This window comes from Sporosarcina sp. SG10008 (assembly GCF_044569405.1).
In the GTDB taxonomy this organism is placed as follows: Bacteria; Bacillota; Bacilli; order Bacillales_A; family Planococcaceae; genus Sporosarcina; species Sporosarcina psychrophila.
In genome coordinates this window covers 2,176,424-2,234,094 of record NZ_CP172607.1, presented here as the reverse complement: position 1 = coordinate 2,234,094, position 57,671 = coordinate 2,176,424, and the positions used below count along the sequence as shown (strand labels likewise).

General features: G+C 40.1%; 56 protein-coding genes and 1 riboswitch (2 of these 57 running past the window's edge). Of the genes, 51 read left to right on the top strand and 5 right to left on the bottom strand.

The features are described from left to right. From ACGLYD_RS10860 to paaX, 12 genes are all read left to right on the top strand, one after another. On the top strand, positions 1-2,481 hold the 3' portion of the coding sequence (locus ACGLYD_RS10860) for a S8 family serine peptidase (RefSeq protein WP_399632911.1). 1,983 nt of this gene lie to the left of the window's left edge; the window shows 2,481 of its 4,464 coding nt (coding positions 1,984-4,464); its start codon lies beyond the left edge, outside the window; the stop codon is at positions 2,479-2,481. A 329-nt stretch (positions 2,482-2,810) separates the two neighbouring features. After that, on the top strand, positions 2,811-3,761 hold the full coding sequence (paaA, locus tag ACGLYD_RS10855; RefSeq protein ID WP_399632908.1) for a 1,2-phenylacetyl-CoA epoxidase subunit PaaA: 951 nt from the start codon (positions 2,811-2,813) through the stop codon (positions 3,759-3,761). 17 nt (positions 3,762-3,778) lie between these two features. Beyond that, on the top strand, positions 3,779-4,126 hold the full coding sequence (paaB, locus tag ACGLYD_RS10850; RefSeq protein WP_067210636.1) for a 1,2-phenylacetyl-CoA epoxidase subunit PaaB: 348 nt from the start codon (positions 3,779-3,781) through the stop codon (positions 4,124-4,126). Continuing rightward, positions 4,123-4,935: a 1,2-phenylacetyl-CoA epoxidase subunit PaaC gene (paaC, locus tag ACGLYD_RS10845; RefSeq protein ID WP_399632905.1), complete on the top strand. Its 813-nt coding sequence runs from the start codon at positions 4,123-4,125 to the stop codon at positions 4,933-4,935. Before paaB ends, paaC begins: the two co-directional genes overlap by 4 nt. 26 nt (positions 4,936-4,961) lie before the next feature. Further along, positions 4,962-5,462, top strand: coding sequence for a 1,2-phenylacetyl-CoA epoxidase subunit PaaD (paaD, locus tag ACGLYD_RS10840; RefSeq protein WP_399632902.1), 501 nt, complete (start codon positions 4,962-4,964; stop codon positions 5,460-5,462). 17 nt (positions 5,463-5,479) lie between these two features. Continuing rightward, positions 5,480-5,782 carry an EthD family reductase gene (locus tag ACGLYD_RS10835; protein WP_067210629.1) on the top strand — a complete coding sequence of 101 codons (303 nt, stop codon included), beginning with the start codon at positions 5,480-5,482 and terminating at the stop codon, positions 5,780-5,782. Further along, positions 5,782-6,558 (top strand): enoyl-CoA hydratase/isomerase family protein, encoded by a 777-nt coding sequence (locus ACGLYD_RS10830; protein ID WP_399632899.1) that lies wholly within the window; start codon positions 5,782-5,784, stop codon positions 6,556-6,558. The genes ACGLYD_RS10835 and ACGLYD_RS10830 overlap by 1 nt, the downstream gene beginning before the upstream one ends. A gap of 12 nt (positions 6,559-6,570) precedes the next feature. Continuing rightward, the gene (locus ACGLYD_RS10825) at positions 6,571-7,344 is read left to right on the top strand and encodes an enoyl-CoA hydratase-related protein (protein ID WP_067210624.1); all 774 of its coding nucleotides are present in this window, start codon (positions 6,571-6,573) and stop codon (positions 7,342-7,344) included. A gap of 15 nt (positions 7,345-7,359) precedes the next feature. Beyond that, the gene (locus ACGLYD_RS10820; RefSeq protein ID WP_399632896.1) at positions 7,360-8,877 is read left to right on the top strand and encodes an aldehyde dehydrogenase family protein; all 1,518 of its coding nucleotides are present in this window, start codon (positions 7,360-7,362) and stop codon (positions 8,875-8,877) included. 223 nt (positions 8,878-9,100) lie between these two features. After that, the gene (locus ACGLYD_RS10815) at positions 9,101-9,973 is read left to right on the top strand and encodes a 3-hydroxyacyl-CoA dehydrogenase (RefSeq protein WP_067210620.1); all 873 of its coding nucleotides are present in this window, start codon (positions 9,101-9,103) and stop codon (positions 9,971-9,973) included. Beyond that, a complete protein-coding gene (locus ACGLYD_RS10810) occupies positions 9,970-11,175 on the top strand; it encodes an acetyl-CoA C-acyltransferase (RefSeq protein ID WP_354312695.1) in 1,206 nt (401 codons plus the stop codon). The genes ACGLYD_RS10815 and ACGLYD_RS10810 overlap by 4 nt, the downstream gene beginning before the upstream one ends. Positions 11,176-11,235: 60 nt before the next feature. Further along, positions 11,236-12,126 carry a phenylacetic acid degradation operon negative regulatory protein PaaX gene (paaX, locus tag ACGLYD_RS10805; protein WP_082786609.1) on the top strand — a complete coding sequence of 297 codons (891 nt, stop codon included), beginning with the start codon at positions 11,236-11,238 and terminating at the stop codon, positions 12,124-12,126. Positions 12,127-12,809: 683 nt separating this feature from the next. Here the strand turns inward: paaX and ACGLYD_RS10800 are convergent. After that, positions 12,810-13,331 carry a GNAT family N-acetyltransferase gene (locus ACGLYD_RS10800; RefSeq protein WP_340742365.1) on the bottom strand — a complete coding sequence of 174 codons (522 nt, stop codon included), beginning with the start codon at positions 13,329-13,331 and terminating at the stop codon, positions 12,810-12,812. Positions 13,332-13,641: 310 nt separating this feature from the next. Between ACGLYD_RS10800 and ACGLYD_RS10795 the strand changes: the two genes are divergently transcribed. Both ACGLYD_RS10795 and ACGLYD_RS10790 read left to right on the top strand, forming a co-directional pair. After that, a complete protein-coding gene (locus ACGLYD_RS10795; RefSeq protein WP_399632891.1) occupies positions 13,642-13,851 on the top strand; it encodes a T7SS effector LXG polymorphic toxin in 210 nt (69 codons plus the stop codon). A gap of 364 nt (positions 13,852-14,215) precedes the next feature. Beyond that, a complete protein-coding gene (locus ACGLYD_RS10790; RefSeq protein ID WP_399632888.1) occupies positions 14,216-14,860 on the top strand; it encodes an alpha/beta hydrolase in 645 nt (214 codons plus the stop codon). 897 nt (positions 14,861-15,757) lie between these two features. Here the strand turns inward: ACGLYD_RS10790 and ACGLYD_RS10785 are convergent. Continuing rightward, positions 15,758-16,282 (bottom strand): gamma carbonic anhydrase family protein, encoded by a 525-nt coding sequence (locus ACGLYD_RS10785; RefSeq protein ID WP_340742362.1) that lies wholly within the window; start codon positions 16,280-16,282, stop codon positions 15,758-15,760. A gap of 87 nt (positions 16,283-16,369) precedes the next feature. On the opposite strand from ACGLYD_RS10785, the gene ACGLYD_RS10780 reads away from it, so the two are divergent. The 23 genes from ACGLYD_RS10780 to ACGLYD_RS10670 all read left to right on the top strand — a co-directional run bounded on the left by ACGLYD_RS10780 (position 16,370) and on the right by ACGLYD_RS10670 (position 41,739). Continuing rightward, positions 16,370-17,338, top strand: a complete 969-nt coding sequence (locus ACGLYD_RS10780) for a DUF561 domain-containing protein (RefSeq protein WP_340742361.1) — start codon at positions 16,370-16,372, stop codon at positions 17,336-17,338. Positions 17,339-17,368: 30 nt separating this feature from the next. Next, complete coding sequence (locus ACGLYD_RS10775) at positions 17,369-17,764, top strand: thioesterase family protein (protein ID WP_067210598.1); 396 nt, start codon at positions 17,369-17,371, stop codon at positions 17,762-17,764. Between the two features lie 44 nt (positions 17,765-17,808). Beyond that, positions 17,809-18,954: a Leu/Phe/Val dehydrogenase gene (locus ACGLYD_RS10770; RefSeq protein ID WP_399633188.1), complete on the top strand. Its 1,146-nt coding sequence runs from the start codon at positions 17,809-17,811 to the stop codon at positions 18,952-18,954. A gap of 15 nt (positions 18,955-18,969) precedes the next feature. Beyond that, the gene (gene pdhA, locus ACGLYD_RS10765) at positions 18,970-20,025 is read left to right on the top strand and encodes a pyruvate dehydrogenase (acetyl-transferring) E1 component subunit alpha (RefSeq protein WP_340763816.1); all 1,056 of its coding nucleotides are present in this window, start codon (positions 18,970-18,972) and stop codon (positions 20,023-20,025) included. A 3-nt stretch (positions 20,026-20,028) separates the two neighbouring features. Then, positions 20,029-21,045, top strand: coding sequence for an alpha-ketoacid dehydrogenase subunit beta (locus ACGLYD_RS10760; protein WP_399632884.1), 1,017 nt, complete (start codon positions 20,029-20,031; stop codon positions 21,043-21,045). 12 nt (positions 21,046-21,057) lie between these two features. Beyond that, on the top strand, positions 21,058-22,278 hold the full coding sequence (locus ACGLYD_RS10755) for a dihydrolipoamide acetyltransferase family protein (RefSeq protein ID WP_399632881.1): 1,221 nt from the start codon (positions 21,058-21,060) through the stop codon (positions 22,276-22,278). Between the two features lies 1 nt (position 22,279). Beyond that, complete coding sequence (locus tag ACGLYD_RS10750; protein WP_399632878.1) at positions 22,280-23,719, top strand: dihydrolipoyl dehydrogenase family protein; 1,440 nt, start codon at positions 22,280-22,282, stop codon at positions 23,717-23,719. Between the two features lie 154 nt (positions 23,720-23,873). Then, complete coding sequence (locus ACGLYD_RS10745; RefSeq protein WP_067210586.1) at positions 23,874-24,857, top strand: ABC transporter substrate-binding protein; 984 nt, start codon at positions 23,874-23,876, stop codon at positions 24,855-24,857. An 18-nt stretch (positions 24,858-24,875) separates the two neighbouring features. Next, positions 24,876-25,925: an ABC transporter permease gene (locus ACGLYD_RS10740; RefSeq protein ID WP_399632875.1), complete on the top strand. Its 1,050-nt coding sequence runs from the start codon at positions 24,876-24,878 to the stop codon at positions 25,923-25,925. Then, positions 25,903-26,700, top strand: coding sequence for an ABC transporter ATP-binding protein (locus ACGLYD_RS10735; protein WP_067210581.1), 798 nt, complete (start codon positions 25,903-25,905; stop codon positions 26,698-26,700). The genes ACGLYD_RS10740 and ACGLYD_RS10735 overlap by 23 nt, the downstream gene beginning before the upstream one ends. 39 nt (positions 26,701-26,739) lie before the next feature. Beyond that, a complete protein-coding gene (locus ACGLYD_RS10730; RefSeq protein ID WP_399632873.1) occupies positions 26,740-27,531 on the top strand; it encodes a fumarylacetoacetate hydrolase family protein in 792 nt (263 codons plus the stop codon). After that, on the top strand, positions 27,528-28,286 hold the full coding sequence (locus tag ACGLYD_RS10725; protein ID WP_399632871.1) for a fumarylacetoacetate hydrolase family protein: 759 nt from the start codon (positions 27,528-27,530) through the stop codon (positions 28,284-28,286). The genes ACGLYD_RS10730 and ACGLYD_RS10725 overlap by 4 nt, the downstream gene beginning before the upstream one ends. Before the next feature lie 22 nt (positions 28,287-28,308). Continuing rightward, positions 28,309-28,698, top strand: a complete 390-nt coding sequence (locus ACGLYD_RS10720) for a 5-carboxymethyl-2-hydroxymuconate Delta-isomerase (RefSeq protein ID WP_399632868.1) — start codon at positions 28,309-28,311, stop codon at positions 28,696-28,698. A 549-nt stretch (positions 28,699-29,247) separates the two neighbouring features. Continuing rightward, complete coding sequence (gene hpaB / locus ACGLYD_RS10715) at positions 29,248-30,732, top strand: 4-hydroxyphenylacetate 3-monooxygenase, oxygenase component (RefSeq protein ID WP_340742352.1); 1,485 nt, start codon at positions 29,248-29,250, stop codon at positions 30,730-30,732. 136 nt (positions 30,733-30,868) lie between these two features. Then, positions 30,869-31,339, top strand: coding sequence for a flavin reductase family protein (locus ACGLYD_RS10710; RefSeq protein ID WP_399633185.1), 471 nt, complete (start codon positions 30,869-30,871; stop codon positions 31,337-31,339). 115 nt (positions 31,340-31,454) lie between these two features. Then, positions 31,455-32,378, top strand: coding sequence for a 2,4-dihydroxyhept-2-ene-1,7-dioic acid aldolase (hpaI, locus tag ACGLYD_RS10705; RefSeq protein ID WP_399632866.1), 924 nt, complete (start codon positions 31,455-31,457; stop codon positions 32,376-32,378). A 199-nt stretch (positions 32,379-32,577) separates the two neighbouring features. Beyond that, positions 32,578-34,089 carry a 5-carboxymethyl-2-hydroxymuconate semialdehyde dehydrogenase gene (gene hpaE, locus ACGLYD_RS10700; protein WP_399632863.1) on the top strand — a complete coding sequence of 504 codons (1,512 nt, stop codon included), beginning with the start codon at positions 32,578-32,580 and terminating at the stop codon, positions 34,087-34,089. Between the two features lie 20 nt (positions 34,090-34,109). After that, positions 34,110-35,093 carry a 3,4-dihydroxyphenylacetate 2,3-dioxygenase gene (gene hpaD, locus ACGLYD_RS10695; protein ID WP_399632861.1) on the top strand — a complete coding sequence of 328 codons (984 nt, stop codon included), beginning with the start codon at positions 34,110-34,112 and terminating at the stop codon, positions 35,091-35,093. A gap of 323 nt (positions 35,094-35,416) precedes the next feature. Continuing rightward, on the top strand, positions 35,417-36,403 hold the full coding sequence (locus ACGLYD_RS10690; protein ID WP_399632858.1) for an ABC transporter substrate-binding protein: 987 nt from the start codon (positions 35,417-35,419) through the stop codon (positions 36,401-36,403). 791 nt (positions 36,404-37,194) lie between these two features. Further along, positions 37,195-37,320: a hypothetical protein gene (locus tag ACGLYD_RS10685; protein WP_338656246.1), complete on the top strand. Its 126-nt coding sequence runs from the start codon at positions 37,195-37,197 to the stop codon at positions 37,318-37,320. 103 nt (positions 37,321-37,423) lie between these two features. Beyond that, positions 37,424-38,761, top strand: a complete 1,338-nt coding sequence (locus ACGLYD_RS10680) for a gluconate:H+ symporter (protein ID WP_399632855.1) — start codon at positions 37,424-37,426, stop codon at positions 38,759-38,761. Between the two features lie 165 nt (positions 38,762-38,926). After that, a complete protein-coding gene (locus tag ACGLYD_RS10675) occupies positions 38,927-39,718 on the top strand; it encodes a VLRF1 family aeRF1-type release factor (RefSeq protein WP_067210560.1) in 792 nt (263 codons plus the stop codon). A 200-nt stretch (positions 39,719-39,918) separates the two neighbouring features. After that, on the top strand, positions 39,919-41,739 hold the full coding sequence (locus tag ACGLYD_RS10670; RefSeq protein ID WP_399632853.1) for a LysM peptidoglycan-binding domain-containing protein: 1,821 nt from the start codon (positions 39,919-39,921) through the stop codon (positions 41,737-41,739). Between the two features lie 67 nt (positions 41,740-41,806). Here the strand turns inward: ACGLYD_RS10670 and ACGLYD_RS10665 are convergent, their stop codons facing one another. Beyond that, positions 41,807-41,992, bottom strand: a complete 186-nt coding sequence (locus ACGLYD_RS10665; protein ID WP_067210555.1) for a hypothetical protein — start codon at positions 41,990-41,992, stop codon at positions 41,807-41,809. Positions 41,993-42,813: 821 nt separating this feature from the next. Between ACGLYD_RS10665 and ACGLYD_RS10660 the strand changes: the two genes are divergently transcribed. The 11 genes from ACGLYD_RS10660 to ACGLYD_RS10610 all read left to right on the top strand — a co-directional run bounded on the left by ACGLYD_RS10660 (position 42,814) and on the right by ACGLYD_RS10610 (position 52,126). Then, positions 42,814-42,978, top strand: a complete 165-nt coding sequence (locus tag ACGLYD_RS10660; RefSeq protein ID WP_067210553.1) for an aspartyl-phosphate phosphatase Spo0E family protein — start codon at positions 42,814-42,816, stop codon at positions 42,976-42,978. A 317-nt stretch (positions 42,979-43,295) separates the two neighbouring features. After that, positions 43,296-44,312 (top strand): ABC transporter substrate-binding protein, encoded by a 1,017-nt coding sequence (locus ACGLYD_RS10655; protein ID WP_354312712.1) that lies wholly within the window; start codon positions 43,296-43,298, stop codon positions 44,310-44,312. Between the two features lie 18 nt (positions 44,313-44,330). After that, the gene (locus tag ACGLYD_RS10650) at positions 44,331-45,383 is read left to right on the top strand and encodes an ABC transporter permease (RefSeq protein ID WP_067210548.1); all 1,053 of its coding nucleotides are present in this window, start codon (positions 44,331-44,333) and stop codon (positions 45,381-45,383) included. Continuing rightward, positions 45,358-46,155, top strand: a complete 798-nt coding sequence (locus tag ACGLYD_RS10645) for an ABC transporter ATP-binding protein (RefSeq protein ID WP_067210546.1) — start codon at positions 45,358-45,360, stop codon at positions 46,153-46,155. The genes ACGLYD_RS10650 and ACGLYD_RS10645 overlap by 26 nt, the downstream gene beginning before the upstream one ends. Positions 46,156-46,307: 152 nt before the next feature. Next, entirely contained in the window at positions 46,308-47,429 is a 1,122-nt protein-coding gene (locus tag ACGLYD_RS10640; RefSeq protein ID WP_067210544.1) for an FAD-binding oxidoreductase, read from the top strand. Positions 47,430-47,581: 152 nt separating this feature from the next. Next, positions 47,582-48,103, top strand: a complete 522-nt coding sequence (locus tag ACGLYD_RS10635) for a YhcN/YlaJ family sporulation lipoprotein (RefSeq protein WP_067210541.1) — start codon at positions 47,582-47,584, stop codon at positions 48,101-48,103. 230 nt (positions 48,104-48,333) lie between these two features. Further along, positions 48,334-49,110 (top strand): hypothetical protein, encoded by a 777-nt coding sequence (locus tag ACGLYD_RS10630; RefSeq protein ID WP_067210538.1) that lies wholly within the window; start codon positions 48,334-48,336, stop codon positions 49,108-49,110. 214 nt (positions 49,111-49,324) lie between these two features. Continuing rightward, positions 49,325-49,726: a hypothetical protein gene (locus tag ACGLYD_RS10625; RefSeq protein ID WP_067210536.1), complete on the top strand. Its 402-nt coding sequence runs from the start codon at positions 49,325-49,327 to the stop codon at positions 49,724-49,726. An 891-nt stretch (positions 49,727-50,617) separates the two neighbouring features. Then, a complete protein-coding gene (locus ACGLYD_RS10620) occupies positions 50,618-50,815 on the top strand; it encodes a hypothetical protein (RefSeq protein ID WP_067210533.1) in 198 nt (65 codons plus the stop codon). A 129-nt stretch (positions 50,816-50,944) separates the two neighbouring features. Beyond that, the gene (locus tag ACGLYD_RS10615) at positions 50,945-51,700 is read left to right on the top strand and encodes an exodeoxyribonuclease III (protein ID WP_067210531.1); all 756 of its coding nucleotides are present in this window, start codon (positions 50,945-50,947) and stop codon (positions 51,698-51,700) included. A 132-nt stretch (positions 51,701-51,832) separates the two neighbouring features. Continuing rightward, a complete protein-coding gene (locus tag ACGLYD_RS10610; RefSeq protein ID WP_231885840.1) occupies positions 51,833-52,126 on the top strand; it encodes a VOC family protein in 294 nt (97 codons plus the stop codon). Between the two features lie 145 nt (positions 52,127-52,271). On the opposite strand, the gene ACGLYD_RS10605 is transcribed toward ACGLYD_RS10610, so the two are convergent. Further along, complete coding sequence (locus ACGLYD_RS10605; protein WP_340742343.1) at positions 52,272-53,213, bottom strand: YsnF/AvaK domain-containing protein; 942 nt, start codon at positions 53,211-53,213, stop codon at positions 52,272-52,274. A 420-nt stretch (positions 53,214-53,633) separates the two neighbouring features. After that, positions 53,634-54,836, bottom strand: coding sequence for an MFS transporter (locus ACGLYD_RS10600; protein WP_067213981.1), 1,203 nt, complete (start codon positions 54,834-54,836; stop codon positions 53,634-53,636). A 151-nt stretch (positions 54,837-54,987) separates the two neighbouring features. Beyond that, positions 54,988-55,089: riboswitch (purine riboswitch) on the top strand. A gap of 154 nt (positions 55,090-55,243) precedes the next feature. Here ACGLYD_RS10600 and ACGLYD_RS10595 point away from each other — a divergent pair. The 3 genes from ACGLYD_RS10595 to ACGLYD_RS10585 form a co-directional block, all read left to right on the top strand. Beyond that, on the top strand, positions 55,244-55,831 hold the full coding sequence (locus ACGLYD_RS10595; RefSeq protein ID WP_067213979.1) for a xanthine phosphoribosyltransferase: 588 nt from the start codon (positions 55,244-55,246) through the stop codon (positions 55,829-55,831). A gap of 47 nt (positions 55,832-55,878) precedes the next feature. Continuing rightward, complete coding sequence (locus ACGLYD_RS10590) at positions 55,879-57,114, top strand: nucleobase:cation symporter-2 family protein (RefSeq protein WP_067213980.1); 1,236 nt, start codon at positions 55,879-55,881, stop codon at positions 57,112-57,114. 329 nt (positions 57,115-57,443) lie between these two features. After that, on the top strand, positions 57,444-57,671 hold the 5' end (the start) of the coding sequence (locus ACGLYD_RS10585) for a VWA domain-containing protein (RefSeq protein ID WP_399632846.1). The gene runs 507 nt beyond the window's last position; 228 of the gene's 735 nt are visible here — the first part of the coding sequence; its start codon is at positions 57,444-57,446; the stop codon falls past the right edge of the window.

Below are 57,671 nucleotides of genomic sequence, written 5' to 3'. Positions count from 1 at the left end.
TCTGGCCCAAATAGCGCCTCTTCAGGTGAAAAAGTATATGCGACAAATCTTGCAGGCACATATGAAACCAATATGAACGCAACACTTGTCATGCCTCCAGTTGACTTGCCAGAAGGGGATTCCTTCTTGCAATTTAAACAATGGCATAACTTCGAGCAATCTTCGGCCGGCAGAGCATGGGATTACGGTCATGTATTCATTTCCACAGATCAGGTGGAATGGACCCAACTACTCATGGTTCAAGGTCAATCGGACGGTTGGATTGACGGTGAAGTTGACTTGTCGGAATATAGCGGTCAACGTGTTTACATCGGTTTCAATGCATTTTCCGACGCTAGCGTTGTAAAAGATGGCTGGTATATTGATGATGTAGCACTGACAACTACTTCAAAAACCGGCAAAATGCAAAAAGGAACTACACAAGATAGTAACGGAAGCAATGAGAAAAATAGCGGTAAAAATCTTGAAGCTATTAAAACCGAATCTGGTAAAGACCTCGGTATTATTAAAGAAAAAGAAAAAGATGCATTCAAAGAACCTATCGATCCGACAAAAATTCACCCGGTAGTTCCTAAGAAAGAACAACCGCCAGTCCAAGACGAAAAGGCAAACCCTACACTGCTTCCTTTAAGTGCACAAGTCAGTGTGCTTGAAACAGGGCGTTCGGTCTATTCGAACCCTGCTGATGGAAAATATTCACTGACGCATGGAGCAGGAACATTTACGGCGAAAGCAGAAGCATACGGATTCCAATCTGAAGAGCAATCCGTAACAATCGAAGCAGACAGTTCAACGAAAGTTAATTTCACGCTAAATGAAATTACACAATCCACGGTAAGCGGTACAATTACTGATCAGTCAACAGGTGAAGCAATTGGTGGAGCAACATTGCTGCTAATCGAAGATGCAAACATTACACCTGTCGAAACAGATGGAAATGGGAATTATTCCATCACCGCTTATGAAGGCGACTACACGTTGAAGGTGATTGCACGTGGCTACCATAGTCAAGAAGCGGCTATCACAATTGGCGACGGCACGACTGAAAAAGATTTCGCACTAGAACCATTTTACACATATCCAGGCGGCGAAATTGGGTATGACGACGGCACAGGCGAGAATGCGCGTGCATTCTACGATGCAGGTAATGGCTGGGGAGTGAAAATGTCTCTTCCAGAAGGTAAAGAATCCGGAATTGTCACAGACGGCGTACTCCGCTTCTGGGATACGGAATGGCCAGTTCCAGGAGGGACGGCTTTTGCAGTAGAAGTATGGGATGCAACGGGTGCTGACGGAACTCCTGGCAAGAAACTTGCAGGACCAATCGATGCACAGGCTCTGCGTAACGGAGAGTGGACAGTTGTAGATTTAACTGAGCACAACATAGTTGTCAGCGGTGACTTTTACATGGTTTACATCCAGAAAGATCCAAGTCCAAATTCACCTGGTCTCGCGACAGATGAAACTGGAACGAACGCGGGAAGAAGTTATCAATATGTATCGGGCGCGTGGTCAGCAGCACCTGCGGCGGAAGGGAATTACATGATTCGTGCACGTGTCAGCTATGAAGTCCATGCACCAATTATTACTTCACCTGCAGAGAACTTCACGACAAATGAATCAAGTATTACGATCGAAGGGACAGCATCACCGACGACAACAATCCAGCTGAAAAACAGCGGAGAAGATGCAGGTTCGGCAGTGGTTGGGGAAGACGGCAAATTCACAATCGAAACTGAGCTTGCAGAAGGAGTAAATGAGTTCAAGGCAGTTTCCACGCTTAATGGCAAAGTGACAGGCGAATCTGCTCCAGTTACAGTGACATTAGATACTGAAAACCCTGAACTGACAATCGATAACCCGAAAAACGGTGATAAATCGAATCGTGAAACGGTTATGGTTGAAGGGACGGTTTCTGATGCTAACCTTGATTGGGTAAAAGTAAACGGTCAAAATGCAGAAGTCATCAATGGAAACTATTCTAAGCGTATTTTACTTGATAACGGTGAAAACGAAATTACGGTTGTTGCAAGTGATAAAGCGAATAACCAAACTTCGAAGACGGTGGTAGTTACAGCTCAATATAATGCACCATCAATCGAAAATTTAACACCAACTAATGATGTCTACTTAACAACAGGCAAAAGTGTAAAAATAGAATTTGACAGTGCCCCAGGACTAAAAGCTAGTTTTGTAATCCACATGCCACTGACAAATGTAGGCAACGAAGTGACAAATGCCACCGAACTTCCATTTAGTGAGACATCACCAGGTCACTATGTAGGTTACTGGACAGTACCGTTTGGTGTCACTGCTGACGGAGCGCGTATTGAAGCAAAAGTTATTGACAACTTCAAAAACGAAGCGCGTAAAATGGCGGAAGGCAAGTTGTTTATAAACATGGAGAATGGAGAAAAAGTGGAAAATGGTGAGATTATTCAAGACATTGAAAGCATCGAGAAAAATAGCATGAGCAATTGATTTACGTATTAAAAATGGACATCGGCAGAATTTTGCCGGTGTTTTTTTGTTTTTGGGAATTGTCCCAGAAGGTATTCAAAGTATAGAAATGAAGGAACAGCAGAAGTACCTGAACATCTTCTTGAAGATTTAGAAGATGCATAAGTCGGATGTCCGACAGATTCTATTAAAGTGGGCGACCAAGCATTAAGTAAAGAGACTGTTTATGGAAAAGGCACACGGTATTATCGGATTGGTATGTCTATAAATATAACTGAGTTTTAGATTAACGTTATGTAAGTGTTATATGTTTAGTCGGAAACACATACCTTAAACTAGGGGGCTGTGAAATGACGGGTTTATACAATTCGGAAGTAGAAAAGTTAGCTCACTTTATGCAGAGGATTGAAGCAGGTGACAAAATTGAAGCCGATGATTGGATGCCTGAAGAATATAGGCTGACATTGATTAAATTGATTTCCATGCATGGAATGAGCGAAATAATGGGGGCTCTCCCAGAGAAAGAATGGGTACCGAAAGCCCCGTCCCTTTCTCGTAAGTTAGGCATTATGGCCAAGGTGCAAGACGAAATGGGTCACGGTCAACTGCTTCTTCGCGTAACTGAAGATTTACTTAAACCATATGGCAAGAATCGCGGAGATTTAATGCAGGACTTATTCAATGGAGACTTGAAATTTCATAATGTATTTCACATGAAAACAACTACATGGGCAGATGCTGGAATAATCGGTTGGCTCGTTGATGGGGCTGCAATTATTACACAAACAAATATGCTTGGGGCTTCTTATGGGCCTTACGGGAGAGCGTTACAGCGTATTTGCGCTGAAGAAGTGTTTCATGCACAGCATGGTGAATCTATTATTATGGCACTTGCGGAAGGTACAAATGATCAAAAATCGATGATTCAGGATTCAATCAATTATTGGTGGGAATCTCTGTTAATGTTCTTCGGACCTGCGAGTAAAGAAACAACAGGATCTTCGAAACAAGATTTGACTATTAAATATAAAATCCGGACAAAAACAAACGAAGAGTTCAGGCAAATCTTTTTTGATAAATATATCCCGCGTATTTTATCTCTTGGATTAACAATCCCAGATCCGACCATAAAATTCGATGCTGAAAGCAAATTATGGACGTACAAACAACCGGATTGGAATGAATTCAAGAAAATTATTAGAAATGAAGGACCTCGTTCTCAGGCACGCCTGAACCTGCGTCGTACATCCTATGAAAATAATACATGGGTGCGAGATGCTTTAAGTGCAGTCGTTAATTAATGGAAGGAGTCAGTAAAATGACTGGAGAAAAAACATTTTATCAAGAATATGAAGTGTTCAGTAAGCGGACACCGAGCTCGGCATTCCAACACCAATTCAGCTTACTGGCTCCAAATGAAGATATGGCACTTATTTTGGCACAGGAAAATTTCATGCGCCGTGAGCCAGTTGCAGACATTTGGATTATAAATCGAAAGAATGTTAGGAAAATGAATGCCGAAGAGAAGATGACGCTCACCAGGCTTGACAATAAAGAGTACAGGACGACAAAAGGCTATGGTTACTTAAAGAAAAAATGGCGTCAATATGAACAGCAAGTGCTTGATGAAAAAGAAATTTTGTCATGGGGAGGGGAGAGGAAATGAGCATAACAGACAATGGCATGAGCGCGGAATATAAAGAAGCAATCACTAGTTTGTTGTTCCAATTAGCAGATGATGATTTTCTGTACGCATTCCGCGGCTCGGAATGGCTCGGACTCGCTCCCCACATTGAAGAAGACGTTGCTTCCTCATCCATTAGCCAAGACAGTATGGGGCATGCGGCGATGTACTACCAATTGCTTGAAGAGCTTGGAGCTGGAAAAGCGGATGACTTGGCCCATTTACGCCCGGCAGATGAAAGAAAGAACAGCATTTTGACGGAACGGGTGAACGGCGAAGGTTATTATATGGAAACACCCAATTATGACTGGGCCTATCAAGTCGTAAGGAGTTATTTTTATATACAAGCGAAAAAGGTAAAAATGGATTCGTTATGTGAAAGCTCATACAAACCTATTGCTGAAGTGGCGATAAAAGTGAAAATGGAACTTTATTATCACAAGTTGCACTGGGAAACGTGGTTTAAGCAGTTAATGAATTCTACAGATGTGGCAAAAAAGAAAATGAATGATGCAATTACGCTTGTTTTGAATGATTTTGGAGATGTATTTTCTTTTGGAAATCAGAAACAAAAGATTGAAAGCAGTAACTTAATAGACAGTGAGGAAGAAATGAAGAAACAATGGCAAGCTATCATCAATCCAGTGTTCGAAACCCTCCAAATGGAAGTACCGTTGATCCCGAATCATCCCGTGATGAACGGACGAAACGGTGAGCACACAAAAGACTTGGATGAAGCACTCGGCACGCTTTCCGAAGTTTACAAACTTGACCCGGCAGCTGTCTGGTAAACGGTACCAGGAAAGAGGTGAATAATATGACTGCTTCTGTAGATGTTTCAACTGAGCGTATTTTTGAAGTACTTATGAATGTGAAAGATCCGGAAATTGATTCGGTGAGTATTATTGATCTTGGAATGGTGGGCGAAGTTACAACCGAAGGAAATAACGTCAAAATCACACTTCTACCGACTTTTTTGGGATGTCCTGCACTCAAATTTATTAAAACGAATACAGTAAATGCTGTGAAAAAACTACCGGAAGTTGAAACGATTGAAGTAGAATTCGTCTTTCATCCGCCATGGACATCAGACCGTATAACGGAACAAGGTCATGTGAATCTGAAAAAATTTGGGATTGCTCCACCGCCCCGCTATTTTGAGGAAGATGGATCATGGCATGTGGATTGTGCCTATTGCGGATCTGGCTATGTATCAATGGAAAATATTTTTGGACCGACGGCCTGCAGAAGTATTTTGTATTGCAAAAGCTGTAAAAACGTATTTGAGGCAATGAAACCCGTGTCTACATTAATGTAAAGTGAGGAGAAGAAAAAATGGCTAAACTAATTGCTTTGTACAAACACCCAGAAAACAAAGAGGCTTTTGATGATCATTATTTCAATGTACATTCACCGCTAACAGCAAAAATCCCAGGTCTCCGTGAAATGAAGGTAACAAAAATATCAGGATCTCCAATGGGAGGTGAAGGGAAATATTACCTCACATGTGAGATGAAGTATGACAATCTAGAAGCGTTACAGGCAGGTTTGCGCACAGCTGAAGGAAAGGCATCAGGCAAAGATTTGATGGGGTTTGCGGGTGATCTTGTTACATTAATGATTGGTGAGGATGCCTAGTGTATAGTTTTGAATTCATTGAAACGACAGTAAAGGGAAACATCGCGGTGATTGAACTGAATCGTCCTCGCCAGTTAAATTCGTTGAATCGGAAAATGGTTTGTGAAATCGTTACTGCAATGGAAATGTTTGATCGAGAAGAAGAAGTTCGCATTATCGTCCTTACTGGAAAAGGCCGTTCATTTTCAGCTGGGGCTGATATTGATGAAATGACTGGAGATGACCCAGTCAGCCTTGAACTCTTGAACCAATTTGCTGATTGGGACCGTTTTACACTTATTAAAAAGCCAATCATTGGTGCAGTAAAAGGCTTTGTTTTAGGAGGGGGATTTGAGCTTGCATTGTGCTGTGATATTTTAATTGCAGCAAGCGGTACAGAATTTTCATTCCCGGAAGCAGGCCTCGGCGTCATGCCGGGTGCAGGAGGGACACAGCGGTTGACGAAACTTGTCGGACGTACGAAAGCGCTCGAATGGCTTTGGACAGGAGAGCGTATTTCCGCGGTAACAGCACTCAAACATGGAGTCATTAACAAAGTTGTTGCTCCTGAACTATTAATGGAAGAAACTCTGAAGTTTGCAAATCGACTAGCCAAACAACCACCGCTCTCACTGCGCCTTATTAAAGATTCGGTTAATAAAGCAGTGGATTATCCCTTGTATGAAGGAATGCAGTATGAACGGAAAAATTTCTACCTTCTTTTCGCATCACTGGACCAAAAAGAAGGTATGAGCGCATTTGTTGAGAAAAGAAGGCCGGATTATCAAGGAAAGTAAGGAGTGTGCTAAATGTTTGAGACAATTCGTTACGATGTCAAAGATGGAATTGCGTGGCTCATCTTAAATAGACCTGACAAACTGAATGCTTTTATCTCGCAGATGAATCGTGAAGTAAAAGATGCAATCAAAGCGGCATCATACGATGAACAAGTGCGCTGTGTTGTCATTACAGGTGAAGGACGGGCATTTTGTTCTGGACAAGATTTATCAGAAATTGATGAATTTATGGATCATGGTCAAGTGTTAAGAGATCATTATGGACCGATGATCCAGCAAATCAGAAAATGTGAAAAACCGATCATTGCAGCAGTAAATGGTGTAGCAGCAGGGGCGGGGTTTAGCCTTGCGCTTGCTTGTGACTTTAGACTAATGTCTGAGCGTGCCAGTTTATTAAATGCATTCATCCATGTGGGGCTTATTCCGGATTCAGGTAATCTTTATTATTTAACACAATTAGTCGGACAATCTAAAGCTGCAGAATTAGCCATTTTAGGAGAAAAAGTGCCAGCTACAGAGGCGGTTGCAATGGGTCTTGCAAACCGACTGATTCCATCAGAAACATGGGAAGAGGATGTATCTGCATTTGCAACACGACTTGCCGCTTTACCAACAAAAGCAATCGGATTAATCAAAGGCTCATTGATGACGATATCAGAACTTTCTTTTGAAGAATATCTTGAACATGAAGCCCAAGGACAGCGAATAGCTGGTTTAACAAAAGATCATCGCGAAGGCATCAATGCATTTATGAAAAAAAGAAAACCTGTTTTTACAGGCCAATAGGGGGAAGTAAACCATATGACAAAAACCCATGAAATCGAAATCGAACAAGAAACGATGAAGCGTGATTTCTACAAACTTTTTATCAACGGTGAACAAGTCGAAAGTAGCAGTGGCGAGCGCACAAAGATTTATAATCCGGCGACGGGTGAACTACTTGCTGAAGTAGCGAAAGCAACGAAAGAAGACGCTGAAAAAGCTGTTCAAGCTGCCAGGGATTCATTTGATAATGGCAAATGGAAAATAACTCCTGCAGGACGGCGTGCACGTGTACTAAACAAAATTGCAGCAATTATGGGCTCCCGCTTTAATGAGCTGGTAGAACTAGAAATTTTGAATACGGGTAAATCACTTGCAGCTGCTAAAGGGCAGATTTCACAAGCCATTGAAGACTTTGAATTTTATGCGGGCGCTATTGTTGGACATGGGGGTTCTGTGAATAATGTACCTGGTCAATTCCATAATTACACAGAAAAAGAACCACTTGGTGTATGCGCGCAAATTATTCCGTGGAACTATCCACTTATGATGGCTGCTTGGAAGATTGCTCCAGCTATTGCAGCAGGGTGCTCCGTCGTTATTAAGCCAGCGTCTCTCACGCCACTTACAGCTATTATTCTTGGAGAAATTTGCTACGAAGCAGGGGTTCCAGCAGGCGTCGTTAACATTTTGCCAGGATCTGGATCTGAAATCGGTAATTACTTGGTAGAACATGAACTAGTGAATAAAGTTGCATTCACGGGTTCTACACCAATTGGAAAAGACATTATGGCAAAAGCAGCAGGAACAGTAAAACGCGTAACACTAGAACTTGGTGGAAAATCCCCAAGCCTTGTTTTTGAAGATGCAGATATTGAAGCAGCCGTTGATGGTTCACTCTACGGAGCTTTCAATAACACAGGTCAATCGTGTGATGCGCGTACACGCATCTATATTCATGAAAATGTGTACGATGAGTTCGTTGAGAAATTTATTGCTAAAACAGAAAAACTTGTAATTGGGGATCCATTTGATAAAGGAACACATATGGGCGCAGTTATTGATCAGTGCCAGTTGGACACATTGAAAATGTATGTTCAATCTGCAATTGATGAAGGTGCTGAAATCCTTACTGGTGGTAAAGAATTAAAACCAGAAGGCTTTGAAAACGGATTTTGGTATGCGCCGACAATAATCGGAAACGTAACACAAGACATGAAAGTTGTTCGTGAAGAAATCTTTGGACCAGTTGTCGTCGTATCGAAGTTTAAAAACGAAAAAGAGGCAATTGCATTAGCAAATGACTCAGATTTTGGGCTAGCTTCTTCTATTTGGTCAACAAATACTGCAACTACAACACGTGTTGCGAACCAAATTCAAGCGGGAATCGTTATGATCAACACGCCATTCTCTGCATTCCCAGGTACACCATTCGGTGGCTATAAACAATCCGGATTTGGCCGTGAGCTAGCAATCGGATCGCTTGATCTTTACACTGAAACAAAAAGCATTATGTCGTACTTTGGCAGTCGTCCAGTAAATCCATTTGGACTATAAAGAAAAGCGAAAGGCGCCCGCAAGACGCGACAGGCATAAGACGATCTAGTGACGTGGCGCTCTTTGCCACATAGCTGGATTGCTTATGACCAAGGGGGTGGCGCGTGGAGCTAGACACTGCTCCAAATTGAAAAACTAATGTTTTCTTATCTTTTTAAAAACGACGGACAGGGATGTATGATCTCCTGTCCGTATTCTTTCATCATAAAAAGGAGGATCACTTATGATTAATCGAATAGTTGTTGTCGGTTCCGGTGTGATGGGCAGAGGAATAGCCTATGTCGGAGCGATTGGCGGATATAAAGTTACAATTGTCGACATCAATGGATCCGCATTGGAAAATGCGAAACAAGAAATTGATAGTATCTTTGAAAAAGGTCTCGCACGCGGAAAGATATCAGCAAATCAGGCTGAACAAGCGCATAGTAATTTAAATTATGAAAGTGACTTGGCAAAAGCCGCAGAGAATGCGGATTTAATCATTGAAGCTGTTCCTGAAAAGGCTGCCATTAAAAAGCAAGTATTTGAAACGATTGAAGAATATGCACCAGCACATTGTTATTTTGCAACGAATACATCGACGATGAGTCCGACAGAAATTGCTTCTTTCGGTAAACGCCCAGAAAAAACAATCGCCATGCACTTTTTCAATCCCGTACATAAAATGACTCTTGTTGAAATTGTCCGGGGCTTGGAAACGAGTGATGAAACGGTAGAGACGATTAAACAAGTTGCTGTCAATATGGGAAAAGAAACGGTTGTTATTAATGAATTTCCTGGGTTTGTAACAAGCCGGATTAGTGCGCTTGTCGGCAATGAAGCATTTTATATGCTGCAAGAGGGACTTGGAACAGCAGAAGAAATTGATAAAGCAATTAAGCTTGGCTTAAATTACCCTATGGGTCCATTCGAGCTCGTGGATTTAGTGGGTCTTGACACACGTTTGAACAACTTGAACTATTTATATGACAAGCTTGGAGAAAAGTACCGTCCAGCGCCTCTCCTAGAACAATACGTAAAAGCGGGGCGTCTTGGACGGAAAAGCGGAAAAGGTGTCTACGATTATACACATGGAGAAGAGTTGATTACGAAATGAGAGAAGTAGTCATAGTAGACGCTGTTCGTACACCTATTGGCAGGTACAATGGCGCGTTAAAAGACGTACGTCCAGATGATTTAGGTGCAATCGTCATTAAGGCACTTATTGATCGAAATCCAAATCTTCCCGCAGAGCAGATCGAAGAGGTCGTTCTCGGAAACGCCAATCAGGCTGGAGAAGATAACCGCAATGTTGCACGTATGGCAGGTTTGTTGGCGGGTCTTCCAGTCGAGGTGGGGGGCACGACGATTAACCGTCTTTGTGGTTCAGGCATAGACGCTGTCATTTACGCTGCAAGAGCAATTGCAGTTGGGGATGGTGATATTTACATTGCAGGCGGAACGGAAAGTATGACGCGTGCCCCGCTTGTTATGGCAAAGCCGGATAAGGCAAATCCACGAGGTAATATGGAACTACAAGATACAACAATTGGCTGGCGCTTTACAAATGAAAAACTGCAAGAAATGTACGGAACGGATTCGATGCCGCGTACCGCTGAAAACGTCGCGCAGCGTTACACGATAACGCGAGAAAATCAGGATTTGTTTGCATATGAAAGCCAACAACGTGCAAAGGCAGCAATAGAAGCTAACAGATTTTCCAAAGAAATTGTTCCGGTTGTTTATACGGATAGAAAAGGCAATGAAATCACTGTAGATCAAGATGAACATCCGCGGCCGGACATTACGCTTGAGAAACTGGCACAATTAAAACCATTATTTGAGGGCGGTACAGTTACAGCAGGCAACGCATCAGGTGTTAATGATGGCGCGTGTGCATTGCTTCTTATGAGTGCCGAAAAGGCGAAGGAACTAAATCTTAAACCTTTAGCAAAATATGTTGCGGGGGCAACGGCGGGACTTGAACCGGCTGTCATGGGGCTTGGTCCGATTATTGCTTCAAAAAAAGCGCTAGTACGTGCGGGATTGACGATGAATGATATAGGACTCGTCGAAGTGAATGAAGCCTTCGCTTCCCAATCACTCGAGTGCATTAGACAGTTAGAGTTGGACGCTGAAAAAGTAAACGTCAATGGTGGAGCAATCGCTTTTGGACACCCTTTAGGCGCGAGCGGTGCCCGAATTTTAACGACACTCTTATATGAAATGAAAAGACGGAATGTTCAATATGGACTCGCAACAATGTGTATCGGGGTAGGCCAAGGAATTGCGGCAATTATTGAGAATGTCTCGGAATAATAAAAGAACTGTCGAATCGTGATACATCGATAAGGAACGAAAAAAGAAAGAGTGAATATCATGGCAAATACACAATCAATGATTTTTACAATCTACGGTGATTATATCCGTCATTACGGCAACAAAGTATGGATTGGCAGCTTGATTCGGTTATTGAAGGAATTTGGTCATAATGAACAATCGGTTCGAGTAGCTGTCTCAAGAATGATGAAACAAGGATGGATTCAATCCGAAAAACAAGGCAACAAAAGTTATTATTTCTTGACGGTGCGAGGGGAAGCACGGATTGAAGAAGCGGCAATTCGTATTTTTAAATTAAACCCAACTGAGTGGGACGGAAAATGGCGCATGCTTATGTATACGATTCCGGAAGAAAAAAGACAAATTCGTGATGAACTTCGAAAAGAGTTATTATGGAGCGGATTCGGAAGTTTTTCAAATGGATGCTGGATTTCGCCAATTGATCTCGAAAAAGAAGTGAACCTTCTTATTGAAAAGTATGATATTCAGTTTTACGTAGATTTCTTTGTATGTGACTACAAAGGACCGCAAGCGGACAAGTTGCTCGTTGAAAAAAGCTGGCCACTTCAAGAAATTGAAGGGAAATATCAAGAATTCATTGCGACGTACAGCAAAAAATACATTGTCCACCAAAGTATAATAAACGAAGGTAAAATGACGGATGCAGAGTGTTTCGTGGAGCGCACCAATCTTGTGCACGAATACCGAAAGTTTCTCTTTACAGATCCAGGTCTCCCAAAAGAGCTGCTGCCTGAAGTGTGGAGTGGTAATCACGCTACTCTGTTATTTGAACAATATTATAAATTGCTCGCTCAATCAGCAAGCCGTTTTTTCGAACAGGTATTCCAAGAAGACAATGACATGCGAAGGAAAGATAAAACGTATGACGCAGATGACCACCCGCTTATTAGTGACTACTTAACAAACTAAAAAGTAACTGGCTGCCCAAAGTCACGGGTTCTTTTCGGCTGATAAAAGGTCATTTAACAGATCAAACGGTGTCCCCATCGGCACGCTTTTAGAGTATCAATTAGCATCGCATTTAGCGGTGCTTTTATTTTTTTCTTATATAATCCTGCATCTCGGCTATAAAGAGCGCTTGCCTTATGACTTCGTAACTTTAGTAATGAAAATATCGGAAAAAATAAGCCTTATGGAGCGTTTTTTCTCAAATGGGAAAATTATTCCTCTTTATATTCGTATGACATAATAGGTAAATGTTTTCATTCATCAGATTTTTGAATGCGGCGTGGAGAGGGATGTTTATCGTTAGGGGATTATTTGCTACTAAAAGAGATTGGAAGCAGTTGATGTTGGTTTGGAATAAAATTTGATCTGAAATATCCCCAAAATCCATATTTTAAGTTAAATGATAAGAACTCGTTTTGAAAAATGATTGATCAAAACGGGTTAATTCTTTGTGAAATACTATGCGATTTTTATAATAAAGCATGATCATTTTCTACCTAGTAATTCTAAAACAATCGGGCCCGATTGCGGTATAAATATTATGATTTTGCTAAGACAGAGTTAAAAAATCGGAATTCTCTTCTGGATATTTGTGTCTACTATGGTTCAAGACGTTGATAGCTTACATTTCTTTGCGGGAGATCCTATTCTACTAAGGATTCTGTTATTTTCCCATCTAGATTTTTAATCGCCAACATCGAATTATCCTGAATGATTCCTGTATCTACGAAACCAAATGAAGCGTATAATGTTTTAGCTATGACATTACTTGTTCGATAAAAGAGGGCTACATATTCTGCTTCTCCATCTGGCGTAGTTTCAATATCCATCAACATTTTTTCAAAAGCAAGTTTGCCATAACCTTTCCCCTGGTAACTCTTTTCAATCATAATATGCCAAATGAAATAGCTCTTCTTCCCGTAAAAAACTTCATTTTCAAACGATTCATGATCCAACGTATCATAAATATACATCAAAAACCCAACCGCAACTTCATCGGCATAAATGGCAAAGGGAGTTGCTGGTATACCGTCTGAGTTCAACATATGAGCATCTGCAAAGCTTCTAAGGTTAGTAGTTTCTATTAAGTCTTCCTGGTTTTCTTCAACTTCAAGTGCTACTATTTCATCTATGTTATCCCCGGTTATCTTTCGTAATCCAATCATTTTTTTCTCCTCTCCTAAGACAAGCCACTTCTACACTTGGCCTAAAACACTCCAAACATCATTTCCATAATTCTCGAAATAGGGTACACAAAATATTCACCAATGCTAACTCTTTTTCCCCTGTGATTTCTAAACCTTATTCCGCAAAATGGCTCGTTTGTTGAATTGTCATAATCCATCTTGTCAATGCAATTGTATCAAACCTTTTACAAATTATCGGACTTTATTACAAATGATCAATCTTTATTTTAAATCTACAGTTGAAAGTAATTGTCATTGTTGCCGGATAATCGGGGGGGGGGGATGCTTTTTGAAGGTACTTGATGTTCATCCATTAAAGAATCGACTCCATCGGAACATCACCATGCTTGATCGTCTAGGAAACGAAATGGAAACCATCGATCGAGCGGTTCAAGGACTCGTTGCGATGGAAGATTCGTTGAAAGGCGAAGGCGGCAACGCAATTCGTACATTTTACGCGGATTGCCACTTGCCGTTCCTTCAGTTTTTCAAGCTATAATTACATCACGAATTTTTCGAATCAAAATATGAAGGTATATTCCAGACTAACTATAGGTCAGCGCATGACAAAACAATAGAATCAGGAAGAACGTGGAATTGGGAGAAATGTTTAAAACGAAGGTGGATGTAAATAGTATTATGTATTTGTCCGTGACAAGTAGCATTATTAAAGACTTTTTTCGGTGGTAATTACTTATTGATGTGCATTTTTGTTTTTGTATTTTCTAAGATGTGGTAGTTCGATTGTTGAAAGGCAGTTGAATTGAATAAAAAAACGCGGACATAAAAACTAATAAATTGAAATATTTATATATTTCGTTTAGGACAATATGTATAATTGATAAGGAATGGAGGAGATATCAATGTTGAAAACAAATATAGAAAGCGTTAAGGGATATAAAGAAATGAATATTTCTTATACGTTGTTGAGAGCCGAAGAAAACTCGGGAAATTTGACCATCTTTCTTCCAGGTGCAGGATATACCATTCGGAGTCCTCTGTTTCATTATTCAACAGATATATTTTTAAATAAAGGCTTTGATGTATTGCAAGTTAATTATCAATACAATGATAAAGTCTATGCAGAATTTAGTATGGAAGAATTAAGCGAAGCAATTAAATACGATGTGAGAACAGTAATTGATACTGTTTTAAAGGGAACTTCGTATGAAAACTTTTATATAATCGGCAAATCTCTTGGAACAATTGCTATGAGCTCAGAGTTAAGGAGGGATATCTTCGAAGAAGCTAAAGCAGTATGGTTAACTCCGTTGATTCAAAGGGATGATGTTTTCGATGCAATGGTTAGCAGTACTAATAGTGGGTTATGTTTCATCGGAGATAATGATCATTGTTATACCGAGGAAAGGTATAATCAATTGGCAAACAACCCAAAAATAGTTGCGAGACTCATTCCTAATGTCAATCATAGCTTGGAATATGAAAATAACACAGTCGAATCAATTGAGGTTTTAAAAAGTGTAATAGATGACATTAATAACTTATAAAAGCATAGCTAATTGTTATGCTAATTTGTTGTAAATTTGCAGTCGTCGGAGCAACCTATCCATCTGATGCAAAAAAGGTCAGAGAATTGTTACCACATTCCATATTTTTAGTTTCTGGGCTGAGGTACAAGGTGGTAATGCTGAAGATTAAGCCGAATTCTATGATGAAAAAGGGCTAGGGTCTAAAAGTGCGGACTGCCAGAGAAAGTGTCAAGCGAATTAAGAACCACCAGTTTCTAAGCCGGTGATATTGAAATGCATCCAAAACGTTGAACCTGAATAGTTCAGCGTTTTTTTGTTGTTAATAAATCACGTGTTTTTATTAACTAACATTAACCAGGAAATAACTTAATCAACACTAGGCAATTCGTGTACAGTATGTTTGATTAATTTGGATTGAACGACGTCTATACGATTACCGAGATGTCTTGATAAAAGCAGCCAAAGATACAATTTTGGCTGCTGAAGCATTCTCTATAGTTTTGTCTTTTTTAAATTTAAGGAAGTGTCACTTTCTTATAGACCATCGAATGATCAGAGGCATAAACATTGCTTAAAGTAAGCGAGAAACACATTGTACAACGTGCAAGAGTACCCGAAATTGTATCTTCGGGCACTTACAATCTCTATAGAATGTCATCTACTCTTTCATTAAAAAGCAAATGAATTTTTTACTTGAGTATTATAGGGACGCGACAGGCAACTATTCGCAACAGGATTACCGAAAAGTGTGTGGCTAGGAAGGACGAAGTCATTCCTAGCCACACTTGCCCTTGGGGAAAGATGTTGTCATGAATATTTCGCCGAAAGTGAACCGAAAATGATCCAGTGAAAATGGGGGTTTTCAAGCATTCTCACTAGTGTTTTACGCAAGTAAATGGTTAATTAACAGACGTGTTATTGTCCTTCGTTTTTAAAAATCTCCCGATAGTCATAGCCTTTTTGAACATATGAATCGATCGATAATTGAATGATCTCGAAGTCTTTGTCGTTCAATTCCCTTACTACTTTTCCTGGAGAACCGACAACCAATGAACGAGGGGGGATTTTCTTGCCTGGTGGGATTAATGTGTTGGCGCCAATAATACATTCTTCACCAATTTCTGCGTGGTCAAGAATTGTAGAACCCATTCCAATAATCGATCGCTTTCCGACTTTGCAGCCATGCAGGATAACGTTATGCCCAACGGTAACTTCATCTTCAATAACGACTGGAGCATCTTCATATAAGTGAATTGTTGAATTATCCTGGATACTGCATTTATTACCGATTGTAATCGGCCCTTCATCTCCCCGCAAGACCGTGTTAAACCAAATAGTAGATTCTGCCCCAACTTGAACTTCTCCAATAATTTTTGCACCCGGAGCGACGAAAACCGAAGGATCAAGAACAGGGCTTTTTCCTTTAAATGTGATTAACAAAACTATTCCCCCTCAAATTAGTTTACTAATCTTAATTATCTTTTAACTCTTCTTAGCATAACATAATTGCACAGGGGTGGAAGAAAAATGATATACGTTTGTAAAGTGCTTCAAATCACTCTTCCAATTATACAAGGTGGAATGGGGAATATCAGTAACGCAAAACTGACAGCGGCTGTTTCAGAGGCAGGGGGACTCGGCACAATTGGATGCGGAACAATGACTCCAGATGAAGTCGAAAAAATAATAGTTGAAACGAAAAAACTGACAAACAAGAATTTCGCAATCAACATCGCAATCAGTATTTCACCATACGTAACAGAGCTGATTAATCTTGTCATTAAACATAATATATCAGTTGTTTCGCTATCAGCAGGAAATCCAGTACCTTATATTCCCCTACTACATGAACAAGGCGTGACAGTCATTGCGCTTGTAGCCTCAGTAAAACACGCACTTAAAGCTGAGGAAGCGGGGGCAGATATTCTCGTGGCAGAAGGGTTTGAAGCAGCTGGCGTCAACTCTAACTTGGAACTGACGACATTTACGCTACTCCCTCAAATAGTGAAGAATGTTAACGTGCCGGTAATTGCTGCGGGGGGAATCGGTGACGGTAAAGGTTTGGCAGCTGCGCTGACGTTAGGGGCGAGTGGTGTGCAAATGGGTACCCGTTTAATAGCGACAAAGGAAGCTCCATTTCATGACACGTACAAGCACAACCTTGTGAATGCAAGTGATACCGAAACGTTACTTATTGGACGCAGTGTAGGGCGGCTGAGACGGATATTAAAAACGCCATACGCAATGAAACTAAAAGACTTAGAAAAAGCAGGAATGACATTGGAACAATATAGTGAAATGACTTCGGAACAACAACATGTCTTGGGTGCAATCGAAGGCGATATGGAAAATGGTTTTGTCAATAGCGGCCAAATTGCAGGATTAATTGAAAACATCCCGACTGTGAAGATTCTACTTGATAGCATGATGGAAGAAGCAGAAAATCAACTGAATAAATCGATAGAAGAAATTAAGGACATAAGGAAAAATGAGTAATTTAAACTATAACTTAAGTAGGGATAGCGGATGAAGTGTGGGTTAAACATTGGTAGAGAAGAGACGATCGAAATAATTGTGACAGAGGATATGTTTGCTTCTTTTGAGGGGAAAGTTGTACATCCCGTCTATTCAACAGTAGCAATGACATATCATATGGAGTGGGTTTCTCGAAAAATTATTCTTCCATTTTTGGAAGAGCATGAAGAGGGAATGGGTGCATCAGTCCAACTAAAGCATCTTGCTGCGTCTCCACTTGGATCTAGAGTAACCTTGACAGCCAATTTAATTGAGTTTCGTGACAATAGGGTTGTGACAAAAGTCACTGCAGAAAATCATTTAGGGCTTATCGGAAAAGGTGAAGTGATGCAAGTTATATTGTTAAAGGAAAAAATTGCGGAAAAGCTGAATGAAGCTTCATCCTGAAAAAAGAGGTTTTCATGACCAATCTTAAAGGGGAGAATCGAGTAATGCTAGCTGAAAGAACGTCAATGACAAAGGAATTTGAACTCTTCGATCGAATGAGTGAGCATGAGCAAGTCGTTTTTTGTAATGACTCTTCAACAGGTTTGCGTGCGATTATTGCAATTCATGACACAACGCTTGGACCAGCACTCGGCGGATGTCGCATGCAACCTTATAGCAGTGTGGAAGAAGCGTTAGAAGATGTTCTTCGCCTTTCAAAAGGAATGACCTATAAATGTGCGGCAGCCGATGTCGATTTCGGGGGTGGGAAAGCAGTTATTATCGGTGATCCGAAAACAGATAAATCACCGGAATTATTTCGTGCGTTCGGTCAATTTGTGAATTCACTGGGCGGCCGTTTTTATACGGGAACGGATATGGGAACGACAATGGATGATTTCGTTCACGCAATGAAAGAAACCAATTTCGTCAATGGTCTCCCTGAAGTATATGGGGGCGGCGGAGACTCATCAATTCCAACAGCTGCAGGTATTTTGTACGGTATAAAAGCGACCAATCAGATGCTCTATGGAAATGACGATTTAGGCCAACATATATACGCGATTCAAGGTCTTGGAAAAGTTGGATTCAAAGTTGCAAGTGGATTGCTTGAAGCAGGAGCTCGCATTTTCGTAACGGATATTAATGAAGAGAGTCTGCGGGCAATTGAAGAAGTTGCAACAAAAACTACTGGTAACGTACAAATTGTTGCAAATGAAGCTATTTATTCGCAGGAAGCGGATATATTTGTTCCGTGTGCATTTGGTGGAATTATTAACGACGCTACAATTCCTCAGTTTAAAGTAAGAGCGATTGTAGGTTCGGCTAATAATCAGTTATTAGATGATAGACACGGTAAATTATTACGAGATAAAGGGATATTATATGCACCGGATTATATCGTCAATTCTGGTGGGCTTATTCAAGTGGCAGATGAATTGTATGGCATTAACCATGAGCGGGTACTTGTGAAAACGAAACATATATACGATGCAATTTTGGAAGTTTACGAGGAAGCTGCGAATAGTGGAAAAACAACAGAGGAATCCGCTAATGCAATGTGCGAGAAAAGAATAGCGGATCGAGGAAGAAGGAATAGCTTTTACTCAGCACCAGCTAAACCAAAGCGGTCGTTTCGCAATCATTCCTGATTGGAGGCAAGTTAAGTGGAACATAACTATCCTATAAAAAGAATAGTAGATAATAAAGGCTTTCTTGTTGATACAAGCTTTGAAAAGCAGATAGATGAGCAATTGGTTAAAAATTTGTACTATCACATGTTACGAGTTCGTACATTTGATAGAAAAGCAATTAATTTGCAACGACAGGGACGTCTAGGTACTTATGCGCCTTTTGAAGGACAGGAAGCTGCTCAAGTTGGTAGCGCACTCGCACTAAATGCCGACGACTGGGTGTTCCCGACGTATCGTGATCATGGTGCGACGATAACGTTCGGGAAAAGTATGGCCAGAACATTTTTGTATTGGAATGGGAGAGTAGAAGGTTGTGTAGCTCCAGCGGATAGGAATATATTCCCGCCAGCTGTTCCAATTGCGACTCAACTCCCCCATGCCGCAGGCGCTGCATGGGCTGAAAAGAGAAGGGGAACACAAAATGTTGCAATTGCCTATTTCGGCGACGGTGCTACCTCGGAAGGGGATTTTCATGAAGGATTGAATTTTGCGAGCGTATTCAAAGTACCAGTCGTCTTTTTTAATCAAAATAATGGGTATGCGATTTCGGTTCCGATTGAAAAACAGATGAATTCTGCAACAATCGCTCAAAAATCAGTTGCCTATGGTATGCCAGGGTATCGAATTGATGGTAATGATTGTTTTGCAGTTTATTTTGAAACGAAAAAGGCCTTTGACTATGCCCGGTGTGGAAATGGCCCGACATTAATAGAAGCGGTTACTTGGCGAAAAGGAGCTCATACGACTGCTGATGATCCGTCTAAATATCGTCCTGAAAAACAAGGAGAGAATTTTGTTGACCCTCTTATCCGATTAGAATTATTCATGAAGAATTACGGCTACTGGAATGATGAGTGGATCCAAGCGACTAAAGAAGAAACGACTAGTGAAGTTGAAGCAGCAGTAGAAGAAATGGAAAAGTTCCCGCCGCCGAATGTAGCTGACGTTTTCGATCATGTATACGCTGAAATGCCAGCACAACTCGCTGAACAAAAAGAAGCGTACCTTGCACATTTAGGGAGGCAATAATTGATGACACAACTGAAAGAGTCGGATCCAAAAAACGAAACGACAAAACAAATGACACTAATCCAAGCGATTAATGATGGCATGCGTTTGATGCTAGACGAGGATGAGCGAACCATCATACTCGGTGAAGATATCGGTAAAAACGGTGGAGTGTTCCGTGCGACAGAAGGACTTCAGGAGCAGTTTGGGGATGACCGGGTAGTCGATACTCCGCTTTCAGAGGCAGGAATTATTGGCACATCAATAGGTCTTGCAGTTAACGGTTTTCGACCGGTTGCAGAAATCCAATTCCTTGGTTTTATCTATCCTGCGTACGAACAGATTATGACACATGTTTCAAGGATTAGAATGCGGTCGATGTCTCGTTTTACTGTGCCTATAGTCATTCGAGCACCATACGGGGCAGGAATTCGTGCGCCCGAAATACATTCTGATAGTACAGAAATATTATTCACACATATGCCTGGCATCAAGGTAGTCTGTCCGTCTAATCCATACGATGCGAAAGGGTTATTGATTGCGGCGATGGAAGATCCTGACCCTGTTCTAGTTTTGGAGCCTATGAAAAACTACCGTTCGAAGAGAGAAGAAGTACCTGTTGGGAAGTATACTGTGGAAATTGGTAAAGGGAAGATCGTGCGTGAAGGTTCGGATGTCACACTTATTGCTTGGGGAGCAATGATTTCAATCGCAGAAAAAGCAGCCGAACTGGCCGGGAAAAAGGGGATTAGTTGCGAAATTATCGATCTGCGAACATTGTATCCAATCGATCGGGACATCATTACTCAATCTGTGCAGAAGACAACGAGAGCGGTCATCATTCATGAGGCGCATAATACCGGAGGGCTCGGCAATGATATTGTTTCGATTATAAACGATACCGCTTTCCTTTATCTACGAGCTCCAATTGAACGCGTGACGGGATTCGACGTACCGGTTCCATTCTTTACATTAGAAGAACATTATCTTCCAACTACGGCACGTGTCGTTGAAGGAATAGAAAAAGTGCTTCATTTTTAAGGAGGAAATGGAATGCTCGAAGTAAAGTTACATGATGTCGGGGAAGGAATGACCGAAGGGGAAGTGCTCCATTATTTAGTCAAAGTTGGGGATTCGGTTATGACAGATCAACCGCTTGTTGAGGTACAAACAGACAAAATGGTCGCTGAACTTACTTCACCCTGCTCAGGTATTGTGAAAGAAATACGTATTGAAGCAGGGGAAATCGTTCAGGTCGGAACAAGTCTACTTTATATTGAAATTGATGAAGCTGTTCGAGCTGTACAAAAATCATACGTAGAAACGAAGTCAATTGCTGAGGAGCAAGCAATCCCGACAATTAAACTAGAAGAGAAATCCCCTCATATGCCTTTTAATCGAATACTAGCTGCACCATACACACGCAAGATTGCACGGGATAACAATATAAATATTGAAGATGTCCATGCTAGTGATCCCTCTGGAAGAATAAGCGAAGAAGATGTTTTACGATTCTTAAAAGGACAACAAACCGACACGGAATCAAAGAAGGAAAGTAAGCAGGTAGAGGTCGACCAAGAGGTTCCTGATGAAATTCCTTTTAGAGGAATTCGAAGAAAAATCGCAGAAAAGATGACGAAATCACTCTTTACAATTCCGCATGTTACTCATTTTGACGAGGTCAATATGACGAACTTATTTAAAATGAGAGAGCAATTGAAAGCTGATGGTGAATCAGTTAGTGTATCAGCATTTCTTATAAAGGCACTGGTTATTTCGTTGAAGGATTTCCCGATATTCAATGCTGAACTTGATGAAGAAAATAGCCGGATACTACTCAAGAAAAACTATCATATCGGTATCGCAACAAATACCGATAGCGGTCTAATTGTACCTGTTTTACATGATGTTGATAAACAATCCATCAAAGAGATTAATGCAAATGTCAGAAGTTTGACAGCAAAAGCAATCGCCGGCAAATTACAGCCGTTTGAAATGAAAAACAGCACATTTACGGTGAGTAACGTTGGGCCCCTGGGTGGTATGGGTGCCACACCAATTATCAACTACCCTGAAACAGCTCTAATTGCTTTCCACAAAACGAAAAAACAACCGATTGTCAATGAGCATGATGAAATTGTTATCGGTCATATCATGACACTGTCAATGGCGTTTGACCATCGTGTTGCTGATGGTGCGACAGCCATTGCATTCACGAATCGTTTTGCAAGCCTAATTGAACAGCCTCACAAGCTGATGATGGAGATGATTTAAAATGGTTGTTGGAGAAATCAGTCAGGAAAGAAATCTCATTATCATTGGAGGGGGACCGGGCGGCTACTCTGCTGCTATACGTGGTGCGCAGCTTGGTCTCTCAGTGACGTTAATTGAACAGGCAGAATTGGGCGGTGTTTGTCTGAATGAAGGATGCATTCCATCTAAAATATTTACACATGCAGCAGGTATGCGCTCAGATATAGCCCATTTTCAAGAACTTGGAATTGGGAATATGGAAAAAATAATTGATATCAAAAAGCTGGTTTCCTATAAAGACAAAGTTATCAAACAGCTCAGGTCTGGCGTAGAAAGTCTATGTAATGAAAACAAAATTGAAATAATCCGGGGCAAAGTTACTTTCCTCGCAGTAGACAAAATCGGTGTAGAAAATGGCCATCAATTCGATATCTTTGAATTTGAGCAAGTTATTATCGCAACAGGAAGTTCCCCAACTATGCCGCCAACAATTCAAGAAAAAGGGGAAAGGATTTTATTGCCTCATGAACTATTTAAACTGGAAGAGATACCTAAGCATCTTATTGTTAGAGGTCAAGATACCATTGCACTCGAAGCAGCTTCAAGTTTTGCAGCATTAGGAGCGCAAGTAAGTATTGTAATTGACGATCAAGCAGGTTTTCCATTTGACGAATCTATTAATAAGGAATTAAATCGTTTATTTAAAAAGCGAAAAATGAAAGTCTATAAAGAACTTGAACTCATATCAACACATGAAACGGAAGACGGAATTACGCTAACATTTCAAACGGATAAAAACGTAGAAGAGACAATTAGGGGATCATATCTATTCGTTTCTGGAACTAGGAGACCCAATTTGGAGGCTCTCGGCATAAGCCGCTTCGGAATTGTACAAACAGCCGAGGGTTTCATAAAAGTAGATGGAAATATGCAATCATCGATACCTTCTATATATGCAATTGGTGATGTAACAGAAGGTCCCCTATCGGCTGTGAAAGCAATTAAACAAGGAAAAGCTGCCGTAGCATCAATTGCAGGAGAACAAACTGAAGTCAATCTGACATTTATGCCGGTTGTGGCACATACAATTCCACCAATCGTTTCTGTAGGGCTTACAGAACAAATTGCGCGCGATTTTGGATTGGCTATTCGTGTCAGTCAATTTGCACTTGGTGGCAATGGCTATGCAACAATTACTGGTAAAAAGGATGGGTTTATTAAAGTTATTTCTGATGCAACAACTGAAATCATTCAAGGCATTCACATGATTGGTGAAGGGGCCGTTGAAATGTCAGGTTCGTTTGTGCAGTTGCTTGAAATGGCTGCGAAAGAAGAAGATATTAAATTCCCACACTATGCACATCCAGGGTTCAATGAAGGACTACTTGAAGCGGTAGAGGGGCTAATCGGACAAGCGATTCATGCTGCGCCGATAAAAAGAAAAGACATGTTGACGATCTAACGCATCTAAAAAGGAGTAAAGGAAATAAAAATCTCATTCAACCCGTTTTGGCGCTTAGTTCATCAATTCAACTAGGCAAACCAAACGCATCACACACTGATTCCTAGGATTCAAATAAATAGTAAATATACTAGCATAAAAAGGGGGAATTGTAATGAAGAGCGGTTCGAAAAAAATGTTGGTATTTATTTTTAGTGCTGTCTTACTACTTGCAGCATGTGGGAATAGCGGGGAAGTTAAGGATAAGAAAACATCTTCGAAGAAATATAAAATAGGTGTCAGTCAAATTGTTGAACATCCATCCCTCAATGCAGCTTATGACGGCTTTAAAAAGGCTTTAGAAGATGCAGGGATTGATGTGGAATATGATGTTCAAATTGCTCAAGGCGATAACAGTGTAAACACAACGATAGCGACAAATCTTGTCAGCGCAGATGTCGATCTAATATTTGCGAACTCAACTCCTAGTGCTCAGGCAGCAGCTAGTGCTACAACGGAAATTCCAATCATTTTCACATCGGTAACAGATGCGGTTGGGGCGGAACTCGTTGACTCAATGGAAAGCCCTGGAGGCAACGTTACAGGAACAATTGATGCGCATCCTGATGCAATTACCAATACAATGAAGTTCCTTAAAGAAGAATTGGATGCAAAAAATGTAGGAATGGTGTTTAACTCTGGAGAGCAAAACTCTCGTGCTCAAGTAGATGCAGTTAAAGAAATGCTGAAAGATATGGATATGACTGTTGTCGAAGCGTCTGTTGCTACATCCGCAGATGTGAAACAAGCGACTGAATCGTTGCTTGGCAAAGTAGATTCTATGTACATCATCACAGATAACACGGTTGTTTCGGCGCTTGAATCTGTAATTTCAGTCGCCAATGACAATAAAATTCCGATGATGGTTGGCGAATTCGACTCTGTAAAACGAGGCGGCTTAGCAGCATATGGATTTGAATACTTTGACATCGGTTATGAAGCAGGACAAATGGCTGTGAAAATCTTAAAAGGTGAAAGTAAACCAGCTGACTTACCAGTTCAAATTCCACAAAAGTTGAAATTGATTATGAATAAAGACACCGCATCTACTCTAGGACTCGACATTAAAGACGAATGGAAAGCTGAATTTAGTGAATAGATAGGAGGGTGATTCTACATGTTTTCAGCTGTATTTGGCTCTGTAGAGCAAGGAATCATCTATGCAATTATGGCACTTGGCGTGTATATTTCATTCCGAGTTTTGGATTTTCCAGATTTAACGGTTGACGGAAGTTTTGTTACAGGAGCTGGGGTAGCCGCCACGATGATTATCTTCGGATATCATCCGGTGGCTGCAACAGTAGTTGCCATTGTTATCGGTTTTCTTGCTGGATGTGTAACCGGCCTTCTGCACACAAAAGGGAAAATCAATGCACTTCTATCTGGAATATTAATGATGATTGCCTTGTATTCCATAAATTTACGCATAATGGGACTGACATCTGAGAATTCGATTGGTCGTCCGAATATCCCATTGCTAAATGCCGAAACTTTGTTTGTTCAGTTCAAAACATTATGGAGCCCATTAGGTATCGACACTGCAATTAGCAATTTTTTCAGCATGCTGGGATTCCAACACTTGCCTTCAACCTGGGGTACATTGTTCATCATGATTATTATCGTTTTGCTAATCAAATTTGTCGTCGATTGGTTTTTGAAAACCGAAGTCGGGCTTGCGATAAGGGCTACTGGTGATAATAAGAAAATGATTCGTAGTTTATCAGCTAATACAGACACACTCGTTATTGTAGGTCTTGGCTTTTCAAATGCACTCGTTGCCTTTTCGGGAGCATTGATCGCTCAGTATTCAAAGTTTGCTGACATCGGAATGGGAATCGGAATGATTATCATCGGGCTAGCTTCCGTTATTATTGGTGAAGCAATTTTCGGTACGAAAACGATTATGCGAACGACGTTTGCTGTAATTGCAGGAGCCATTATTTATAGAATTGTACTTGGACTTGCACTTAGAGTGGACTTTCTCGATACGGGTGATATGAAATTAATTACAGCAGTTATTGTAATTGGTGCGTTGATATTACCGCAGTTCTTTGAAAAAAAGCGAGAAAAAAGCAGGAAAGCTAAACGCCATGCTGAGAGGCTAGTAGAGCATGAACAGTTGCTGATGAGGGAGGGAAATCCCGTTGCTAAAGCTCAGTCAGATTAATAAATTATTTAATGAAGCAACACCTGATGAAAAAGTAGCTTTGGATCAAATTAATCTAACATTAAATCCAGGAGATTTTATGACTGTGATTGGAAGCAACGGTGCCGGAAAATCGACGATGTTAAATATGATTTCAGGTGCTCTTTCTCCTGATTTTGGTGTTATTGAAATTGCTTCTAATGATGTTACAAAAATGCCTGAATACAAGCGCTCACAAATGATTGGAAGGGTATTTCAAGATCCGATGGCGGGAACAGCTCCTACAATGACGATTGAGGAAAACCTTGCTATGGCCTATTCACGAAACAAAAAACGTGTATTAAAAAAGGCTGTTGATAAGAAACGGCGTGAATTATTCCGCGTATCTCTTGAAGCCCTTCATTTAAACCTTGAAAACCGATTGAATGCAAAAGTAGGAATGCTTTCTGGCGGGGAGAGGCAAGCACTTTCACTGTTGATGGCTACCTTTACACAACCATCTATTTTGCTACTTGATGAACACACTGCTGCACTAGATCCAGCACGAGCCGAATTAATTACAAAATTAACAAAGCAACTTGTTGAAAAAGATCAGCTCACAACGCTGATGATCACTCATAATATGCAGCAAGCACTCGATCTAGGGAACAGGCTTATTATGATGGATAAAGGGCAAATCATTTTAGAAATAGAGGCAGATGAGAAGAGGAAACTAACCATTCCTAAACTGATGGATGAATTCCAACGCATTCGCGGTGAAAAGTTAACGAGCGATAAAGCATTGTTATCAGTATAGTAATTTGTTTTCTTTGTTTGTTGCAAAGGAGTGGAATGGATGAGTAGAGCAAGGATTAAAGTGTTTGGGGCAAATGAATTAGTTTCAGTGGATGTGAATATAGTTACGAGTACAATCACGATAGAGGACTGCGTGGTAAGTGCTAATGAAATACAACTCGACATCCCGATAACAGGAACGGTTTTTGGTACACTGCTGAACTATAAAGGGGCACTTGAAAGACTTGGTGATGCTGTAAATGACAAACCATATAGTGCACCACCAATTGCCCCAGTTCTTTATATTAAACCGGCAAATACTTTCAACCGTTACGGTGCAGAAATCCCTATGCCAGCTGGGCTTTCAAGGCTGGAAATGGGTGCGGCACTCGGATTGGTCATAGGAAAGCAAGCCGTTGCTGTGGATGAAGAAAATGCGCTGGCTTATGTGGCGGGCTATACGATTATCAATGATGTCAGCGTGCCACATGATAGCGTATACCGTCCAGCTGTCCGGCACAAAGCACGTGATGGATTTTGTCCTATCGGGCCATGGATTATCGACCGTCAAGAAGTGGATAACCCAGATGATTTAACTATCCGTGTATTCATCAATGATGAACTTCAACAGGAAAATTCAACATCAAATTTGATTCGTTCTGCCTCCCGTTTACTCGCCGATGTAACTGAGTTCATGACGTTGAATCCAGGAGATGTGCTACTCGTAGGGGTCCCCGAAGAAGCACCGCAAGCCAAGAAAGGCGATAAAGTTCGAATCGAAATAGCGGGTATTGGCAGTTTAGAAAATTTCATAGTTGACGAAAAAGAATCCAAATGGAGGGGGACGATATGAAAAAAGCACGAATAGCATATGGGGGTGCCATCCATGAAGCAATTGAATGGGAAGGGCAACTCAAATTAAATGATGGTCGACTAGTAGACGAGAGCAAAGTAACTTGGCTTACGCCGATAGAGCCACGGACGGTATTTGCGTTAGGCCTTAACTATGCGGATCATGCAGCAGAACTTGCATTTGCCGCTCCATCTGAACCACTTGTCTTTTTAAAAGGACCGAATACATTTATCGGGCACCAAGCATATACTCGTCGTCCCTCAGACGTTACTTATATGCACTATGAGTGTGAATTGGCCGTCATCATCGGTGATACAGCTCGAAACGTCAAAAAAGAAGACGCCTATAACTATGTTAAAGGCTATAGTGTCGCTAATGATTATGCGATTAGAGATTATTTGGAAAATTATTACCGTCCCAACTTACGCGTGAAGAATCGTGATACTGGGACACCATTCGGTCCGTGGATTGTTGAGGCGGCAGATGTTGCGGACCCAATGAATTTAAAATTGACGACGCATGTCAATAACAAACTCGTACAAGAAGGAACTACAGCGGATATGATCTTCGATATTCCCACGCTTATTGAGTACTTAAGTAGTTTCATGACATTGAGTGAAAATGACGTCATTCTTACAGGAACTCCTAAAGGTTCTGTCAATACTGCCGTCGGAGATGTTGTCGTCACGGAAGTTGAGGGAATCGGACGGTTAGTAAATACCATTATCGGAGATGAATCTTTCATCTATCGATAGTGTAAAGAGGAGAAGAATTTGCTTGCCACATTTTATTGTAGAGTACACGGATAATATTAAAGATGAAGCGAATATTGCAAAGCTATTTGAAGAGATTCATAAAGTCTTGATTGCACGAGATACGATTTTTCCGATAGGGGGAATCCGCTCAAGAGCGATTGAATTAAAGGAGTATCGGGTGGCAGATGGTGCTGAGGATGACGCTTTTGTCCATGCCAAGTTGAAAATAGGGGCTGGACGCTCAGAAGAAATAATAAAAGAAGTTTGTGATGCGCTATTTGAAGTCATTAAAGAACATTTCTCACAAGTAATGTCCAAGCGCTATTTAGCATTGTCAATGGAAGTAATCGAATTTAGTGAAGCGGGTACTTATAAACAAAATAATATTCATGCTAGATTTAAAAAGAAGTGAAAGATGACTATATAGTCGGCACTTAACAAATAGACTGTTCTTCCAACACCGCTTTGTCGCTCGGTGATGGCCTCACGCAATAAGCCCGCCAGAAGATTACTGTCGGTCTTATTGCTCCGGCTCACACTTGTCGCTCCTTCGCTAGAATTGTTCGTTATACGGGTGAGGTATACCACCTAGTTAATTCTAAATAAGTAGTGCCGAATATATATATGGACTGCACATCTGAATTATTTATGTCCTTACGCTCTTGGAGATTGTTTGGTGTGGCCTTTTCTACTCAGTGTGCAGTGTCAGTAACTGGAACAATACATTTTTCTTCATTGTACTAGTAATTTCCTTACCTATGTAAATTTAGCGTAGGCGCCTTAAAGGGGTAGCCGAAGCCCTAAGACTGGCGGCGAAGCTGCTTGGCTTAGGGCGAGAGGCATCCCCAAGCGCCGCAGCGGATTCAACGGAATTCTATATTTAAATCTAAATAGTATGAACTGTTAAATGTCGCTTGTCATATTGAAATTTCACTTTATCCAAAAATAAGGAGGAAATAGAATGGGCGCACGAACGGGGAAAGAATATATTGAAGGTATTAAAGAACGGAACACGGAAGTATGGATACATGGTGAGAAAGTAAACGACGTTACCATACATCCAGCATTTAAAAATGTGGTGGAGAGCGTTGCAGGTCTTTATGATTTACAACATGAGAAGCCTGAAAAAATGCTTTATACATCACCGACATCTGGGAAAAAAGTTGGACTTTCTTTTATCGCTCCTAAAACGAAAGAAGATTTGTTCAAAAGACGTGAAATGCATACGGAGTGGGCAACTTTTTCCGGCGGCATGATGGGACGTTCCCCAGACTATCTGAACACTAGCATTATGGCATTCGGTACAGCCAGTCAATTCTTTGCGCAGGAAGGTGGTGGTAGTGATCAATTCGCCAAAAATGCAGCAGATTACTATGAATATGCACGTGAAAATGACATTAGTTTAACACACACATTAATTCATCCACAGGTAAACAGGTCGATGCTAACGCAAGCAGAGCAAAAAGATCCATTTCTCTCCGCACGTATTACGAAAAAGACTTCAGACGGAATTATTGTGAACGGTTGTCGACTCTTGGCAACATTAGGCGGTATCACTGATGAACTCGTCGTATTTCCTTCCACTATAAACAGAACGCCAGGTACGACAGATGACCCCTTCGCATTTGCATTTGCGATCCCAAATAATACAAAAGGTTTAAAATTCCTATCCCGTGAATCATTCGACTATGGTAAAAGCAAATGGGATCATCCATTAGGTGCTAGGTTTGATGAGAGTGATGCAATCATTTCATTTGAAGATGTATTTGTTCCATGGGAAAGAGTTTTTGTAAGTGAAAGTACAGATATATGTAATCGTACGTATACCGAGACAAATGCGGTTATACATATGACGCATCAAGTTATTGCAAAAAACGTTGTCAAAACAGAGTTCATCCTTGGTGTTGTCATCAGTATGATGGAAGCAATCGGTATTGATAAATTCATGCATGTTAAAGAAAAAGCGAGTGAAATCATGGTTATTTTAGAAGTGATGCGTTCCCACTTATTCAAATCGGAGCACAATGCAAAAATCGATCAATACGGTAATATGACGCCGGACTTTGAACCACTAAATGCAGCACGTAATTGGTTCCCGAAAATGTATCAGCGTATGAATGAAATCATTAAAATTCTAGGCGCTTCGGGATTAATGGCGCTTCCAACTGAAGCAGACTTTAGCAATACGGATGTTGGACCGTTAGTTCATCGATATACACAAGGTGCGAACATTAACGGCGAAGAAAAAGTACAGCTATTCCGTTTAGCATGGGATATTTCTATTAGTGCGTTCGGTAACCGACAAGCTCTCTATGAATATTATTTCTTTGGAGATCCAGTGAGAATGTCGAATGCCTATTATGATGGATTTGATAAGCAACCTTATAAAGACATGGTTACAAACTTTTTAAATAAAACTAAAAAAGAAGCTGGAATAGTATTTTGAATAGAAAAACGTATGGCCGCCTAAAGCCTAGACACTGTACCGTGTCGAATAACTTATACTTTCTTATCTCGAAATAATTAAACAGGTGAATTGAAAGTGGAAAGGAGAATATATTATGCAACAAGTAGATCACGAGATTGATGATCGTTTATTCAGAAATGCTATGGGCAGTTTTGCAACGGGTGTAACGGTTATTACAACAGAAGTTGCTAAAGAGGTACATGGCATGACAGCAAATGCTTTTATGTCCATATCTCTCAACCCGAAGCTGGTCGCAATTAGTATTGGAGAAAATGCAAGAATGCATCAGCATATCAAAAATGCTAATCAATTCGCGATTAACATATTATCGTCTGACCAACAAAATGTGTCAAAGCAATTTTCGGGTCAGCTTAATGGAGAATCTAAAATTACATTTGCCACCTATAAAGGATTGCCAATTCTAGAAGATGCGTTAGCCGTTGTTACATGCAAACTGTATAGCGAATACGTAGTAGGAGATCATACGGTTTTTATTGGTCATGTTACTGGCGTTAAACTTGAACAAAAAGATCCATTACTATTTAGTCAAGGAAAGTACCGTGAACTAAAAGAACTCGAAGAATAATGAGTGTGCCAGTTTACCTTATTCGTGGTGTGAAAGAGAGTCGAGTAGGCGAGCTATACAGCTGGAATACTTTTCTTGAAACAGATATTTAATAACTTTGAAGGAGTGGATTCTTTTGATATACGATGAAGCCAAAAAGAAGTTAAGAGGTTCAATTTGCCCTGTAGTAACACCTTTTACTGACGGTGGTGCAATCGATGAAAAAGCATTTGTTGAGTTGATTAATTGGCAAATTGACAGTGGAAGTCATGGGATTTCTGTTACAGGAACGAGTGGTGAACCAAGTTCTTTAACAATTGCTGAAAGAAAAAGAGTTATGGAATTAGCAAAAGAAACAATTGCTGGACGTGTATTTTTTGCACCTGGTACAGGGTCTACCAATCATGATGAAACAATGGAGTTAACGAAATATGCAGAAGAACTAGGTGCAGATGCTGCAATGGTTATTGTGCCTTACTACAATAGACCGAACCAGGAAGCACTTTATCAGCACTTTAAAACGGTTGCTGATTCAGTTACAACGCCAATCATTATTTACAATATCCCAGGTCGATCCGCCGTCAATATGGAAGTTAGCACGATGAAACGCTTAGTTGAGGACTGTCCCAACATTATTGGTGTAAAAGAAGCAAACAAAGACTTTGAACATGTAAATCGTGTACTTCTAAATTGTGGAAGAGACTTCCTATTATTCTCAGGAATCGAACTGCTTTGCTATCCAATGCTGGCAATTGGCGGGGCTGGATTTATTAGTGCCACAGCAAATGTTGAGCCAACTAAAGTAGCCGAACTTTACAATGCTTGGGTTGCTGGAGACGTTGCGAGAGCACAAGATCTTCACTTCGAATTAATGCCATTAAATGATGCACTCTTCAAAGATACCAATCCAGCCCCCGTTAAAGTAGCACTTGGTATGATGGGGAAAATTACGCCGAAGCTTCGCTTACCTCTAGGATTACCAACAGCTGCAATCCAACAAGAAGTTCGTGAATCACTAATTGAACTTGCTATTTTACCTAAGGAAGTTACTGCAAACTGACTAAAAAAATAATATATATGTTGAACAAATGAATGCCTATATAAACTGAGTGAAGGCGCATTACAGGGGGGGCAAAGGAAGGCAGTCTAAGTTCGCAACGTCATGTCGCAACGACTGCATGACCTGCATCCTGCAGGCCAAAGCGAATTAGATGGGATTCCTTATTTCAACATATATAAGAAGGAAATAGGTGATAAGTATGGTGTCAACCCATGGGGTAGTTTCTTATAAACATGAAACACAACAGAATATTTCACTCTATATAAATGGAGAGTTCACTCCCGCTTTAAGTGGGACGACGATCAAAAATATGAATCCGTTTACTAATGAACAAATCAATGAAGTTGCTGAAGGGCAATCTGATGATATTAATAAAGCAGTGGCAGCTGCGCGGGAAGCCTTTGATCATGGTCCATGGAAAACGATGAAGCTAAAAAAAAGAATGGCCTATATTTATCGAATTGCAGATTTGATTGACGAAGATATAGAGAAAATCGCTTATTTGGAATCACTTGATACGGGACTTCCAATTAGTCAAACTCGAAATATGGTAAGCCGTGCTTCAGAAAACTTTCGGTTTTATGCACGTATGGTAGAAAGCCGTCTTGTTGGAGATGCTTATCAAGTAGATGATGAATTTATCAACTACACGATTCATGCGCCTGTAGGAGTTGCAGGATTAATCACGCCATGGAATGCCCCCTTCATGTTGGAGACATGGAAAGTTGCACCAGCACTTGCGACAGGAAATACAGTTGTTTTAAAACCAGCAGAACTTTCGCCACTTTCGGCAAATCTATTGGCTGAAGTGATTCATAAAGCGGATCTTCCAAAAGGTGTTTTCAACGTTGTTCATGGCTACGGCGAGACAGCGGGGGATGCGCTAGTCAAGCATCCTGATGTCCAGCTTATTTCATTTACTGGCGAAACAACGACGGGTACAACAATCATAAAAAATAGTGCCGATACACTGAAAAGTTGCTCGATGGAACTTGGTGGGAAATCACCAATTATCGTCTTTGAAGATGCTGATTTCGATCGTGCTTTAGATGCTTGTATCTGGGGAATATACTCTTTTAACGGTGAACGATGTACGGCGAACTCACGCTTATTTGTGCAAGAAGAGATTAAAGACAAATTTATCGACGCTTTAAAGATACGTGTTGCGAATATTAAAGTTGGTGACCCCCTCGACGCATATACGGAGGTGGGACCACTAATCGATAAAGGGCATTATAATAAGGTCAAAAGCTATTTGGAAATTGCAAAAGAAGAAGGTACCGAAGTGATTAATGGAGATATCCCAATTGAATTAGCTAAAGGAAACTTTGTGGCACCGACACTTATACTAAATGCTGAAAATCATATGCGCGTTGCACAAGAAGAAATTTTTGGTCCAGTACTAACCGTGATGACATTTAAAGATGAAGAAGAAGTCATTAGGTTGGCAAACAGTATTGAATACGGACTTGCGGGTTATGTTTGGACGAACGATATTAAACGAGGTCACCGTGTTGCGCAAAAAGTTGAAGCAGGAATGCTTTGGGTGAATGCTCAGAACGTTCGTGACTTAAGAACACCTTTTGGAGGTTCAAAATCTTCTGGTATCGGTCGTGAAGGCGGCCATTACGGCTTCAATTTTTATACTGAACAGAAAATTATTCATGTTTCAATTGCTGATCATCGTATTCAGCAGTTCGGGAAAAAATAGTGGAAGGTATGGTGAACACGATGGATTTTTCAATCATACGGATCGCGAGAACGGTTCTTCATGTAGTAGATTTGCAGGCGTCCCGTAAGTTCTATGTTGAGGGATTAGGCATGATTGAAACAGAAAGTGATGAAAATCATATTTACTTAAGAGGTTTAGAAGAACATTCGCATCACAGTTTACTATTGAAAAAAGCAGACAAAGCCGTTGTTGAGGTACTTAGTTACAAAGTGGAAAAAGAACAGGATCTCGATGAAATTGAAAAGGTTTTCATCTCACTAGGTCTGAAAACAAAATGGGTAGCGAAAGGGGTACAACATGCAATTGGAAGAACCCTTCGAGTGCATGATATCTCAGGAATTCCATTAGAGTTTTTTGCAGAAATGACTATCGTTGACCGGATGTTGCAGCGCTATGATCTTTATCGAGGAGCGAAAATTCAAAGGATTGACCACGTAAACTGTGCAGTACCAGATGTTCAAAAAGCCTTTGATTTTTATGTTGATCACTTAGGATTCTCGTGTTCAGAGTATACGGATACTGAGGATGGGGACTTATGGGCAGCATGGCTTTATCGAAAGCCGACTGTTCATGATCAAGCATTCATGAGCGGTCCTGGACCAAAATTGCATCACTTTGCTTACTCATTAACAGATCGACTTAGCGTGCTCGATTGTTGTGATATTTTAGCGAGTATGGGCTATGCAGATTCAATTGAACGGGGACCCGGCCGCCATGGATTATCCAACGCCTTCTTCCTCTATTTAAGAGATCCAGATGGCCACCGCATTGAACTTTATACGGGCGATTATTTAACAAGCGACCCAGATTTAAAGCCGAAACGCTGGGATTTAAATGATCCACTTCGCCAAACATTCTGGGGTCACAAAGCACCGGATTGTTGGTTTAATGAAACAAGTACGTTCATTGATATTGAAACGGGTGAAGAAATAGAGTGTCAAGAACCATTATTAGCACAAAGACAACCAAAAATTATGGCTTAAGTACTGAACTAACCTATAGAACAATATGAAACACCTACGAAAATGTACCTGTTAACTTTTTCGTGGGTGTTTTTTGTATTGGAATGAACTAGCGATTACGAAACAATAAGAAGACCTACAAATTAAATTATAGCTTCAACTGGATTCGATTTGAACATGCTGGGAACTGGCCAATGCGAATAAATCTAATGTAAGCGCTTAAATATTCATAATGTTTGGAACCTTATTGACTATCAATCACAGGCAGTGTAGCATTATGAAAAATTAACTGTTAGAATCAAATTTTCACAAAATATGCAGGTTTAATTAAAGGAGGAAAAAGAATGAAGATTTATTTGAAGAAAATGGCGGTTGTCATTTTCGGTGCTGCATTACTACTTGGGGCATGTGGAGAAGGAGAGAAAAAAGAGTCGAGTGCTAATGGGGAAACAAAGAAATATAAAATAGGTGTCACGCAAATTGTAGAACATCCCTCATTGAATGCCGCTTATGATGGCTTTAAAAAGGCATTGGAAGATGCAGGGCTTGACGTGGAATATGTAGTTCAGAATGCACAAAATGACAATAGTGCTAACACAACAATTGCTACAAATCTTGTTAATTCGGGTGTAGACTTAATCTTTGCAAATTCGACACCCAGTGCACAAGCTGTAGCAAGTGCGACTCAAGAAATTCCAATCGTTTTCACATCAGTTACAGATGCTGTTGGTGCTGAATTAGTAGAGTCATTGGAAAGTCCGGGAGGTAATGTAACGGGCACGATTGATTTACATCCTGATGTCATTCCTCAAACATTGAAGTTCCTACAAGAACAATTAGGTGCGAAAAATGTAGGCATTATTTATAACGCGGGGGAGCAAAATGCACGCGTTCAAGTGGATAAGATTCATGAAGTAGTAAAAGATATGGATTTGACTATTGTTGAAGCACCTGTTGCCACATCAGCGGATGTAAAACAAGCGGTCGACTCATTGATTGGTAAAGTCGATTCTTTGTATATCATTAAAGATAACACGGTTGTTTCGGCGCTTGAAACTGTCACTTCAGTTGCGTTCGACAATAAACTACCCATGATGGTCGGGGAACTAGACTCCGTAAAACGAGGCGGTTTAGCAGCATACGGCTTTAGTTATCATGATCTCGGTTATGAAACAGGCCAAATGGCTGTGAAGATTTTAAAAGGAGAAAGCAAGCCCTCTGAATTACCCGTTCAAGTTCCGAAAAAATTAAAATTTGTTGTTAATGAAGATAGCGCATCTAAAATTGGTCTTGAGATTAAAGAAGAGTGGAAAGCTGAACTTAGTGAATAGATAGTTGGTTATTTTTCATATTTTTAGTTGTATTTTAGTTCCATGTTCAAATTTGCTTATTAGCGATATAAAATGAGGCCGATTGCATATAGTGCAATCGGTTTTATTTTATAGAAAAAAAAACGGCGGATAATTTAATAATAGCAGGGTGCTTTAAGAAGTCTCACTATAATTCTCTTACCTTTAAAATATAGTGATTTCTAAAATTGAAAGTTCATTCTAAAATAATACTAGGCAGTATTGATCCAGTTCTAGGGAAATTCCTATTAAGTAAAAAGCGTCTCAAAGCTAGATGCTGGAAGGACAAAAGAGGGAATCACGAAGAGGAAATAGGCTATTCAGAATTAATGATTGATTTTGAATGCGATTTCACTATATAATGAGAACACTAAATCGGTTTACTAAACCGATTTATTTAAACTACTATTAAAAATAGGATATTTACTATCGGAAAGGGGAGTTCGAGTTGCCATATATTTATCTTGTGTTTTTACGCAAGGCGGCGCTCTGATTACGTTTAATTCTTCTGGGGTGGAAGACTTACGCTTTTTGTGTCAAGTTTCTCACGAATTTGGATGTGTTATATTATCTTTTCTCGTGGCAAAAGTATCGACATGGTTGAAGTACGATTTGTAGAAGGTTACCCGAGAACTTTCGCTGATAAAGAAATTCGTGGGGAGTGTCCCGGCAAGATATTTTCATTTGAAAATGTTATTGAAAGCGTATACATTGAGTGGGGAATTTGAAATTAAGCCAGTAAACTATCCCAAATCATAACTAAAGGAGGACAAATGAAGATATCGAAATACTCGCTTCTTACTCAACTCACAGAAACTAAAGAAGTTGCCGTTATCCGGGAAAATGATGCAGAAGAAATTATCCAATCGACAAAAACTGCTATTGAAGGCGGCTTTTAAGCTAACCTATACAGCTCCAGATATACAATCATTGCGTAAATAGAATACGAATAATTAAAAAATATACATATTGGGGAAGAAAATAGGCTTGGGGGAAATGAATATGGAATGGATTATAAATTATTTGCCTACTATTTGGGTAGCTCTTGGAGTAGCTTTACTACTTTATTTGAACATTGTTGTAAAACTAAACAGTGTACTTACTCTTTTGATCGTCGCGATACTGGTAGGTATATTAAATGGTTTAACACTAGATGCAGTTGTCCTGTCGATCAAAACAGGTTTTGGCGGCACGCTTGGAAGTTTGGCAATCATTATCGGAATGGGTGCTGTACTTGGTAAATTGATGGTTGACTCCGGGGCTGCTCAACGCGTAGCTTCTACCTTATTAAACAAATTTGGAGTGAAAAACGTTGAGTGGGCAATATTAATTGTTGGAGCAATTTTCGGTATTTCGGTTTTTTACGAAGTTGCTTTCATCATTTTGGCTCCACTAGTAATTAGTATTGCTGTAGAAGCAAAAATTCCTTATTTACGTTTAGGGATTACTATGGTTGCATCCGCGACAATGGCGCATAGTATATTCCCTCCACAACCGGGTCCAACTGCACTTGTTCAGGCATACGGTGCGGACATGGGTATGGTATATATATTGGGATTGGTTGTTGTCATCCCATCTGTTATTGCCGCGGGTATTATTTTACCTAGAATGCTACGTAATTTAGATCGTCCTGTGCCACCATTGTTGAAAAAGTCGAAAGAATTCACAGAAGATGAAATGCCTGGTTTTGCAATCAGTATAATTGTTCCATTGTTGCCAGCAATCATTATAACAACAGCTACCGTGATGGATCTATTTATTGAAAAAGGAACGATGTTCTACCAAATTATTAATTTCCTTGGCAGTGCCGAAATTAGTATGTTACTTGCGGTATTAGTTGCCATTTACGTATTCGGTACACGAAGAGGTCGAACAATGCCGGAAATCATGACTTCTTTTTCCGGGGCAATCGAGGGTATTGCGATGATTGTATTCATTGTTGGTGCCGGTGGTGCATTCAAACAAATCATTTTAGATACAGGAATTGGTGACTTTATCGCTGGAATGATGGAAAATACAAGTGTATCTCCGTTAATTATGGCATGGGTCATCACGGCAATGCTTCGTATTGCAACAGGGACAGGCGTTGTTTCTGCGATAACCGCTGCTGGAATCGTAGGTCCGCTTATTCATACGTTTGATGTGAATCCTGTATTAATGGTTTTAGCAACAGCCGCAGGAAGTAACACGATTACTCATGTAAATGACGCATCGTTTTGGTTGTTTAAAGAGTACTTCAACTTATCCATTAAAGACACATTCAAAACATGGGGCCTTCTTTTATTCACGAACTCGATTGTTGGTCTTGGTGTTGTATTACTACTTAGCTTATTTATTTAATGAAATGAAAAGCTGTCTTCAAAGTCCATGTGCAGAGGATTTTGAAAACAGCTTTTTCTAATCCATTATTAACTTGTAAATGTAAGTGTACTCACAATTCGTTTTAGACTAAGCACGTGAGGGTATGCTAATAGTGAATCGAAAATTAAGGAGGTTAATGTAATTATGTCATTAAGCAAAGAACTTAAAACCTTAAAAGACTTTCACTGTGATGACCGTTGTGTATTGAGTGTCTATTTAAACACTAATCCCGGTGATCCTGATCAACTAAACGGGGCATGGAGAATTCATTTGAAGAGTGGATTGAAGCGGATTGACGAGTATATTAAAGCTTCCAAAGATGAAAAGGAATTGAAAAATTTTACTGAACTTAGAAAGAAAGTTCAAACAGAAGTCGAGGATAATAAGAATGATCTAAGCAAAGGTGTTGTGATTTTTGCATCATTAGAGCCGGAATTATGGGCAGTTCACTATGTTCAAGTCCCAGTGAAAACAAGCTTCCACTGGGAAAACCACCCAGTCACTGAAGAGATGGAATATATGTACAAAGCATATCCGGAAGCGGGGATTATCTTGCCGAGCTTTGGGGAAGTACGCATTTTAGATACAGCAATGGGGGCCGTTATTGATGAAGCCACCTATGTATTCGACGCGAATTTGGAAGGATGGGGAAAAAGTCAGAAAAAAGATCCTAACGAAACACTAACCGGGGCTACTCGTGACGACGCCTTAGAACCACGTTTGAGAGAAAACCTTCAGCGGTTCTATAAAGGAATGGGTGAAATTGTTGGGAAATTGAAAAAGGAACGCGGCTGGCAAGAAATACATGTGTCGGGTGAAGCTGATTTAGCAAACGCTTTCGCCGAAACGTTGCGAGAAAAACCAGCAAGCTGCATCTATAAAAACTTGAATAATAGCAAACCGAGTGATGTGCTTCACCAAGTCTTTGAAAAGTAGATAAGCGAAATTGGAAAAACGAACGGCTCTTTTTTAAAAAGAGCCGTTCGTTTTTTTGTGCTTTCTACTTTGAATGAATGTCATAGTTAGAACATACCGCCCGCTAGACGAATAACCTAGGTGTGGGTAGAGCAATTGAATTCTGTTCACATTTAACTTGGGAAATTACGATGTTGTCAAAATGGAAGGATGTGTTAGCGATGCAATTTTTTTATGTAGTTAGGACTGGCGACACATTAAATAACATAGCTAAGCGGTGGGAACTTCCAGTGAAATCCCTTATTGCCGCAAATAATTTAACGCAACCATATAGAATCACTATCGGGCAACAGTTGTCAATTCCACCTGGCGTCAATAAATACCGCGTTAAGTCGGGAGATTCCGTGTACCGGATTTCTCAAATGTATGGTGTTCCTGTTTCTTTGATTGTCGAAACAAATAGGCTAAGGCCACCATATGCCTTACAGATAGGTCAATTACTTGAAATCCCACCTGGTGTTGCTTATTACGTCGTTCAACCTAGGGACACATTGGTTCAGATTGCCAAGCGTTTCAACGTGACAACAGGTGGTCAAAGTAATCCCAAGTATTTACAGACGACCAACGAACTGCCATCCACAGCTCTAACTCCTGGAATGAAATTAAGTATTCCTTTCGCACCTACCGCTGATCGAGGATTTCTAGCTTATACATCTGATCGCGGAGGGCAGTATGATATTTGGGTGTATAATCCGCGGACCGGGAAAAATAGACAACTTACAAGTGGTTTAGGCGATGCACGCTCGCAACCAATTTGGTCGCCGGATAGCAGCCGAATCGCATTTGTTGGGAAGGATAGGATTATCTATGTTATTTATACAGCAACGAGTTTAATCGCTGGTATTGATCAGTTGGAGGAAGGGGGAGATTTCAGTCTGGGTTGGTCTCCAGACAGTTCAAGTTTAGCTTATGCGACCCGAGGAATGATTATACTGTATAACGCCACGGTGCATGCAGCGAAGACGATCAGGCAACCTGGTGCATCAGAAGTGAGCTGGTTTCCGAGTGGCACGGAGTTAATGTTTCAAGCTCTGGATGCATCAGGTATAAGTCAGCTATTCAGCAGTGATACAAATGGAATGGCTAAAAAGCAAATTACTAGAAATACGAACGGTCCTCTTCATGATGCGCGTCTATCACCCGATGGTAGCTTTGCTCTCTATACAACACCAGGTGCAAGTGTTTCAATTATTTACACTGTGGAGCTTGCTACAGGTGTTGTGCATGAAGTGAAAGGGGGACCAGATGGGAAAAACTATTTCCCGGAATGGTCACCTGATTCTTTACGAATCGCGTATAGTGCGACCGCATCTGATGATAGAGGCTATTTTACGCAAATAAGAACTGTGGAGCGACTTGGGAATGATGATCGGATATGGGCGATTTCGAATTGCTTTTCGACACCAGTTACTTGGTCGCCTGATGGAAGAAAAATTGCATACCTTTCTGGGTGTAAAGAGCAGGAATTTGCCAATGAGCTGTGGGTGCTTGATCTAACCCATCCTGTCCCAATTAGGCTCATTGAAGACGTGACTATCACGTCAGTGCAATGGTCGCCAACACCGATTATGGATTTGTCAAAAGCGGAATTTACGAACGAGACTTTTGACGTTAACTTTCAATATCCCGCAAGTTGGCATAGGGTAAACAATGAAAGATACGAAGGCGATGATGGCTTTTTTCAGATTTCAGCTCTTTTGGGATCCGATTCGATCGACAAGGTATGCCATGACGAAGCTTTTCAAAAACTAATGCCCTATGGCTCGGTGCCTCGAATAATACAATCACAAAACCCATATGAACAGTCATGCACTATTTTACCTTCTGCCGATCAACCAGCTGAAATGAAGGGGCAGGCAGCCTTTATCGCAAATTATCCGAGTCCGATAATGATTGATGGAATATCTTATAATTACTTTATATTATGGGCGGATAAGGAACATATTGATGGAATTTCCTCAACAGTTTTGTTTTTGCCGTAGGGTACTTCGAAAAAATAACCACTAGGGTTGGTTATACCTAGTGGTTTTCAGTAAATATCTTCTATTATTAATAAGTCTTTTCCGATTCACTCTTTTGCCTGTCGTTTTTTGTCATCGGTTCATGCTTCGGGTTTAAGTTTCCGAGTTCGGCTAACTCAAGCGAAATCTCTTCTTTCATTGTGTTCGAGTTTAATTTTTTATGTTTCGATGGGGCTGACTTGTCGGTATTTCCTTTTGGATTATCTTTTGTCATAATAAACCCTCCATTTCAATAAGTGTATTCTACGTTAATATGGCTTCAAAAACGATTTCAATTCGTATTAGCTGTGAAGAAATTTATTGAGACGAAAAAAAGCATGATCCATGAAGGACCATGCTTTTTCATTCCCCTATGAAAGGGGTGCACTCGGAAAATTTGTTTTTTCAATGATACAAACTGTTTTTACTGACGATTATTTAATACTCGTCTTTCAGCTTGATAAGCTTGACGTGCGCCGCCACTTTTGGCATAGCTGTCAGTATTCAAATTGCACTTAAACAAAAAACGTAACGCTTACTGCTTGGTCTAACACTTCGTGATTAACCTGTATTACTTAGTTAAAGCCTTAATTATTCATCCCTAATGCCGGATGAATAGCTAAGTGATACACAACTTAACTCTAAATCAGGTGGTTCTCATCGAATGTAACTAGTCGCCAGTAAAGCAAATTTTCCGCCAAGGCTGTGCATTTCATCCATTAGAAGTTACTTGTAGGTTACTCGTCTACGAATAGCTTCTTCAGGTTGTTTCACCTTGTAATCTATCTATACCCAGCTGAATATGATATAAACCATTTTAAGTGAAATAGTTAAAAATACAAACAATCCACGAATAAAAACATGCTCAAAGCTTTAAGAATCAACTAATACGACTTATATTCCTATGATTTGTGACAAATTTATGAATTAATGTAATCTTGCCTTAATACGACATTTTTTTTAAACATCATGTTGTACGATGAACTAGTTGCTTCCGAACCTACTAGATAAAGAGCGCATAATTTGAAGCCGAATATATTATATGGAGGAAGATTTGTGAAAAGGCTACTGAATGAAAAGGCGTTGTTGTTTCAAATTGGGATTAAGAGAAAAGTCATGTATAGAAAAGCAAAAACTTTCGGATATACGCATCCCCTTGTTGTCGCGTGTAGTCAAGAATTGGATGAGTTAATTAATAGATATCAAGAAAAAGTATCGTAATAAATGAAGTAATTACTCAGCTCAAATGCGGATTATCCCTAATTGTGTAGAAAAACGGTCAAAACTCCTTCGGCGGGTATTGGTCGTTTTTTTGTACGTAAAAATGACCCAAGTAATTCATTGAGTTTTTATACATTATAATGAATCGTTAATAATTAAAAAACAAAAAACACTATTTAGAAAATGTAAGCGCTTCAATGTTTAGAATACTTAAAATTCCATTGACTAACATTTGCAAACAGTGTATTGTTACGAATAATTATCGTCGTAAAGACAAGTCTATTAAAGAAGGCGATAATGAAAAAGGGGGAACAAAAATGAAAACAAATTGGTTAAAGTATGCAGTGGCATTATTTAGCGTTATTTTCATCCTTGCGGCATGTGGAGAAAACAAAGCAGAGAATGCATCCAAGCCATCAAATGATGAAAAAGAGCAAGGAACTAATGAAGAAACGAAGAAATATAAAATTGGTATGACTCAAATTGTCGAGCATCCATCTTTGAATGCTGCGGCAGACGGATTTAAAAAAGCATTGGCTGATGCAGGTCTTGACGTGGAATACGTTGAGCAAAATGCTCAGAATGATAATAGCTCTAATACAACGATAGCTAATAACTTAGTCAGTTCAGGCGTTGATTTAATTTTTGCGAACTCGACGCCTAGTGCACAAGCAGTCGCAGTAGCGACACAAGAAATTCCAATTGTATTTACATCGGTAACTGATGCTGTAAGTGCTGAACTAGTTGCTTCAATGGAAAGTCCAGGCGGCAATGTGACTGGGACAATTGATAATCATCCTGAAGCAATTCCATCAACTATGAAGTTCATGAAAGAAGAATTAGGCGTTAAAAATGTTGGAATGGTCTTTAACGCTGGAGAGCAAAACTCACGTTCACAAGTTGATGCGGTTAAAGAAATATTGAAAGATATGGATATGACTGTAAAGGAAGCGCCAGTTGCAACATCCGCGGATGTGAAGCAAGCTACTGAATCATTGATTGGTAAAGTAGATGCTTTCTACATTATTACAGATAATACGGTTGTGTCAGCACTTGAATCGGTGATAGATGTTGCGAATGCCAATAAGATTCCGTTGTTAGTCGGTGAGTTCGACTCCGTAAAACGCGGTGGTTTAGGCGCATATGGATTTGAATTTTACGATATAGGTTTTGAAGCAGGTCAAATGGCTGTTAAGATCTTAAAAGGCGAAAGTAAACCGGCTGACTTGCCCGTTCAAATTCCTCAGAACTTAAAATTTGTTATAAATAAAGCTACAGCTGATACACTTGGTCTTAATATCAAGGACGAATGGAAAGCTGAATTAAGCGAATAAATTAGGAGATGATTCTGTATGTTTAGTGCTATATTCGGCTCTGTGGAGCAAGGAATCATCTATGCAATCATGGCACTCGGTGTGTACATCACATTCCGGGTGCTAGATTTTCCCGATCTAACGGTTGACGGAAGTTTTGTAACAGGGGCAGCGGTTGCAGCAACGATGATTGTCTTTGGGTATCATCCGTTATTCGCAACTGGAGTCGCCATTGTTATTGGATTTATTGCCGGTTGTATTACGGGTCTTTTACATACGAAAGGAAAGATTAATCCATTACTTGCGGGTATCTTGATGATGATTGCCTTGTACTCTATCAATTTAAGGATTATGGGGATGACGTCGGATAGTTCTGTTGGACGTCCCAATATTCCTTTGTTAAATGCAGAGACGTTGTTTAGTAAATTCTATGTATTTTGGAGTACGCTTGGCATTGATGAGTCAATCAATCAATTCTTCAGCATGCTAGGCGTTACATACTTACCTTCTACATGGGGAACGTTATTTTTAATGATTATAGCTACATTGCTTATTAAAGTCGTTGTAGATTGGTTTTTACAAACAGAAATCGGGCTTGCAATACGGGCAACTGGTGATAATAAGAAAATGATTCGCAGCTTTTCAGCGAATACAGATACTCTTGTAATCCTAGGGTTAGGCCTATCTAATGGGCTTGTCGCTTTTTCTGGTGCATTGATTGCTCAGTACTCGAAGTTTTCCGATATCGGTATGGGAATCGGTATGATTATTATCGGACTAGCTTCTGTTATTATTGGTGAAGCAATCTTTGGTACAAAAACAATTATGCGAACAACACTTGCAGTGATTGCAGGTGCTATTATTTATAGAATCGTATTGGGTCTTGCACTTCGAGTAGAATTTCTCGATACAGGAGATATGAAGTTAATCACCGCCGTTATTGTTATAGCTGCACTTATTTTACCGCAATACATTGATAAAAGACGGGAAAATAAGAGGAAAGCGAAACGTCATGCCGAACGATTAACAACTTATGATCATGTATTAAACAAGGGAGGGAATGCAATTGCTGAAACTCCAACAGATAAATAAAGTATTTAACGAAGCGACTCCCGATGAAAAAATCGCACTTGATCAAATCAACTTACATTTGAAAAAAGGAGATTTTGTAACTGTCATCGGCAGTAATGGTGCGGGGAAATCAACAATGATGAATATGATTTCAGGAGCACTTACGCCTGATTTCGGTGTCATTGAAATCGCGGGTAAAAATGTTGTGAAACTGCCTGAATATAAACGTTCGGTAATGATCGGCAGAGTATTCCAAGATCCAATGGCAGGAACAGCTCCTTCTATGACAATTGAAGAAAACCTAGCAATGGCGTATTCGCGCAATAAAACACGTGGATTGCGTAAAGGAGTTCACAAGAAACGTCGTGAACTCTTCCGGGAATCACTAGAAACACTTCATTTGAACCTAGAGGATCGATTGAATGCCAAGGTAGGTATGCTATCAGGTGGGGAGCGTCAAGCACTCTCTTTGTTAATGGCTACTTTTACACAACCGTCTATTTTGCTTCTTGATGAACATACAGCAGCTCTTGACCCATCAAGGGCAGAATTGATCACGAATCTAACGAAACAACTTGTAGAAAAGGATCAGTTGACAACGCTGATGGTCACACATAATATGCAGCAAGCAATGGATTTGGGCAATAGGCTCATTATGATGGATAAAGGGCAAATCATTTTGGAAGTTGAAGCTGAGGAAAAGAAGCAGTTGACGATCGAAAAGTTAATGGCCGAATTCCAACGCATTCGCGGTGAAAAGTTAAACAGTGATGCCGCGTTGTTATCTGTGTGAAGTGAATAAGGATAAAACACCACAACCTGACATGGTTGTGGTGTTTTTTATGGAGTCGCGGGTAAATTCGACAAAACCATGTTAATCGGTCAAAATTCAGTATAAGAACTGGTATGATTAGAATAAACTCAAAGTGGAAAAGGTGTTTTATAATGAAGAAATTTATCATCATAGGCTCAGGAATTTTAGGAGCGTCGACAGCGTATCATTTAGCCAAATCTGGAGTTAAAGTGACAGTTATAGATCGTCAGGACGCGGGGCAGGCGACGGATGCGGCAGCGGGCATTATCTGTCCATGGCTATCCCAACGGAGAAATAAAGCTTGGTACGCCCTTGCGAAAGGCGGGGCGGCATATTATACGTCACTCATCCAACAGCTTGAAGAAGACGGAGAAACGGAAACGGGGTACCGACGCGTTGGTGCGGTCAGCTTGCACACGGATGCTGTCAAACTCGAGAAAATGAAAGAACGTGCGGTAAAAAGACGAGAAGATGCACCTGAAATTGGCGATATCCGTCAATTGAATGCAAGTGAAACATCGGCTTTATTTCCGCCGCTTTCTGGGGAATATGAATCTATTCAAATTAGTGGAGCGGCTCGTGTAAACGGGCGAGCTTTACGAAATGCGTTGGTCAGTGCCGCAAAAAAACATGGTGCAGTGTTCGTAAATGGGTCTGCAGCACTTATTGCTACAGACAAAGTTGTCACGGGAGTTCAAGTAGAAGATCAACAGTTTTTAGCGGATAAAGTCATAGTCACTGCCGGTGCATGGGCGGCAGAATTAATTGAGCCGTTAGGCATTCATCTACAAGTGAGTGCTCAAAAAGCACAAATCGTCCATCTACAACTTGAAAAAACACAAACCACCGAATGGCCAGTCGTCATGCCACCAACTGACCAATACATTCTTGCATTTGATGATGGAAAAGTAGTCATTGGAGCAACGCATGAAGATGATAAACAGTTTGATATGCGCGTTACTGCTGGAGGCTTGCATGAGGTATTAGGTAAAGCTCTAACAGTCGCGCCAGGATTAGCAGACAGCGCTTTTACCGAGGTACGTGTAGGTTACCGTCCGTTTACCCCAGGTTTCCTCCCGATTATTGGAGAAGTTCCAGGAGCAAAAGGAATTTTACTAGCGAATGGATTGGGTGCTTCAGGACTAACTGTCGGACCTTTCTTAGGTAAACAACTAGCAAAATTAGCAATGAATGAACCGGTTGACATAGACATTGAGTTGTATAAAGTTGTAAGTGCAATCAAAGTTGAGTGACAGTCGCCTGAATGTATTACCATAATTTATTTCATTCTCAAGCCGTATTTCGGCTTGAGAATTTTTTATTGGCAAAAATTTTAAAACGACTACATAAAAAAAGACAAACAGACCATGCTATCGTTACTGACAAATTTGAAGGAGGATTATCAATGACTAAGATGTTGCGTGTTTTGGCCACTTTGCTCGTCATTTTTTCTTTGATGGGATGTGGAACGAAGAAAAATGAAGAAGTGAAGGACAATGCGGTGGGTACAGAAACAGAAACGGATGTAAACGATACTACCACAAACGGTACTACAAACGACTCGGCAACGGATACCAATCCAAATAGTGAAGGTAATCAAGAGCTGACGGTCGCTGATGATGTTGCTGATAAAATAGTGGAAATGGAAGAAGTGGAAAGCGCCAATGTCATCGTAACTGACACAAATGCTTATGTGGCAGTCGTGCTAAAAGAAGGAGCAGATGGTTCAGAAGTGACTGAGAATAAGATTGCGGATGAGGTCAGGTCGACTGATGCTAACTTTAAAAATGTTTATGTATCGATGAATCCCGATTTTGTAAAACAAATGGACGAATATGGAACTAAGATTAGAGAAGACAAACCAGTGGAAGGATTCTTTGAAGAGTTTTCAGATGCGATGAAGCGAGTATTTCCTGACGCGCATTAAGCTATCCGTTTCAACTGTCTATTCAATAAAAGGCTCATCATTCTTCCAATGAATGATGAGTTTTTTTGATGAATAAACTATTTTCGGAATTACACTTCAGGTTCTCGCTAATGGACAGTTAAACCTGTTTATTTCTCGCATCGTACTTATAAAAAGGATTAACAAGCAAGAAAAAGGGGAATAAGAATAAAATTGAGTATTTTTTGTGGTTTATATAAGGAGAGAACTATATGAAATCAAAAAGAGTTAGTGTAATTGTCATTAGCGCTTTATTCATACTGGGTGGATGTTCATCAAGCGCGGATCAAGTTGTAGAGACACCAGATATTACCGAAACGGATACACCCGAAAAACAAATAGAAAGCCCTGAAACTAATCCTGAGCAAACACATGAAGAAATCTTAGCGCAGGTAACATCTGCTATAGAAACTGATGTGAAATTGATGTTGCCAGAGGATATTTTTGTAGGGGAAGGTTATCTGACGGCGACTACTGCATCGAGCAAAAATAATTACGAAGTAAATTTTTATGTCACAAATGTACCGATTCCTGTAAATGATTCTACCTTGCACGATGCACACCCTTATATGATTGTGAATGGGACAAGGTATGATTCAGCGGCTAGTGCTAAAGCGAAAATAAATTACCAACCCATCAATGATGGCGCTCAAAAAGTTGATTTGGGAAATGGCATTACGGGATACCAAGATGCCGGTGCAGGGAGTATTTTCCTTACATGGCATGAGGGGCGCTGGTCATTTTCGATTCGTAATCGGAATAGCGATGTAGGAAGTGCGAAAATGAACGATTTGGCAAAAGAGATTGTCGCAAAGTTGGAAAATCAATTATTACCAGCTCCACGAAAGATCGGGGCTGGGATGTTTGATATGAATAGTGAAGGTGCAGCTGCGAATAGCTTTATGTGGCAGGAAGAGGAAGTCGTTTACGAGGTATATACGGTAGATCCTTTGTTACTTGTTGATACAGTAACAGACCAGATGAAGTAAGAATAGTGCTGAAGTCAAGACACCGCTCCAAGAGAAAAATGTAAACATTCTTCTCTTTAAATTAATGCTTCCTTGCCTGTGCTAAACACAATTTGAAGTTGTGTTCAGTACAGGCATTTTTCGTATTGCGAATTATTTTCCAAATTAAAGAGGTATTCCCACAACTATTGTGAATAAAATAGAATAACAAACGATAATTACGGGAGGAATAATTATGTTAAAGCCTGATGAAAAGATGCCACTTGGGTTCATTTTTATACCTGTGATGATGCTATTGTTATCGTTCACAATACTAACTAATTTTAATTTGATTGGCTATCATTATAATTTAGATGAAAGTGCATCTTTCATAACGATTGAAGAAGGTTTTTTCAACAAAGAAAAATATAATATACAAATTAATGATGATAACACTATACAAATCTTACAAGAGGTAATGATTCCTGTTAATTCAGCAGAGCGTATATGGCAATCCGATTTGATTATAATCTCGTTATTTATCGGATTATTTGCATACATATTTCAATCAGCTGCAAGACAAAGAAAAACCTTTAAATGGTTCGTACAATTATATGTAGGCATGTCTTTTTGTTATCCATTTATTTACAAAATATAATGGTGAGTAGGGGTTGGGGAAATCCATTTTCACGGGATCATTTCCGGTCCGCTTTCGGCGAAATATTCACGACACATTTATCGAGAGGCATGTGTGGCTAGAAGTGACTCCGTCACTTCTAGCCACACTATTTTCGTTAATCCTGTTGCGAATAGTTGCCTGTCGCGTTCCTACAATATTTAAGTGAATAATGCAGTTGCCTGGAAAGAAAAGAATAGATGACTTTCTATAGGGGGTGTAGGTGCCCGAAGATGCAATTTCGGGCACTCTAGTACGTTGTAAAATGCGTTCCTTGCTTACTTTTAGCAAAGAGTATGCTCCTAATCATGTGATACCTTATAGAAAGTGACACTTCTTTACTTAAAAAAGAAAAAACCATATAGAATGCATCAGCCGCCAAAATTGCATCTTTGGCGGCTTTTATCCAGGTAGATGCCCCTCTATTCTTTCGTCTCAAAAAGTTTTAGCACTTCGTATACTTATGCATTTGTAGCGCGATGGATGAAGGACCACCATACGATTATCGGGAAAGAAATGTAGTGATGCGACAAAATCGCATCACTACATTTCTAGACATCTCGATAATCGTATAGAAGTCTTTATATCCAAAGCAATCCAAAGTCAACTTTACACGTAGCGCCTAGTAGTTAATCATGTTATTCACTGGTTACTTTGGTTAATCAACAGACGTGATATGTAGTATGTCTTATCTTCTTTATAACATGGAATATTAGTGTCCATAGCGAGATACTAGAGAACATAGGGGAGTTCAATAAACGAGGTTTATAGATCCCGAACAAAGCCGTTGAGATTTGTTTATTAATGAAAAAATGAAACCAATTTGAGTAAGTAACGTATAGTAAGTTAAATCAAAAAATGGGAGGAATACATATGAATGGACAAGATGAATGGGAAACCAATCTGGACAAAGAAATGATAGCGCTGAAAGCCAAAATAGATCATTTGGAGAATGAAATCAAGGAAATGGAATTTCTTGTGCCAAAACCATTTATCACCTCGGAACAAATCGGGCAGATTGGCAAATTTCTATTAGGAGCAATCGTTCTAATCGGAATTTTTTGGCGATGAATGAACCAACTAGGCTAGCTGTAGCAGAATTTTCGTTTTTAATAGGTGAAAAATTGAACGTATGTTCTTTTGTGCTATAGTAAGAATGGAAAGAGAATTCGCAGAGGTTAATCAAAGGAGTCAATCTATATGAAATTAGTATCATGGAACGTCAATGGATTAAGGGCATGTGTTAGTAAAGGTTTCTTAGAATACTTTGAAACGGTGGATGCAGACATCTTCTGTGTACAGGAGATAAAACTGCAAGAAGGTCAAATTGATTTACAGTTGGATGGTTATCATCAATATTGGAATTACGCACTAAAAAAGGGCTATTCAGGTACGGCTGTATTCACGAAAGAAAAACCATTGACTGTGAAATACGGTGTAGGCGATTTAGATGCTCAAGAAGAGGGACGGATTCTTACGCTTGAGTTCGCGCAGTTTTATTTAGTAAACGTCTATACGCCAAACTCGCAGCGGGATTTGGCACGATTGCCATTTCGCTTGGAATGGGAAAACGACATGCGTGACTACTTAAAGAAACTGAATGATATGAAACCAGTCATTCTATGTGGTGATTTGAATGTCGCGCATCAGGAAATAGATGTACGAAATGTGAAATCGAACATCGGTAATTCGGGCTTCACCAGTGAGGAACGCGGAAAGATGACGGAGCTATTAGGGGAAGGATTCATCGATACGTATCGGTATTTCAATCCAAATCTAGAAGGAGCATATACTTGGTGGTCGTACATGAGTAAGGTTAGGGAGCGGAATATTGGATGGCGGATTGATTATTTCATAGCCTCCAAACAATTGGAATCTCTATTGAAAGATGCTACCATCCATCCACATATACTCGGCAGCGACCATTGTCCGATTGTTTTAGAAATTGATTTATAAATAAAGATGTTAGGGGAAATAACTTATAGGGACTACCGACCAAAAATAACGACGTTGCTTATCTTTGCTTATGATTGAAGGAAATGCACAAAATGCCATGAATTTTTACACAGCTATTTTGATGAATCGGAAATTCTAAATGTAGTCCATCAAGAAAACGACATGATTATGCACGCCACATTCACAATAAAAGGACAGGCGTTCATGTGCATCGACAGTTCTATCAACCAAGAATTCACATTCACTCCTTCCACTTCATTGTTTGTGGCATGTGACGCGGCAGCGGAAATTGGTCGGCTTTTTGAACAGCTATCACAGGATGGACGAGTCCTGATGCTGCTTTCTGAAACGCCGGTCAGTGACAAGTTTGGTTGGGTAGGGGATAAATTCGGCGTCACCTGTCAATTGAACAAACCAAAAAAGTGATGGAAGTCAATCCGGAAAACGAAAAGGAGCTTGCTTTAGTAGATCATCTACTTAAGCAAGCTCCTTTTTAAAGGAATAAGAAAATATCTGTTTTTCAATCTGGAGCAGTGTCTAGACTCCAGGCGCCTTACGGTTTTCTTAATTATTAAAATCGTTTCCGGTCGATTAAAGAATCATTATTTAATTCATTCCGCTCAAATGGATTTGTATCCAATGAATGTATGGCCGTCCCATCACGTTCATCTAGTACTGCATCGGTCCGGTCGATATCCGCTTCTTCACGGCGCACGGTTTCGTTAACCGTTTCTGTATCATGAACTTCACGTTTGCCAACGACGATTTCTTCACTAACGACAGGACGTTTTGTCACTTCAACCCGCTCTTCCATAACAGGTATATGAATATTTTCACCATCATCAAACACTTCTCCGGCAGCAGTCTCTTCAGTTACTGCGCGTCGTTCAATGTACACTTCTTCACGTGTGACGGGCACTTCTACCGTTTGTGTCTCTTCGACAATGTGCTTACTGACGTTCACTTCACCCGCCTGATAGCGTTCTTTGTCGACATTGAGCTTCTCTTCGTGCAATCTTAGATGTTCTTCCTGTTCTTCCTGTTCTGCATCTGTTCCTAACCCTAACCCTTGGCTGTTCATTGCTAGATTGGGATTATCATAATCATCAACAACAAGATTTGAGCCGATATTAGGATCTGTATAACCTGCTTGATATTCCGTTCCTTGATTTCCATAGAGATTACCGTATTCCTGGTCCACGTATAGAAGAATTCCGCCAGCTTTGACTTCATTGAAATAACGGTTGGATTCTTCGTCGGTGAATCCCATGTTAGTGAATGCACCTTTGACGGGTTCATCTCCGCTCAGGAAAGCGATGAACTTGTCCATCCAGTTACCTTCAGGCGATCGGAGATCCACATCAGTTTCTCCTCGGATAATCGATAATGTATCTGCATCATTCGTCACAATATAAATATCGTTTTCAGTATAACCTTGCGCTTTTAACTCATCAATCTTATTCAAGACTTGGGTTTCATTATGGAATGTACCTACAAACTTTTTGTCAGCCATTTCAAATTGCCTCCTAAGATTTTTATAGTGTTAGTGCTAGTCTTTAAAATACCCAGCTTTCAAATAATAAAACCTATCCGCAATTTGCTGCTGAAGCATATTGAATTCACGTTAACGATTACCTGTTGAACCCATTTGATTAGTAGCAACTGATGCAAAAATGAAAAGAATGAAAGAGAACTTTATCAATTTGCCTCGTAGAAACGGCAAGAACTCTAGGGGAGTTGTCTGTATTTGATTTATAGTTGGGTTAGTATTAACTGCTATTTTGATAGAGAGGTTCTTTTGATAGCCCAGTAGAATAAAGAGGAGAAGGTCAAAACGGATGTTGTAGCCGAGTAAAAAAATGATAACTTGAAAAAGGCTGTAAACCAATATTGGTTTACAGCACTTTTTTGGTAGTAGAAGATTTCTAAGCACCTACTCTGGAGTAACGAAGGTGTTTTTCCCTGCTTTCAAGCCTGATAGGAGGACAATTAAAGATGCAATGATAATAATCAGCATCGGCACTGTCCAACCTGATGTGAAATCGTGTAATAATCCGAAGAGTACTGGTCCAACCGCCGCAAGTAAATAGCCGAAGGACTGTGCCATACCTGATAGATCTGCAGCTTCATGTGGTGTCCGTGTGCGTAATGAGAAGAACATCATTGAAAGTCCAAATGCTGCGCCACCTGCAATTCCAATCAAAATCATAAAGAGTGGAACAAGTGCAGTTGTGCCTGCCATGATACCGCCATAGCCCAAGAGGTATAATAGTGCGACACCCGCTACAATCCAGCGCTGATCTTTTACTTTTCCTGCTAGAATCGGAACGATGAAAGTCATTGGTAATTGCGCAAATTGCAAGAGGGAAACCATCCATCCAGCACTATCTGGACTTATTCCTTGCGTTTTTAACACCTCAGGCATCCATGCGGAAGTTGTATAAAATATCAAAGATTGGAACCCCATAAAGAAGGTAACACTCCAAGCCAATGGAGAACGCCATAAAGAGGGTGATTTGGCCTTTTCCAAATGAACATCCAATGAATTTGGTGATTTCTTGTTTTTAAGTTGCGGGAGCCAGACGAGTAGAGCGATAAATGCTAGTAGCGCCCAAACTCCTAATGCGCCTCTCCATCCAAACTGTGTATTATGAGAAAGTGGTGCACTGACGCCAACCGCAATGGCTGCGGATAAATTCATAGAGACCGAATAAATACCGGTAATGAGACCCATATGCAGTGGAAAGTTGAGTTTTATTAGACCTGGTAATAAGACATTTCCAAATGCAATGGCAAGTCCTATTAGGAAAGTGCCAATGAGCAAATTAGGTGTTGTGCCTAGAGAACGAGTAATAATACCTGCTGTCAATAAAATGAGTGATACGAATAATGTCAGTTCCATTCCGAAGCGACGTGCAATTTTCGGAGCGAACGGTGAAATAAGTGCAAAAGCGAGCAGAGGAATGGTCGTTAGGAATCCCGCTAATACATTTGAAATGGCCAAACTGTCTCTAATGGAAGAGATTAATGGTCCGACAGATGTTAAAGGCGACCGAAGTGTGGACGCGATGAAAATGATTCCGATAAGAAGAAACCATGTATTTCGTGTGAATTTTAATTTTTTATTTGTATTCATGGAATGTGGATTGGTCAAGATAATGCCCCCAAAGTCTACTTATTTCATCTACAATAACACATTCACCGCACATAGTACGTTCATTGAATTGAATGAATCATTATTTAACTTTTGAGGATGTTGAAATCTGAAATTCCCGTGCTATACTAATAACATTCTAATAGCATTCGCTCATATAATAGCGGGAATATGGCCCGCAAGTATCTACCGATTTACCGTAAATAAATCGACTATGAGAAGCAACGAATTGAAAAAGTCGTACTCATTTAATTGGGTATGTCTCTTTCTTTTCCATTCAGCAAATAAGCCTGAATGACATTGCTCCTCTCATGGTTTGATTGGATGCATGGTCATAGGGCTTATTTTTGTGGCTCTTGATTGTGAAAACAAGAAGGAGGAAAAATAAAATGAAATTGTTAAAAGATAAAATTGTAAAAGACGGTAAAGTATTATCGAATCAGGTGCTAAAAGTAGATTCATTTTTGAATCATCAAATCGATCCACCTCTTATGCAGGCGGTTGGGGAAGAATTTGCAACACGATTTAAAGATGCGGGAATAACAAAAATTCTAACGATTGAATCGTCGGGTATTGCTCCATCAATGATGGCGGGCTTGATACTAGGGGTACCGGTAATTTTTGCACGTAAAAGGAAATCACTAACGTTAGTGGACCATTTGTATACGGCGAGTGTCCATTCATTCACAAAAAACGAAACAAATGATATTTCCGTTTCAAAAGATTTCATTACTGCACAAGATACAGTCTTACTCATCGATGACTTCCTTGCAAACGGACAAGCTGTACTTGGGTTGCTAGATATCATTGAGCAAGCTGGAGCGAAGTTGGCAGGCGTTGGTATTGTTATCGAAAAAGGTTTCCAACCTGGCGGGGCGCTCATCCGTGAACGCGGCATCCGTGTAGAGTCACTTGCGAATATTGCTTCACTCGAAAATGGGCAAGTGACATTTATTGAGGAGGAAACTTCCAAGTGAGCAATCCACTTAAGTCAACTGCTTTAGGGCTCCAACATGTTTTGGCGATGTATGCGGGGGCGGTCCTCGTACCATTAATCGTCGGTAATGCACTGGGCCTAACTTCTACACAACTGACTTATCTTGTTTCCATCGACATTTTAATGTGTGGGATTGCAACGATTTTACAAATTATGAATAACCGTTTCTTCGGAATCGGATTGCCCGTTGTATTAGGCTGTTCGTTTACAGCGGTAGGACCGATGATTGCGATTGGCACCGAGTCTGGAATTTCCGCTATTTATGGGGCAATTATCGTATCGGGACTTTTCGTCATTGTTATTAGCCGTTTCTTCGGTATGCTTGTACGATTTTTCCCTCCAGTTGTAACAGGTTCTGTCGTTACGATTATCGGTATTACGTTAATTCCTGTGGCTATTAACAATATGGGTGGGGGACAAGGTGCAAGTGATTTCGGTTCATTGTCGAATATTGCATTGTCTTTCGGAACGTTGCTTTTTATCCTCCTAGTCTTCAAGTTTTCCACTGGTTTTATGCGGGCTATTTCCATCTTACTCGGCTTGGTTGTCGGGACTGTTGTTGCTACGTTTATGGGGAAAGTTGACTTCTCGGCCGTTCGGGATGCAGCCTATTTCCATATGGTTGAGCCTTTCTACTTCGGTATGCCGACTTTCGAATGGTCGGCTATCTTTATAATGATCTTAGTGGCAATGGTATCCCTTGTTGAATCAACAGGCGTTTACTTTGCGCTAGGTGATATTTGTGAGCGCGATATAAAGAGAAAAGATCTTGAAAAAGGGTATCGTGCGGAAGGGATCGCCGTCTTACTAGGCGGTATTTTCAATGCATTTCCGTATACGACGTTTTCACAAAATGTCGGTTTAATTCAAATGTCAGGTGTCAGATCACGAAAAATTATTTTAATCGCGGGTATTATGTTGGTTACGCTCGGTTTTGTTCCAAAAATCGCAGCTTTCACAACAATTATTCCAAATGCTGTTTTAGGTGGCGCGATGATCGCAATGTTCGGAATGGTCGTTTCCCAAGGAATTAAAATGTTAAGCAAAATTATTACTGATTCTCAAGAGAATTCTATGATCATTGCTTGCGCAATCGGGATAGGACTTGGTGTGACAGTCGTACCTGAACTCTTTGCACAATTCCCTTCAGATCTTAAAATATTAACGAGTAACGGTATTGTCGCGGGAAGTGTCACTGCGATTGTGTTGAATATACTCTTTAATATGTTGCCTTCACGTAAGAAGAAATTTAAAACTGAATAAAATAGTCCACATGTTTTGATATGGACTATGATGTATGTCGCTCCTTAATCATTTAGATTAAGGAGCGACATTTTTTGTGTGAAAAATAATGCATCTGAGAGAAGTTAATAAGAAAACAAACAACTACATTTATTTCTTGAAAAGCGGAAGTTAATCAGGGACACCATCTTGCTATCCATAAACTTATGGTACAATCAGTTGTAATTGTTGATGGATTAATGAGAATATTTAGATGTTGGTACTTTTTACGACTTCAGATTTTTTAATGAGAAAATAATAATTTTGTGTGGCATAAATTAAATATTAAAAAAGATAAGGAGCATGATTAAATGACAAACTTAATAGATTTAACTAAAAAAGTAGGTATTGTATTAGAGAAGAAGAAACTAACTGGTGTTAAAGCAGAAATCATATTAGCAATCGATCAATCAGGCTCAATGAGTTCACTATATAAGAATGGGACTGTACAGCAGATTATAGAGCGTTTACTAGCCATTGGTATGAACATGGACGCTAATAAAGAAATTGATGTATTTCAGTTCAATAACGGTGCAAAT

Coding starts and splice junctions, on each gene's coding strand:
- paaA (WP_399632908.1), top strand. CDS start 2,811: ATGACGGGTTTATACAATTCGGAAGTAGAAAAGTTAGCTCACTTTATG.
- paaB (WP_067210636.1), top strand. CDS start 3,779: ATGACTGGAGAAAAAACATTTTATCAAGAATATGAAGTGTTCAGTAAG.
- paaC (WP_399632905.1), top strand. CDS start 4,123: ATGAGCATAACAGACAATGGCATGAGCGCGGAATATAAAGAAGCAATC.
- paaD (WP_399632902.1), top strand. CDS start 4,962: ATGACTGCTTCTGTAGATGTTTCAACTGAGCGTATTTTTGAAGTACTT.
- ACGLYD_RS10835 (WP_067210629.1), top strand. CDS start 5,480: ATGGCTAAACTAATTGCTTTGTACAAACACCCAGAAAACAAAGAGGCT.
- ACGLYD_RS10825 (WP_067210624.1), top strand. CDS start 6,571: ATGTTTGAGACAATTCGTTACGATGTCAAAGATGGAATTGCGTGGCTC.
- ACGLYD_RS10820 (WP_399632896.1), top strand. CDS start 7,360: ATGACAAAAACCCATGAAATCGAAATCGAACAAGAAACGATGAAGCGT.
- ACGLYD_RS10815 (WP_067210620.1), top strand. CDS start 9,101: ATGATTAATCGAATAGTTGTTGTCGGTTCCGGTGTGATGGGCAGAGGA.
- ACGLYD_RS10810 (WP_354312695.1), top strand. CDS start 9,970: ATGAGAGAAGTAGTCATAGTAGACGCTGTTCGTACACCTATTGGCAGG.
- paaX (WP_082786609.1), top strand. CDS start 11,236: ATGGCAAATACACAATCAATGATTTTTACAATCTACGGTGATTATATC.
- ACGLYD_RS10800 (WP_340742365.1), bottom strand. CDS start 13,331: ATGATTGGATTACGAAAGATAACCGGGGATAACATAGATGAAATAGTA.
- ACGLYD_RS10790 (WP_399632888.1), top strand. CDS start 14,216: ATGTTGAAAACAAATATAGAAAGCGTTAAGGGATATAAAGAAATGAAT.
- ACGLYD_RS10780 (WP_340742361.1), top strand. CDS start 16,370: ATGATATACGTTTGTAAAGTGCTTCAAATCACTCTTCCAATTATACAA.
- ACGLYD_RS10775 (WP_067210598.1), top strand. CDS start 17,369: ATGAAGTGTGGGTTAAACATTGGTAGAGAAGAGACGATCGAAATAATT.
- ACGLYD_RS10770 (WP_399633188.1), top strand. CDS start 17,809: ATGCTAGCTGAAAGAACGTCAATGACAAAGGAATTTGAACTCTTCGAT.
- ACGLYD_RS10760 (WP_399632884.1), top strand. CDS start 20,029: ATGACACAACTGAAAGAGTCGGATCCAAAAAACGAAACGACAAAACAA.
- ACGLYD_RS10755 (WP_399632881.1), top strand. CDS start 21,058: ATGCTCGAAGTAAAGTTACATGATGTCGGGGAAGGAATGACCGAAGGG.
- ACGLYD_RS10750 (WP_399632878.1), top strand. CDS start 22,280: ATGGTTGTTGGAGAAATCAGTCAGGAAAGAAATCTCATTATCATTGGA.
- ACGLYD_RS10745 (WP_067210586.1), top strand. CDS start 23,874: ATGAAGAGCGGTTCGAAAAAAATGTTGGTATTTATTTTTAGTGCTGTC.
- ACGLYD_RS10740 (WP_399632875.1), top strand. CDS start 24,876: ATGTTTTCAGCTGTATTTGGCTCTGTAGAGCAAGGAATCATCTATGCA.
- ACGLYD_RS10730 (WP_399632873.1), top strand. CDS start 26,740: ATGAGTAGAGCAAGGATTAAAGTGTTTGGGGCAAATGAATTAGTTTCA.
- ACGLYD_RS10725 (WP_399632871.1), top strand. CDS start 27,528: ATGAAAAAAGCACGAATAGCATATGGGGGTGCCATCCATGAAGCAATT.
- hpaB (WP_340742352.1), top strand. CDS start 29,248: ATGGGCGCACGAACGGGGAAAGAATATATTGAAGGTATTAAAGAACGG.
- hpaE (WP_399632863.1), top strand. CDS start 32,578: ATGGTGTCAACCCATGGGGTAGTTTCTTATAAACATGAAACACAACAG.
- hpaD (WP_399632861.1), top strand. CDS start 34,110: ATGGATTTTTCAATCATACGGATCGCGAGAACGGTTCTTCATGTAGTA.
- ACGLYD_RS10690 (WP_399632858.1), top strand. CDS start 35,417: ATGAAGATTTATTTGAAGAAAATGGCGGTTGTCATTTTCGGTGCTGCA.
- ACGLYD_RS10685 (WP_338656246.1), top strand. CDS start 37,195: ATGAAGATATCGAAATACTCGCTTCTTACTCAACTCACAGAAACTAAA.
- ACGLYD_RS10680 (WP_399632855.1), top strand. CDS start 37,424: ATGGAATGGATTATAAATTATTTGCCTACTATTTGGGTAGCTCTTGGA.
- ACGLYD_RS10675 (WP_067210560.1), top strand. CDS start 38,927: ATGTCATTAAGCAAAGAACTTAAAACCTTAAAAGACTTTCACTGTGAT.
- ACGLYD_RS10670 (WP_399632853.1), top strand. CDS start 39,919: ATGCAATTTTTTTATGTAGTTAGGACTGGCGACACATTAAATAACATA.
- ACGLYD_RS10665 (WP_067210555.1), bottom strand. CDS start 41,992: ATGACAAAAGATAATCCAAAAGGAAATACCGACAAGTCAGCCCCATCG.
- ACGLYD_RS10655 (WP_354312712.1), top strand. CDS start 43,296: ATGAAAACAAATTGGTTAAAGTATGCAGTGGCATTATTTAGCGTTATT.
- ACGLYD_RS10650 (WP_067210548.1), top strand. CDS start 44,331: ATGTTTAGTGCTATATTCGGCTCTGTGGAGCAAGGAATCATCTATGCA.
- ACGLYD_RS10640 (WP_067210544.1), top strand. CDS start 46,308: ATGAAGAAATTTATCATCATAGGCTCAGGAATTTTAGGAGCGTCGACA.
- ACGLYD_RS10635 (WP_067210541.1), top strand. CDS start 47,582: ATGACTAAGATGTTGCGTGTTTTGGCCACTTTGCTCGTCATTTTTTCT.
- ACGLYD_RS10630 (WP_067210538.1), top strand. CDS start 48,334: ATGAAATCAAAAAGAGTTAGTGTAATTGTCATTAGCGCTTTATTCATA.
- ACGLYD_RS10625 (WP_067210536.1), top strand. CDS start 49,325: ATGTTAAAGCCTGATGAAAAGATGCCACTTGGGTTCATTTTTATACCT.
- ACGLYD_RS10620 (WP_067210533.1), top strand. CDS start 50,618: ATGAATGGACAAGATGAATGGGAAACCAATCTGGACAAAGAAATGATA.
- ACGLYD_RS10615 (WP_067210531.1), top strand. CDS start 50,945: ATGAAATTAGTATCATGGAACGTCAATGGATTAAGGGCATGTGTTAGT.
- ACGLYD_RS10605 (WP_340742343.1), bottom strand. CDS start 53,213: ATGGCTGACAAAAAGTTTGTAGGTACATTCCATAATGAAACCCAAGTC.
- ACGLYD_RS10600 (WP_067213981.1), bottom strand. CDS start 54,836: ATGAATACAAATAAAAAATTAAAATTCACACGAAATACATGGTTTCTT.
- ACGLYD_RS10595 (WP_067213979.1), top strand. CDS start 55,244: ATGAAATTGTTAAAAGATAAAATTGTAAAAGACGGTAAAGTATTATCG.
- ACGLYD_RS10590 (WP_067213980.1), top strand. CDS start 55,879: ATGTATGCGGGGGCGGTCCTCGTACCATTAATCGTCGGTAATGCACTG.